A 48054-nucleotide genomic window follows, 5' to 3' on the forward strand; every position below is an offset into this window, starting at 1 on the left:
CCTGCAGCGTAATTCGCAGCGGGTCCGTGCTGTTGGGCGATTTGCGCAGGGTACTGCCATCGGTGATGCCTGCAATGCGGAGAGGGCTGCTGTTGTCCAGCGAGTCCGCTGCGCAGCCTGGTTTGAGCGGTGGCACGGTCGCGGCCTGTTCGTCGGCACGGCTCAGCCACGGCGTTGCCAGGGCAGGCCAGCGGGCGATCTGCAGGGTGCGCTCCGTTTCGTCCGCGCAGCCGGCGCTGAGGCGTTGCCCGGCGTCATTGACCCGCACCTTGAGCAGGCCGCTGGCCCAGATGCCCACGCCGCGCTCGGCGAAGGTGGGCGGTACGGACTGGTCGAGCACCCAGGCACTGCGGCGCTGCCGGCAGAGATCGGCCGCCGTGGCGCTGGCGGCGGTGCCCAGCGGCCAGCAGATGTCCATGGCCTGCACGCTGGCCGGTTGGGTGAAGCGCGGGGTGCTGCCGGGATTGGGCAGCATGGCGTTGACGGCGAACAGCAGGGGCAGGGCGGTGATGCTGCCGTATTGGCCGGGGGAGGGCGTGCCGTCGGGGCGGCCGACCCAGACGCCGACGGTCCAGTTGTCGGTGACGCCGATGGCCCAGGCATCGCGGTAGCCGTAACTGGTGCCGGTCTTCCAGGCCAGGCGGGCACGGGCGGTGGCACTGTTCTGCAGGGGCATGCCGGGCAGCTCGGCCGGGTTGCTGGCGAGCATGTCGCGCACAATCCAGGCCGCGCCCGGCGACAGCAGTCGGCGCTGCCGCAGGGGCTGCTCGGGGGTATAGCGCGGCGCGCCGGCCACGCCGCCGTTGGCCAGGGCGCTGTAGACGCCCACCAGTTCCTCCAGCCTGGCCGCCGTGCCGCCCAGGACCATCGCCAGGTTGGGCTGCGCGCCCGACGGCAGGCGCAACTCCAGGCCGCCGGCTGCCAGTTGCGCGGCAAAGCGTGCGGGACCCAGGCGGTCCAGCACGTCCACTGCCGGCACATTCAGCGAGCGCTGCAGGGCCTCGGTGACGCTGACCGGTCCGGCGAACGCTTCATCGAAGTTGCCGGGGCGGTAGCTGCCGAAGTCCTGCGGGGCGTCCACCAGCAGGCTTTGCGAATGCACCAGCCCGTCGTCCAGCGCCATGCCGTAGAGGAACGGTTTCAAGGTCGAACCCGGCGAGCGCCAGGCCCGTATCATGTCCACATGGCCAAGCCGCCTGGGGTCGGCGAAGGCGGCTGTGCCGACGTAAACCCGTGTTTCCAGGGTGCGGTTGTCCATGACCAGTACCGCTGCGGAAGTGCGTGCCGGCAGGCGCCCCACGTAGTCGCCCACGCGCTGCTCGACTGCCCGTTGCAGCGAGGCGTCGATGGTGCTCTGGATACGTTGCGCCCGAGGTTGCCGCTGGTGCAGGCGTTCGGCCAACAGCGCGGCATTCAGGGGCGAACGCAGGGAGCGGGTAACCACCGGTTCTCGCTTGGCGTCCTGCACCTGGGCGGCGCTCCAGATGCCTTGTGCGGCCATGCGCTCGAGCACCTTGTCGCGGGCCGCGCGGGCCGCCTCGGCGTGACGGTCCGGGCGCAGCAGGCTCGGCGCCTGGGGCAGCACCGCGAGCAACGCCGCCTCGGCATGGGTCAGCTGGCTGGCGGACTTGCCCAGGTAGGCCCAGGACGCCGCCTCCACACCCTCGATCGCACCGCCGAAAGGCGCGTGATTGAGGTACAGGCCCAGGATCTCGTCCTTGCTCAGGTGTGCTTCCAGCTGCAGCGCGCGAAACAGTTGCAGCAGTTTGCCGGCATAGTCATGGCGAATCGGCGAGATCACCCGCGCGGCCTGCATGGTCAGGGTAGAGCCGCCGGAAATGACCCGGCCATGGCGCAACGACAACAGCGCGCCGCGCGCCAGGGCGTAGGGGTTGATGCCGGGGTGCTGGTAGAACCAGCGGTCCTCGTAGCCCAGCAGCGCCTGCAGGTAGAGCGGCGATACCTGCTGCGCGCTGGTTTCGTAACGCCAGACGCCCTGCTCGTCGGCGAAGGCCCGCAACGGCTTGCCGTCACGGGCCAGGACTACGCTGCTACCGCCTTCGCCGGCGGGCAGCGGCAGGGGGAAGAGCCGGTCGAGCAGCAGCGCGCCGAGCAGCGCGACGCCCACCGACAACCCGAGAACGCGCGCGTAACGGCGCGCCCTGGCTGACTTCATGGGCTCCCCACCTTGAGGGTCGTCATCGGCGCGGGGCCGATGCCACGGATGGCGGGGCGGTACATGTCTTCGACCTGCGGCGGGGGGACCGTGTAGGTGCCTGGCGTTACGGCGCGCACCAGGTAGAACAGCTTGGATTCGCGCCAGGCTCGCAGCTTGACGGCGGCGGCATAACGATCGTCGCGGAATTCCTGATGGACGATGTCCGCCTCGCGCTCGTGGCGTTGCATCGGGACGCCATCCACCACGACATTGGCCCAGGCCTGTGCCCCGCTGAGGTTGAGGTTCTCCACCTCCAGGCCGCCCGGCAACAGGTCGGTCACCATGGCGTCCACCACATCCCAGTTCGAATGCACCTTGAGTTGCACGATCAGGCTGTCGCCTTCCTTCAACTCGCTGCCCTGCCATGGCGTGCCGTCGGTGAGGAAGTAACGGCGCTCTATCTTCATGCCGTAGCCGTCGTCCACCGGCGGTTGCTCGCTGATGCCCGCCACATCGAAGCTGGCGAATACCGGCGCGTCCGTCGTGGGTTTCAGCTTCACGCCGCTGGCCAGTTCCGCCTGGCTCACCGGGCGGGTCCAGAAAGCGCTGCCGGCCGGTACCTCCATGCTTTTGCCGCCCACCTCCAGGCTGACGGCCAGCGACGCCGGGTGGTCGTTGAATGTTTGCAGTATGCGAGCGATGGCGACGCGCTCCTGGGTGCTCATGTAGTACCAGCTCCAGCCGTGGTAATAGCTGTCTGCTTGGGCGCCCAGGACGCGGGAGCTGGCCTGCCTGGCCCAATCCACCAGCTTCGCATCGTAGTCGGACCTGTTGACGCCGTAGGCATGGGTCAGCGCCACCATGGCCGCCAGGTCACGAAGTTCCGAGCCATAGTCACCGACGAAGGCCGGTCGGGCGTCACTCCAGGCGAAGCCCTGCGCAATGGCCTCCTGGCCGCGCTCGCTGTCGCCCATCAGTTTCAGGGCAATGCCCAGGTGCACCAGGGGCAATGGGCTCACCAAGTCCCTGCGATGGTTGTCGTACAGCGTGCGCATCGCCCCGAGCGAAGCGCGATTGACGCGCGCCAGCACAAAGGCGGCATAGGCCTGGTAGGCGAAATTCAGATGCGGCCGATAGCCGTATTCGAAGTAGTCGACCTCCCCCGAGATCAGGTTCTCGCTGAGGGTCTCCAGGGCCCGCTGCAGGGCCGCCTCGGGTACTTCGAAACCGGCATCGCGGGCATCGAGCATGAAGTCCACTACATAGGGCGTCATGTACGGGACTGTGTTCGAGTTTCCACCCCAGAAGGTAAAGTGGCCGTTGCTCGCCTGGAACGAGGCGATGCGCGCCAGCGCTCGCATGACGGCATCACGTCGGATTGATTCCGAGTAGCCCTCGATGTTCAGGCTATGGGTGATCTTCCTGTCCATGACCAGCGCCGCGTAGCCACCGCTGGTGGTCTGCTCGATACAGCCATAGGGGTAGTAGCGCAGCCCCTCGAGGGCCTGGCGGTAGGGCAGCGGCGGCAGCGTGCTCAGGGTCAGCTGGCCGTTCAGGGTGCTGGCGACCAGCCCCTGCGCCGATGAGGTATCGAGCACCGCTTCCTGCCCGCCCGACAAGGCCAGGGCTTCGCTCCGGATGGTTTGCGGCCAGGCGCTGCGCACGGCGAATTCGAAATGCCGCTGGACCTTGTAGTCGTTGATCTCGGCCTGGATGTCCAGCTTGGCGACGTCGATGCCCGGCTGGGCCTTCACCAGCAGGCGCAAGGTCGTGCCGGCGCCGTCTTCCAGCGTCACGCTCTGCTCGCCGTCCTGTACCTCGATCAGGCCGCTGCCGCGTACGCTGATCCTGGCGACGCCGCTCTTGCCGGAGAAGTTCTTCACGTCCAGGCTGATCTGCGCCTGGTCGCCGCCGGTCATGACGCGAGGCATGCTCGGCTCCACCAGCAATGGGGCGCGTACCGTGACGTCGGTGCTCGCATTGCCGTAGCTCTGCTCGCCATACGCCAGGGCCGATACCCGCAGGCTGCCGTTGAAGTCCGGCACGTCCAGCTTGACCACTGCCTTGCCCTGCTCGTCGAACTGCACCGGCTCGGCCAGCAGGTCGGCTATCTGCACGCGCGGGTTCAGGCGCGCAGCCCTGGGCAGCGGACGGTTCACCAGGTCACCACCAAAACTCTGGCGCGCGGTATCCCCCTTCATGGCCTCGATCAGGCGGCCATACAGGTCGTAGGCCTCGGTGGCCAGGGCGCGTTTGCTGAACAGCCAGCTCCATGCGTCCGGTTCCGGGTAACGGGTGATGTTCAGTACGCCCTGGTCCACCGCGGTCAGCCGGACGAAGGCTTTCTGCCCGGCCAGGCCCTCGGCCTGCACGGTGACCTCCAGCGGCTCTTGGGGTCTCACCTGGCCGGGCGCGGTCAGCTTCAGGCCGATGCGGCGGTCGTTGCGCTGCAGCGTGACGTGCTCGATACCGATGGCGCGCGCCGGCGTGGTGAGGTCCTTGGCCATGCCGCCACGAAACACCAGCGCAACCACATGCACATCCTGGCGTTCCCAGTCGGCCGTGACCGGTATGTCGAAGGTGGCGCCGGCCTTCGCCTGGATCGTCCTGCTGTAGAGCAGGTGATCGGACTCCACCAGCAGCAGGCCCGGCCCTTCCTGCGGCGGGGTAATCGTGACTTTCAGGGTGTCGCCGGCGCGATAGGAGCTCTTGTCCAGCGCTACCTTGACCTTGTCCGGGAGCGCTTCCTTGCCGGTGTTCGCGTCTTCCCAGCTGTACCCGGCGAAGAACGGGAAGACGCTGGTGAGGTTGGTCTGCGGGTCCGTCACCTCCAGGCGGTAGGAGCCCCAGCCCACCGGGAAATTCACTTTCAGCCCCTGCCCGGCCGGGACATCGACCACGCGCTCCTCGACCAGCTCCAGGTCGACGTCCTGCCGCGCCTTCCAGTCGTCGTCCCGGTCGCGGTACCAGTAGGAATAGCGATCTTCCTGAAGCAGGCGGACTTTCAGCTGACTGCCGGCCACCAGTTCGCCCGCGCTGTTGGCGCGCAGGATTTCGAAGGAAGCCTCCGAGAGCGAGTTCGCGCCCTGCTTGGTGTCGAACAGCGGGCGCACACCGACCAGCTCGTTGGCCGGCCAGTAGGTGCGGTTGAGTGAGCGGGTGACCGCGCGCCCGCCGGTTTCGTAGACGCTGCCGGTCAGTGCCAGGCTGTAGGGCCGGTCCGGCTTCACCTCGTCGGGCAGCGGCACCTGCTGTGCCAGTGTGCCGTCGGCGGCCAGCGTCGTGTCGATGGCGAACTTGTCGCTGCTGGCGACCTTGGCGAAGGGGTTGCCGAAGTAGGTGTCCGGCAGGCTGGGCAGCGGATGCACTTCAGCCTGGGCTGCGAGCCTGGCGGTAAAGCGGTTGCCGTCGGCGGGTGAGCCGTACAGGTAGCTGGATTTCACCTTCAGCTCGAGCGTCTCGCCGGGCTTGAGGAAGGGCTGTTCGTTGACGAGTTCGAGCTTCAGGCGCTCGGGCAGGAACTCTTCCACCTGGAAGTTGAAGACCCCCACGGCCTTGCTGCTGGCCGGGTCCAGCCGCCATTCCAGCTGCCAGCTGCCGGTGGGCGCGTCATTGGCGATGGCCTGGCTCCACTCGAACTGGTTGAGGTCCCTGGCCTCCAGGCGCATGTCTGCCAGCTTGCGTCCGTCGGGCTGGACCAGGCGCGCGAACAGCGGCTGAGCGGGAAGTGCCTTGCCGTCGTAGTCGCGCAGCAGGGCCGAAACGCGCGGCGTCTCTCCGGGGCGGTAGAGGTCGCGGCCGGACCAGGTGAAGATTTCCACGGGCGCCTGGGGACGTCCGCTGACATCGAAGTTGGAGACATCCAGCGCCGGCCGGCTGAAGGGCAGCACCGAGATGTCCTTGCCCTGGCGTGCGATCAGCACATGGTCGTGCTCGACCTTGTGGGTGATCTGCAGGTTGCCGCTCTTGTCGGTCTTGCCGCTGAACAGGGTGGCACCGCGCGCATCGTTCAGGCTCACCTGCACGCCGGCCAGCGGCTTGCCGTTCTGCAGGGATGCCACGTGGAGGAAGGCATTGTCCTGGTAGAGGCGTACGTGCAGGCCCAGGTCGCTGACGTAGAACACACTCGAACCCATGTTGTAGCTGCCCATCTCGGCGTTGCGCAGGACGGCCATGTAAACCCCAGGCTCGGCCAGTTGCGGCACGTTCTGGATGGGGATGTAGGTCAGGTTGCGAACATCGGTCTCGCTCTTGAGCGTGTAGTAGTTGGCGTAGACCGGGGTGCCCAGATCCTCCAGGCCGCCCGCCACGGGGCGCCCTTCACAGGTCCGGTAGCTTCTGCCACCCAAGTCGTAGCGGCTGCGCTGGGAGTTGTTGGGATACAGGCAGAACAGGGTCGACAAGGCGTCTTCGCGAATGCGGTAGTACTCGATGTTGACCCGCTGCACGTTGCTGGAAACCACCGGCAGGCCGCGACTGCCGCGCGCCGGCAGGACGCTGCCGGAGGAGGCGAAGGACAGGCTGGCCGGCTGTTCACCCGCCGCAACATTGCTGACCACTTCCTCCCCCAGTTCGCTGCCGTCGGCAGCCTTCAGGCTCGCGTTGATCGTCACCTGATAGCTGCCCTTGGGCGTGACGTTGGGGTAGAACAGGGTCTTGCCATCGTCACTCAGGACCCAGTAACCGTAGGTGTAGTGTTTCCCGCGCTTGAGGGAGATCAGCTCCTGGAACTTCTGCACCGGCGCCAGGGGGCGGTTGAATTGCAGGACGATGGCCGCATTGCCATTACGCGGCTCGCCGGCTGCCCGCTCCAGGTCGAATTTCGGCGGCGCCGTTGCCTTGTCCGCGTTGCCAGTTTCCTGGGCGGCCCCGGCAGCCGCTGGCGCCACTTCCGTCGCCGCCGCGTACGCTCGTCCCGCCGGTCCTCCGCAGATCCCCAACACACTCACCGCAATCAGCATCACCAGCCCAAAAGCCCGGTCGCGCATGCGACCGTCAGACGACATATTCGCCATGGTTTTAGTCCATTAAATAGGCAGCAGTCTTCGCCCGGCGCGCGGGGCGTCGGGTGAAACGGGAAAGGGAGAATGGGCACAGCTACAGCGGGATGCGGCGATCAGCGTGTACAGCAGGGGGCTGGTCATCCATCCGTGGATCACACACTGCATAAGGGCACTCCATCGAAGACGATCGGAGCATTCCAGCGCCCGTCAATGGGCCAATGCCTGCACATTCTTGCATGACGCCCAACGGCCAGACAGATGGGCGAACAATGAATTTATGTAATCAGCCGCCGGCTTTGGAGAGATTTTGGCAACGGTGTTCGATGCTGTTCATCGGGTGCCAGGGTAATGCCGGCCGGCGGGAGCTTTCTTCGCTCAGCTTCTGCCACCGACTGTGGATTCAACCGCTCGACGCAACAGCCGGGTGATGACGAGAAGGGCGAAGAGCGCCGCGTGCAACCCTGGGTGATAGACTCGCCTCCTTCAGTCTCGCCTTGCCCAGCACAGGAGTTTCCCCATGTTCGGAGTGACCGATTACGGCGCCTTCCTGATTGCCTTCGTGGTGCTTCTGGCTATTCCCGGTCCGGGCAATTTCGCGTTGATCACTGCGACCGGCAAGGGCGGTGTAAAGGCCGGGCTGGCGGCTACCTGCGGGGTGATCCTCGGCGATCAGGTATTGCTGTGGATGGCGGTGGCGGGCGTGGCGACGCTGCTCGCCACCTACCCGGCGGCCTTCCACGCGGTGCAGTGGCTGGGCGCAGGCTACCTGGCCTGGCTGGGGCTGCGCATGCTGGTGAGCAAGCCCGGCGAGGCGCCGCGGCAAAGCCGCATGGACACCGGCCACTACCTGCGCCAGACCATGCTGATCACCTTGCTCAACCCCAAGGCCATCGTGTTCTACATGGCCTTCCTGCCACTGTTCGTCGATCCGGTGAAGCACCAGGGGCTGGTGACCTTCGCCTTCATGGCGGCGACCGTGGCAGTGGTCACCTTCCTCTATGGGCTGGTAGCCGTACTGCTGACCCACAAGCTGGCCGAGCGCATGCGCGCCAACCCGCGCGTTGCCAATCTGCTGGAGCGCCTGGCCGGAGCCTGCCTGCTCGGTTTCGGCATCAAGCTGGCGGCGATGCGCTAGGGCGCTGCGCGGCAATCGCCTGTTCCAGGGGCCGGCTCGAAAGACCGGCCTTTTGTTTTATGCCCCCTGCGTTGTCACGGTGGCGAGCGACCTGCTTTGATACGCTCATCCTCCCTGATTCCAATGGCGGCGAATGGAAACCATGCTCAACGAATCCCCGGAACCCCAATCGGTCGACAGCCCGGTCACCCGCAGTGCGGTCTTCCTTGTCGCTACCCTGACGCCGGGCAAGGACTGGAGCCCGGTGCGCACGCTCTGCGAGGACGTCGCCGCGCTGGTGCGCTCGGTCGGCAAGCGTGTGCCGACGGGCAAGCTGTCCTGCGTGGTGGGCTTTGGTTCGGCAGCATGGGATGTGCTGTTCGGCGCTCCACGCCCGGCGTCCCTGCACACGTTCCGCGAGATCGGCAGCGGCGAGCGGATCGCGGTTTCCACGCCGGGCGACCTGCTGCTGCACATCCGCGCCGAGCAGATGGACCTGTGCTTCGAACTGGCAGCGCAACTCGTGGCGCGCCTGGGCGATGCGGTCGCGGTGGTCGATGAGGTGCAGGGTTTCCGCTACTTCGACATGCGCAGCATCATTGGCTTCGTCGATGGCACCGAGAACCCGGAAGGCCGCGAGGTCCCGCACTTTACCCTGATCGGCGACGAGGATGCGGACTTCGCCGGCGGCAGTTATGTGCTGGTGCAGAAGTACCTGCATGACATGACCGGCTGGAACCAGCTCTCCACCGAAGCCCAGGAGCGCATCATCGGGCGCACCAAGCTGGCCGACATCGAACTGGGCGACGATGTGAAGCCCAGCTGCTCGCACAGTTCGCTGACCACCCTGGAGAAGGACGGCCAGGAAGTGAAGATCCTGCGTGACAACATGCCGTTCGGCCGGCCCGGCGCGGGGGAGTTCGGCACCTACTTCATTGGTTACGCGCGCTCGCCGGCGCCCATGGAGGAAATGCTGGAGAACATGTTCGTCGGCCGCCCGGCCGGCAACTACGACCGCCTGCTGGACTACAGCAAGGCAGTGACCGGCAGCCTGTTCTTCGTGCCCTCGGCCGGGCTGCTCGAGTCGTTGGCCGACAAGCAGCCCTGAGTGCTCAGCCGGCGACTTTCGCCGGGAAGCACTCCACCAGCCAGTCGATGAACACCCTCAGGCGGTGCGTGACGTAGCGATTGTGCGGGTAGACGACGTGGAAGGGGTAGGGCGCGGGGCGCCAGTCCGCGAGGATCTCCACCAGCGTGCCGTCGCGCAGGGCGCCGCCGGCGGCGTAGGAGAAGGTCTGGACAATGCCCATGCCGGCTACGCAGGCGGCCAGGTGCGCGTTGCTTTCGTTGACGCCGATGCGGTGCTCGAGCTTCAGCTCGCTGCGTTCACCGTCGCGCTCGAAGCGGAAGGGCACTGCCCGGCCATTCTGCGGCGACAGGTAGCTGACCAGCCGATGGCCATTGCGCAGCTCCTCCGGGTAGGCGGGGATGCCGTTGTGGCGCAGGTATTCGGGTGAGGCGCAGGTGACCATGGTCGCCTCGCCGATGCCGCGCGCGACCAGTGACGAGGCGTCCAGTGCGCCGCCGCGGATCACGCAATCGACGTTGTCGCCGATCAGGTCCACCGAGCGGTCGGACACGCCCAGGTCGATGCGGATGTCCGGATAGCGCGCGAGAAAGTCCGGCAGCAGGGGCACCAGCACGTCCCGCGCGGTGGAGCCGCCAACGTCGATGCGCAGGTGGCCGCGTGGCTTGCCGCGGGCGATGTTGAAGGTCGAGTCGATATCTTCCAGGTCGCGCAGCACGCGGGTGGCCTTGGCGTAATAGTCCTGGCCTTCCGGCGTCACCGTGACACGCCGCGTGGTGCGCTGCAGCAGGCGCACGCCCAGGTGCGCCTCCAGCTCCTGCACCAGCTTGCTCAGGGTGGCGTTGGGCATGTCCAGCGAGTCGGCGGCGCGGGTGAAGTTGCCGGCTTCCACCACGCGGGCGAAGGCGCGGATGGCCTGGAGCTGATCCATGAGAACTCCTCTGAGCGGATCGTTTGATTATCCATGGCTATGGATAGTCATTCCATTGTATGCGCTTTTTTCCATTAATCGGCTGCCCCTAGAGTAGCGCCATGCCTCACCGCAAGGCCGCGCCAGATGCCGGCCAGCAGGCAGAACCCTCAACCCGGAAAACTCAGGAGCTCATCATGAACAAGTCCCTCACAGGTAAAGTCGCACTGGTCACCGGCGGCAGCACCGGCATCGGCCTCGGCGCCGCACAGGAACTCGCCGCGCAAGGCGCGCGGGTGTTCATCACCGGCCGCCGCCAGGCTGAGCTGGATGCCGCCGTGGAAGCCATCGGCCCGGCCGCCACGGCCATCCGCGCCGACGCCTCGGTGCTCGCCGATCTCGATGCGGTGTATGCGCAGATCGCGAAGACCGCCGGCCGCCTGGACATCCTCTTCGCCAACGCCGGCGGCGGCGACATGCTGCCGTTGGGCGCGATCACCGAAGAACACTTCGACCGTATCTTCGGCACCAACGTGCGTGGCGTGCTGTTCACCGTGCAGAAGGCCCTGCCGCTGCTGACCGATGGCGCGTCGGTGATCCTCACCTCGTCCACCACCTCGATCCAGGGCACGGCCAACTTCAGCGTCTACAGCGCCAGCAAGGCCGCCGTGCGCAACTTCGCCCGCTCCTGGGCGCTGGACCTGAAGGACCGTGGCATCCGCGTCAACGTCGTCAGCCCCGGCCCGGTGCGCACTCCCGGCCTCGGCGACCTGGTGCCCGAGGAAGCCCGCCAGGGCCTGTTCGACGCGCTGGCCAGCCAGGTGCCACTGGGCCGCCTGGGCGAGCCGCGGGAGATTGGCAAGGCGGTGGCCTTCCTGGCCTCGGAGTCGGCCAGCTTCATCAACGGCATCGAACTGTTCGTCGACGGCGGCATGGCGCAGGTCTGACTGCACAAGGGGCCGGGCAGGGCGCAAGCCCTGAGCCGGCCCGAGTGACTCTGGTCGGCGAGCCCGATTGCCCGGTACATTCCTGCCTGCAGCCATCAAGACAGGAGCCGCCAGCCATGAACAGCCCCTCCAGCGATCTGCGCAACTGGTTCGACCAGGGCGGCCAGGCCTATGCGCGCTTCCGCCCGCAGTACCCGGCGGAGCTCTCCGCCTACCTGGCCTCGGTGGCGCCGGACCGGGCGCTCGCGGTCGACGTCGGGTGCGGAAACGGCCAACTGACACGGCAATTGGCCGAGCATTTCAATGAGGTGGTCGGCTTTGATCCCAGTGCGGACCAGATCGCCCACACGGTGCCGCAGGAGAACCTCAGCTACGCCTGCGCCCCGGCTGAAAACCTCCCGCTGCCCAGCCGCAGCGCCAGCCTGATCACCGCCGCACAGGCGGCGCACTGGTTCGACCTGCCGAGGTTCTACGCTGAGGTACGACGGGTCGCCGAGCCCAACGCGATCCTGGCGCTGATCAGCTATGGCGTGCTGCGCCTGGATGGCGCACTGGGCGAGCGCTTCGAACAGTTCTACTGGAAAGAGATCGGCCCTTACTGGCCCGCCGAACGCAAGCTGGTGGACAGCGGCTACGCCACCCTCGATTTCCCTTTCGGCGAATTTCCGGGGGCGGAGATCGCCATTCGCCTGGAGTGGAACCTCGAGGAATTCCTCGGCTACGTCTCCACCTGGTCGGCAGTGCGCAGCGCCCGCGAAGCCGGGCGCGAAGACCTGCTGCATGACTTCGCCTCCGACCTGGCCGGGCGCTGGGGCGACCGCGCGGCGCGGCATCCGGTCAGTTGGCCGATCAACATGAGGATTGGCCGGGTGTGAGTGCTCAGAGGCCGGTCGCTGGGCTGGCGCGCGGCGGAGTCAATCGCTGTGCAAGCGTTGGCGTGCCGTGATCTGCCCGGTGTCCGGTGGATCGAAGCGTTCATCCGTGCTCATCCGGACGTTACGTAGCGCCAGTGTCTCCAGATGCGCTGCGTGGAGTGGTTCGGCTCGGTAGCTGATCAGGATCGTGCGACGGCGCGCGCCGTTGATATTCAAGCTGCCGGCGTGCACGAGATCGACGTCGAACACCAGGATGTCGCCGGCCTGGCCGCTCAACTGCAAGGAACGGGACTCGTCGAGGGGGTCGAAGGGCGGCTCGCCAGGGGCGGGCCGATGACTGCCGGGGGCGACGCGGGTGGCTCCATTTTTCGGCGAGAAGTCATCGAGGAAGGCGAGGGCGCTGACCATGTCGCCCGGACGCTGGGCGGACAGATCACGGTGCAGTTGCTGATGGCCGCCCCCGGGCAGGGGTTCGCGGCCCTCGGCCTGGGCGAGGAAGAAGCGCTCGCCGATCAGCGCTCCAGCTGCCGCCAGCAACGGCGGCAGACGACACACCGCCTGGGTGCAGGGCTCCAGGTCGAGCTGCGCGTGGCGCCAGTCCGTGCCGCGGGGCACGGGCCAGCATTCCGAAGGCAGGACGTTGGCATCGAAAGCCGCGCGCAGCTCCTCCAGCATGGCGAGCGGGATCGCCTGGCGCAGCAGTGCGTAACCATCGGTGTGGAGTCGCTGGTGATCGAACCTGCCTGCGTCCATTTGCCTGTCGTCCCTGAAGTCTGTTCGATGGCCCGGCCTAGAGCGGTTGCTGCCCTGAGCCGGGTTTTCGCCGGCGCTGACCGGCAGCCAAGCCTACGGAGGAATTCTGCTGCGGCCAATATCCGCCGCTTGCGGAGTGCCGTAGACTCCCGCGATCTGCAGGGAGAGCTGACAATGCGTAAAGGGATCTGGCTGGGTTTTGGGGTGTCGCTGTGCGTGGCGGGAGCGGTCTATGCCGCGGACCCTGCTCAGGACGACCCCCTGCTGTCGAGCCCGTCTTCCTCCAATGGTGCGGGCGACGTTCGTGGCATCCTGCGGGCGCGGGACCAGGCGATGCTGTCCAGCGAGCTGTCCGGGCGCATCCTGGAAATGCCCTTCGCGGACGGTCAGTCCTTCCGCAAGGGCGATGTGCTGGTGCGCTTCGACTGCTCGGCCTATCAGGCCCAGCTCAATGCCGCCCAGGCCGGCGCCAAGGCGGCCAGCGAGCAACTGGGGCACAACCGCCAGCTGGCAGCGCTCAACTCGGTGGGGCGCTTCGAGGTCGCACTGGCCGAGGCCAAGCTCTCCGAAGCCCAGGCGCAGGCCCAGGTGTACAAGGTCCAGGTCGGCCGCTGTGCGGTGGTCGCACCCTTCGATGGCCAGGTGGTGCAGCGCAAGGCGCAGCCCTTCGAGAGCGTTTCCGGCGGCGCGCCGCTGCTGGAAATCGTCGACAACCGCAGTCTGGAAATCCGCCTGCTGGTGCCTTCGCGCTGGGTGTCCCGGCTGAAGGTGGGGCAGTCCTTCACCTTTGTTCCCGATGAAACCGGCCAGCCGCTGCAGGTGGAAGTCAAACGCCTGGGCGCGCGGATCGACGAGGGCAGCCAGATGCTGCCGCTGATCGCTTCGCTGCCGGGGGACGCCAAAGGCCTGCTGGCTGGCATGAGTGGCACCGCGCGCTTCGCGGAGACGCCATGAACGCGCCGCAGGTCGGTCTGGCCGAGCGGGTCTTTGCGCAGTTTCTCGCCCTGGAGCGGCAGGCGCGGGCCTGCCCGACGGTGGAGCAACTGGCGTATCACATGGTCAACGACGCCCAGGGGCTGTTCGGTTACCGCCACGCGGCGTTGCTGATCGCGGGCAAGGTGAGGGCACTCACCGGCATCAGCGTGGTGGAGCCCAACGCTCCCTTCGTGGCTTTCGTCGAGCAGGCTTGCGGCCAGTTGCACCAGCGCGATGTGCTGGGCAAGGCGCAGCGCGTGGACTTCCAGCAGTTGGGTGCGCAGCAGCAGGCCGATTGGCAGGAGCTCTCCGCCGGCGAGGTCTTCTGGTTGCCGCTGGCTGATCGGCAGGGCGCAGTCTTCGGTGGCCTCTGGCTGGCCCGCGAACAGTCATGGAGCGAGGCGGAGCAGGCGTTGCTGGTGCAGTTGGGCGATGCCTACGCGCATGCCTGGACGGCCCTGCAGCCGCGCAAGCCCTGGCGGCTGCGCTGGCCGAAGAAGAAGTTGCTGGCGATTGCCGCAGCGCTCTGCCTGTTGCTGCTCGCGCCGGTGCGCCAGTCCGTGCTGGCGCCGGCCGAAGTGGTGCCGCTGGATGGCCAGGTGATCGCCGCGCCGCTGGACGGCGTGATCCAGCAGGTGCTGGTCAAACCCAACCAGGCGGTGAAGTCCGGCGAGCTGCTGGTGCGCTTCGACGCCACCACCTTGCAAGCCCAGGCCGATGTCGCCGAACGCTCCCTGGGTGTCGCCGAAGCCGAGCTGAAGGCCAACTCACAACGCGCCTTCTCCGATGCCGAGTCCGGCGCCAAGGTCGATCTGCTGGCGGCGCGGGTGGAGCAGAAGCGCGCCGAACGTGACTATGCCCGTGACCTGCTGGCCCGCGCCGAAGTGCGGGCGCCGCGCGACGGCATTGCGGTGTTTGCCGATGCTGAGCGCTGGACCGGCAAGCCGGTGCAGACCGGCGAGCGCCTGATGGAACTGGCGGACCCGCACCAGGCGGAGCTGCGCATCGACCTGGCGGTGGGCGACGCCATCGTCCTTGAACCCGGTTCGGAAGTGGTGCTGCTGCTCGACAGCGATCCGTTGCGCCGCCATGACGCGCATCTGCAGCGCGCGGCCTACGAGGCCCAGACCACCGCTGCCGGGCAGCTGGCGTATCGACTGGACGCGGCGTTCGTCGACGCGCCCCCGCGTATCGGCCTGCGCGGCACCGCCAAGCTGTATGGCGATCGCGCCCCGCTGGCTTATTACCTGTTGCGCCGGCCACTGGCGGCTGCGCGCCAGAGCCTGGGGCTGTGATGCTGCCGGCACTGCGACCGGACCTGCAGTTGTCGCCGGCCGCCCCTGCGCTTGATGGTGCGCCGCAATGGACGCTGGCCGACCCGTTGCGCGGACGCTACTTCAAGCTCGGCGCTGCGGCGGTGAGGCTGTTGCGCCACTGGGCGCTGGGCGACCCGCAGCGGGTGCTGGGGGCGGCCAATGCAGAAACCGGCGAGGCCCTGGGGGCGCAGGAGCTGGAAGAGTTCCTGCGCTTCCTGCGCGGGCATGACCTGATCGCCGCCGTGGACGCCGAACAGCGCGCCAGCTATGGGCAGAAGGCGCAGCTGCAAAAGCGCAGCCTCTGGCAGAAGGTGCTGCACCAGTACCTGTTCTTCCGTATCCCGCTGTGGCGCCCGGATGCCTTCCTCAATCGCGCCTGGCCGGTCCTGCAGCGTAACGGCGGGTGGCTACTGCGCTGGGGCCTGCCGCTGGTGTTCGCCCTCGGGCTGTTCCTGGTGGCGCGGGACTGGCAGCGCTTCCTGGCGACCTTCCCGCATTTGTTCAGCCTGGGCGGGGCGCTGGCCTTCGGTGTGTCACTGACCTTCGCCAAGCTCTGCCACGAGTTCGGTCATGCCTTCATGGCCAAGCGGGCCGGTTGCCGGGTGCAGAGCATGGGCCTGGCGTTCATGGTGATGCTGCCGATGTTCTACACCGACGTCAGCGATGCCTGGCGCGTGAGCGACCGACGCTCGCGGCTGCTGATCGGTGCCGGTGGCGTACTGGCCGAACTGGTGCTGGCGGTGCTCGCGCTGCTGGCCTGGTCGCTGCTGCCGGACGGCCCCCTGCGCACCTCGGCCTTCATGCTCGCCAGTGCCACCTGGATCACCACGGTGCTGGTGAACCTCAATCCGTTCATGCGCTTTGACGGTTACTTCCTGCTGACCGACCTGCTCGGCGTGGAGAACCTCCAGGCGCGGGCTTTCGCGCTGTGTCGCTGGCGTCTGCGCGAGGCGCTGTTCGGATACGGCGAACCCATGCCCGAACCCTGGCCTGCGCCGCTGCGCCGGCGCCTGCTGATCTGGGGGTATGGTTCCTGGATCTGGCGCGCAGTGCTGTTCTTCGGTATCGCCCTGGCGGTCTACCACCTGTTCTTCAAGCTGCTGGGCATCTTCCTGATGCTGGTGGAGCTGGTCTGGTTCATCGGACTGCCGATCTGGCGCGAGCTGCACGAATGGTGGCAGCGCCGCGATCAGGCCGCGCCCCACAAGATCGTCTGGCTCGGCCTGGCGCTGCTGGCTCTGTTGGCGCTGCTGGTATTGCCCTGGCGCAGTGCCGTGGAAGTGCCGGCGCAGCTGGAGACGACGCGTGCCGTGGCGCTGCATGCGCCTGTGGCTGCGCAGGTCGGGCGACTGCTGGTGCGCGATGGCCAGACGGTGGAGCAGGGCGCGTTGCTGCTGGAGCTGACCTCGCCGGACCTCGATGCCAGGCAACTCATCGTGCGCCGCGAGATCGACCTGCTGCAGTTGCAGTTGCGCCGTCAGGCGGGCCGCAGCGAGACGGCTGCCGATGTCGGCATTCTCGAACAACGGCTGGCGGAGTCGGTGGCCCAGTACCGGGGCCTGGCCGCCCAGCGCGAGCGCCTGCAATTGCGCGCGCCGCAGGCCGGGGTCATCCGCGACCTGCTGCCGGATCTGAGCCCCGGCCGATGGCTGAAGCCCGCCGATGTGCTGGTGCGCGTGGTGGAGCCAGGCCTGCGCCTGCGCGGCTATCTGGCGGAGGCGGACCTGTGGCGGGTGCAGAGCGGCGCGCAAGGGCGCTTCATCGCCGACGACCCGGCCCGCCCGGCCGTGCCGGTGCAGCTGGATGAGGTGGACGCCAACGGTGCGGTCTTTGTCGAGCTGGAGGCGCTGAGCTCCGACCACCACGGCCCGATTGCCGTGCGCCGCGATGCCCAGCAGCGCGCCGAGCCGGTCCAGGCGCAATACGGTGTGCGCCTGAGCCTGCGCGACGCCCCGTGGTCCCTGGCGCAGCCGCAGCGTGGCATGGTCGTGCTGGAAGGCAGCGGGCAGTCGATCCTGGGGCTTGCCTGGCGGCGACTGGCCGCATTGGGTGTGAGGGAAAGCGGATTCTGAGGCGGCGGCTTTTCTCGGAGCAGGGAGAGTTCCATGAGCGCGACATCGTTACCCCGCTGCGCCCGGCTTGGGCTGGATATCCCGTTGCCGCCGTTGCTCGAGGCATTGGCTGCGGTGGACGAAGCGGCCTGGCAAGGGCATTTCAACAGCGGTTTCTACGAAGGAGACTGGAGCGGCGTTGCGCTGATCACGCCTGACGACGCTCCGATGCCCTTGGCGCCGGGGCTGGGCGCGCCGCTGGCCAGCGAGCTGTTGCGGCGCAGCGCGGCCTGGCAGGCGGCACTGGGCGCCTTCCGCACGACGATCCGTAGCGCGCGCCTGCTGCGGCTGGGCTGCGGCTCGCGGATTCACGAGCACTGCGATCCGGACCTGGGGTTGCCCGACAGTGACCTGCGCCTGCACCTGCCGCTGCTGAGCTCCGACGGTGTCGAGTTCCTGGTGGACGGGCTGCAGGTGCCGATGCGTCCGGGAGAGTGCTGGTTCGTCGATCTCGCCCGCCCGCACCGGGTCGATAATCCGGGGCCCGGGGAGCGCATCCACCTGGTGCTCGACTGCCAGCGCAACGACTGGCTGCTGGCGTTGATCGAACAGGGGCTGGCAGAAACGCCGAGCCTGCGTCCCGGTCGAGCGGTCCTGGCATTCGAGCAGTTCCGCGCGCGGGTAGCGCTGGAGCCCGAGCTTGCGCAGGCGCTGCGCTCGCTGACCGACAGCGCAGATTTCGTTGAACAGGTGGTTGCTCTGGGCCGCGCCCATGACCTGCATTTTTCCGCCGGTGACGTTCGCGCCACGATGCGCCTGGCCCGCAGAGCCTGGAGTGACCAATGGAGAACCTGAGCCCGGCGCTGGACTTCAATGGCTGGCGGCCCATTCGTGCCTGGCGTGACGCGCGGGGCTGGCGCCTGGACTGGTGCTGGTTCGGCGAGCAGCGCCTGACCCGGCCATTCTTCCATGACGACGTCGAGCAGGCCTTGCGCCTGCCCTTCAACCTGGCCTTCCGCCGCGAGACCGGCCTGGCGGAGCTGCTCGATTGGCAGCACGCAAGCCCCGGACTCGCGCCGAGCCTGCTGGTCTTCCACGCCTCGCGCTGCGGCTCGACGCTGATGGCGCAGATGCTCGCCGGGCTCGACAGTCACCTGGTGCTGTCCGAACCTGGTCCGCTGGATAGCCTGTTGCGCAGTCACTACCGCCACGAGTGGGAGGCGGGCCGGCAGGAGCAGGCCGTCATCGCGATGCTGTCGGCGCTGGCCCAGAATGCGGGACCGCCGGCGCAGCACCTGGTGGTGAAACTCGATGCCTGGAACCTTTTTGAGCTGCCGCTGATGCGCCGCTGTTTCCCCGATACGCCGTGGATTTTCCTGTACCGCGACCCGCTGGAGATTGCTGCATCGCACCTGAGGATGCCGGGCATGCAGATGATCCCCGGCCAACTGAGCCCCTCGCCGCTGAACCTGGCCGATGAGCCGGTGGCGCCGCGGGAGCAATACATCGCTCGTCGCCTCGGGCGGTTGCTGGCGCTGGCGGTGGATGCGTGTCGCCAGCATGGCGGCCTGGCAGTGGCTTACGAGGAGTTGCCGCAGGTGTTGGGCGGGCGCCTGCGGGACTGCTTGCGGCTGACGCCTGAGCAGGTCGAGCAGGCCATGGCGGTCAGCCGGCTCAATGCCAAGCGTCCGGGCGAGGCCTTCGTGGCGGATGCCCGGGACAAGCGCGACTCCGCTTCGGCGTTGCTGCGCGACTCCGTGGTTCGCTGGGCCGAGGAGCCTTACCGGGCGCTCGAGGCGCTGCGCAGAGATCAGGCGGGATGAACGGGCTCGCGACGCATCTGCCATTGCGCCTCGTCCGGCGCTCCGGCCAGGCGCTCGAAGCCCAGGCGCAGGTACAGGCGCACCGCGGGGTTGTGGCGCATCACCGCCAGCTCCAGCGGCTTGCTCTGGTGGTCGGCCTGGGCGATGACCTCGAGCAGCAATTGTTCACCCACACCGCGTCCGCGCTGGTGGGCTTCGAGACCGATTTCCACGATGCGCAGGCTGTCCTCGCGCTCCTCCAGGGTCAGCACGCCGATCGGCTCGCCGTCGAGCAGAATCAGTTCGGTACGGGCGCCGGGATAGTCGCTGGCGAAGATGCGCTGCTGCAGTTGCCACTGCTGGTCGAGCAGGGCGGGGCAGGCCTCGATCATTGCCGCGTCCAGGCCGCGCAGTTGCGCGAACAGGCGCTTCAGCCAGGGTTCGTCGGCGCTGCCGGCGGCGCGGCGAAGCAGGGTGGGGCGGGTCTTTATCTCGCTCATGGGCTGTTGTAGTTTTCCTGGCTTGGTCTTTTCAGGTGCAGGTTCAGGTTTCCAGGCTTCGCAGGGCGCAGCCTGCCATTCAACGATCAGGGAGTGACCTCATGCTCATCGACCTCCAGGGCCTGACGGCCCAGGCATTCGGCTCCGAACTCGGCCAGGTGTTCACCGCGCACACCGTTCCCGACCCGGTCCAGCTGACCTTGCACAACGTCATCGAAGGACGCGAGGTCGGCAATGGTTTCCGCACGCCCTTTACGCTGATCTTCACGACGCCAATGAATGTGCTGCTGCTGGAGGCCCAGTATCGCCTGAGCAGCCCGAGCGGGCGCGACTACGAGTTGTACCTGGCTCCGCTGGCGGCGACGGTCGGCGGCCAGCGCCACTACCAGGCCCTGTTCAACTAGGGCCTGGTAGCGGGCTGTCCGGATCAGTTGCGGCTGGGGAATACGCCGAAGGCGCAGATGCACTGGGTCAGCGCCAGATAGGGCTGCATGAGGGGGGTAGGGTAGCTGCTGCCGGCATTGGCCACTGTCACGCCAAGTTGCCCCTGCGCCGGTATCCCCACCGTGCCCGGCGCAGGACCGTAGATCTGCACCGTGACGGTGTCGCGCCCGGTAGCGCCCACCGACTGCGCCAGCGTATCGCTGGTCGTCGCCTGGCTGGCGCTGGCCGCGCTGCCGGACTGCTGCAGCAGCACGGTTGCCTCGGCGGTGGCGCCGTGGGTGTGGTACGGCAGGTTGCTGGTGAGCAGGTTGATCTGCTCCTCCCCGGCTGAAGCGCCCAACGGCAAGTTGGCGCTCTGGCCCACGGCAACGCGCCCACCCAGATTGGGCAGGCAGAAGCTGTTGATACCGTCGCCTCCGTAGAGGGTGCCCAGCAGCGAGTAAAGCGCCTGGTTCTGCGCAATACGTATCTGCTGGCCATTGCAGGTCATCCAGTTTTTCGGCGCGAAACTGCCGGCAAACGGTGCGACGACGCCAATGTAGCTGTCGACATCCATGTGGTGCTCCTTGAGTCGTCAGTTGCGGGAAGGGAAGAGCCCGGCGACGCAGATGATGTAGTTGATTGCCTGGAATGGCTGCACGATGGAGAACGGCTGGGAGCCCCCGGTCGGCTGGACGCTGACCGTCGCTGAACTGGTCAGCGGCAGGTTCACCGAGCCCGGCGCCGGCGCGTAGATCTTCACCTCGACCGTATCGCGGCCGTAGAGGCCATTGGCGGCCGCCAGCACCGAGGTGTCGGTGGGCGTGGCCGAGGTGGCGGCTGCGGTGCTGGTCGGCAGCGAGGCGCTGATGGTGCTGGCGGCGGCGTGGTTGTGTATCGGCATCTGCGCGGTGGTCAGGGTGGTGCTCTCGGAGCCGCCAACCGCGCCAAGCGGGTAGCTGGAGGTCCCCGGCGACTGGCCTGCGCCGATGGGGACGCGGCCCTGCAGGTTGGGCAGGCCGAAGGTGTTCTGGCCGTTGCCGCCGTAGGTGGTGCCCAGCAGCGAGAACAGCGCGCTGTTCTGCTGGATGGAGAGGATCTGCCCGGCGCAGAGCGCCCAGCCGCGCGGCGCAAAGTTCGGGGCCCAGCCGCTGATCGAACCGAGGTAAGACTGTTCACTCATGATCATTTCCCTAATTTGAGTTGTTATCGCGTCATCACGGAAGACTCGGCCCGCCGACCAATCCCCTGGCGCACGGGCCGCCAGGAACCATAGACGAAATCTGGAAAGACACAGGTTGGTGCGCCTGCCTCCCATCCTTTGTCCGAAATACCGGGTTCCTACGACGATCCAGCCATTGACGCGACGTGGCCTTCAGGCATTATGGCGAGATCATTTCAATAACAATTTGCCAGCTTGCAGTCGCTGTACCGGAGCGGTACGGCTGTGCGCGTGTGCTCTCAGGGAGGAGGCCATATGTTCAGGCATTGGTTCGGGTCGTCGGCCGTTCGCAAGCATCAGTCCGGCGCCATGCGCTCCCCACTGGCCTTGAGTCTCGAAGCCAGGATGATGTTCGACGGCGCGGTTGCCGCGACCGTGGCGGATACCGCGGCCAGCCAGGGCGCCGACCATCCCGTCGCCCAGGACAAGACTCCCTCCGACCAGTCTTCCCACGACACTCTCGCCGCCGCGCCCAGCGCCTCCTCCGATCAGCGCCATGAAGTGGTGTTCGTCGACAGCAACGTTGCCAATTACCAGCAACTGGTCGCCAGCCTGAAACCGGGCACCGAAGTGGTGGTGCTCGACGGCAGCAAGGACGGGCTGCAGCAGATCGCCCAGTACCTGAACGGCCGCACCGGCATCGATGCGATCCATATCCTCAGCCACGGCGAAGAGGGTGAAGTGCATCTGGGCAGCACCGTGCTCAGTGCCGACAACCTGGCCAGCAAGGCATCGGAGCTGTCTGCCATCGGTGACAGCCTGGACGCCAACGGCGACATCCTCCTTTATGGCTGCGACGTGGCCAAGGGCTCCGGCGAGGTGCTGTTGCAGCAGCTCTCGGCGCTTACCCGCGCCGACGTGGCGGCATCCACCGACCGAACCGGCGCTGCGGCGCTGGGCGGCAACTGGACGCTGGAGGCGCACACCGGCAGCATCGAGACGAGCCGGCCCTGGGCCTCCGACAGCGGCCCCGACTATGCCGACCTGCTCGCGCTGCCCTCCGCCACGCAGAACCTGAGCGACACGTACTGGACCAACAACACCGGCGGCAACACGGTGGACGGCTTCACCCTCAGCGAGTCCACGGGGGCGACGCGCGCCAGTTCGCCGGACTCGATCTACTACAGCACGGGTGTCGTCCGGGACGGCAGCAACAACTACTACTACCAACTGACCTGGACCGCGGATAACGTCGACCTTGGCAAGTTCGACCTGGACGGCATGGTGATCCAGAGTTTCGGCGGCAACTACCGGCTGGACTTCTCGGCCGTCTCCGGCGGGAACACGGTGACCCAGAGCTTCACCTACAACGGTTCCCAGGGTCCGCTGACCGTCGACATCGACAGTGCGCTGTTCAACGACATCAGTGCTTTCACGGTGCGGGTCACCAACCTGAACGGCTCCACGTCGGTTGCCAACATAGACCTGCAACAGGTCATCCTGACCGACCTCAAGGGGCCCAATGCCGACCCGCTACTGGGCGGGCTCAATGGCAAGACCGCAAGTTACACCGAGGGCAGCAGCGCCACCCTGATCGACGCCACGGGCGTGGCCACGGTGACCGACAGCGACTCGGCGAACTTCGATGGCGGCCAGTTGCGCGTGGCCATCTCCTCGGGCGGGCAATCGCTGGAGGATGTGCTGGGGATCCGCAGTCAGGGCACGGGCGCGGGCGAGATCGGCGTGTCCGGCGCCAACGTCACCTACGGCGGCGTGGTCATCGGCACTTACAGCGGTGGCAGCAACGGCACCAACCTGGTGGTCACCTTCAACGCCGCGGCCACCGCCGCCGCCGCCCAGGCGCTGGTGCGCAACCTGACCTACGTGAACAGCAACGGGTTCGACCCGGGTACGACGACGCGCAACATCAGCGTGACTGTCACCGATGGCGATGGCGGCACCAGCGCGAGCGCCACCGTCGCGCTCAGCGTGGTGGCGGTGAACGACGCCCCCGTGCTGTCACCGGCCAACAACCTGGTGAGCTACACCGAGAACGCCAGCAACTCGATCCTGAGCCCTGGCCTGACGCTGGTGGACGATGGCAGCAGCTTCCAGAAGGCCACGGTCGTCATCACCGATGTGCGCAGCGGCGATATGCTGACCTTTGTCGCCCAGAACGGCTTCTCCGCGACCTACAACGGCTCGACCGGCACCCTGGTCATCACAGGCACCGGCAACGCGGCGGCGCTGCAGGCCGCTCTGCGCTCGGTCGGTTTCGTGTCCAGCTCGGACGACCCGACCTTCGGCGGCACCGACAGCTCCCGGCAGATCAACTTCACTGTCACCGACAGCGCTGGCGCGGACTCCAACACGGCCGTCGTCGACGTGACAATCAACGCAGTCAACGACGCGCCGACCCTGTCCGGAGGTCCCTACACCTGGGCAGGGACCAACGAAGACACCAGTTCCCCGGTAGCCACGGTCGCCAGCCTGGTGGCCGGTATGAGCTACCTGGACAGCGACAGCCCTGCCTTGGGGATCGCGCTGACGGCCAGCACCGGTAACGGTACCTGGCAGTACTCCACGGATGGCACTACCTGGACAGACGTCGGCGCGGTGTCCAATACCAGCGCTCTGCTGCTGTCGGGCAATACCCGGCTTCGCTATATCCCCGATGGTGCCAACGGTGAGACCGCCTCGCTGACTTTCCGCGCCTGGGACCAGAGCGCGGGCAGCGCCTCCGTCGATGGCGTGCGCCACACCGCCGATACCAGCATCAACGGCGGCTCCACGGCTTTCTCGACGGGCACTGCGCAGGCAACGCTCAGCGTCAGCAGCCTCAACGATGCGCCGCTGCTGATTCCGTCCAGCCCGGTGCTCAACGGACTGACCGACAGTGACGTGGACAATGTCGGGCAGGCGGTTTCCAGCCTCATCAGCGGCCAGGTCAGCGATGTGGATACCGGCGCGGGCCAGGGCATTGCCATCACCGGCATGGACTCGGGCGTTGGCGGTACCTGGCAGTACAGCGTGAACAACGGCGCCAGCTGGCAGGACATCGGGACGATTTCCACTGCCTCGGCGCTCTTGCTGCGCAGTAACGATCGGGTGCGCTTTGTGCCCGATGGCGTCAATGGTACCAATGCCTCATTCACCTTCCGTGCCTGGGACCAGAGCGGCGCTACCGCCGGCATGCAAGGCACCAAGGCAAATGCCTCCAGCGCCGGCGGCACCACGGCGTTCTCTACCAACACTGACACCGCGTCCGTCACCGTCACGGCGGTCAACGATGCGCCGAGCATGACCAGCAGTTCCGGCAACGCCTCCTGGGTCGAGGGCAACAACCAGAGCTCGACGCCGGTGGTCATCGACTCCGGGATAACCGTCACGGATGCCGACGGCCCCAATCTGGCACAGGCCACCGTGCGCCTGACCAACTTCTTCATAGACCAGGATTCGCTGGGCTTCACCAGCAACCCCGCCACCATGGGCAACATCATTGCCAGCTTCGATGGCGGAACCGGTGTACTGACCCTGAGCTCGGCGGGCAACCAGGCGACCCTGGCGCAATGGCAAGCGGCGCTGCGCGCGGTCACCTACAGCAACGGATCGGACAGCCCGGTTCTCGCGACCCGCACCGTCGAGTTCCAGGTCACCGACAGCGACGGCCTTAGCTCGTCCTCCGTTACCCGCGGCATCACCATCACCGCGGTGGACGCTTCGCCGGTCATCACGGCGCCGGCGAGCGCCGTGGTGATCGAAGACGTTGCCTCGGTGCTCAACCAGATAAGCTTCAGCGATGTCGATTCCACGAGCGGCACCGTGACCCTGAGCGTCAGTGCCGGCCGCCTGAGCGCGATCAGTGCCGGCGGTGTCACCGTGGGTGGCACTTCCACCGCGCTGACCCTGACCGGCAACCTAAACAACATCAACGCTTTCATCGCCAGCAACGGGCTGACCTACACCACGGCGGCCAACGCCACTTTCAACGTGACGATGACCATCAACGTCGATACCGGCAGCGTCAGCACCAGCACCAGCAGCATGCTCCTGACGGTCACGCCGGTGAACGATGCGCCCGTCGTCACCGTGCCGGGCTCGATCACGGTGACCGAAGACGTGTCGAGCAGCGTGACCGGCATCAGTTTCAGTGACGTCGATGCGGGCAGCGGTCTCGTAAGCGCGACCTTCTCGGTTCCTTCCGGAACGCTCAGTGCCCTGAGCGGCAGCGGCGTCAGCGTACTCAACTCGGGCACCGGTGTGATCGTGCTGACGGGCACGCTGAGCAACCTCAACGTCTTCGTGGCCGCTGGCAATCTGCACTTCCTGACCGCTGCCAACGCTACCGACGGCGTATCCCTGACGGTCACGATCAACGACAACGGCAGTTCCGGTGGCGCTGCGCAGACGGACACCAAGGTCACGACGATCAACGTCACTCCAGTCAATGATGCACCGGTCAACGTCGTGCCAGGCACCCAGACCGTGCAAGGCAACGGATCGCTGGTGTTCAGCATGGGCCAGGGTAACGCCATCTCGATCAGCGACGTGGATGTCGGTGGCGGGGTGATGGAGGTGACCCTCACGGCCTTGAACGGCACGATCTCGCTGGGCGGCAGCAGCGGACTGGCATTCGTGGTGGGCTCCGGCACCGGCGACGCCACCATGACCTTCAGCGGCACCCTGGCCAGCATCAACGCGGCACTCAATGGCCTGACGTTCCAGCCAACCCCCGGCTATCTCGGCAGTGCGTCGCTGCAGATCACCAGCAACGACATGGGGATGACTGGCACCGGAGGAGCCAAGAGCGACACCGACATCATCCAGATTTCGGTAGAGCAGCCCAATCCCCGGGTTCTCGGCGTCGCGAGCCTTACACCCAACGGCAGCTACCGGGTCGGCGATCATATCCAGATCCAGGTTCAGTTCGACCAGAGTGTCTTCGTCGACATCGGTGGTGGCATACCGAGTCTGCTACTGGAGACTGGCATTGTTGATCGCAGCGCCACCTACGTCAGTGGCAGCGGCACCAATACCCTGACGTTCCTCTATGTCGTGCAGGCCGGCGACCTGAGCGCCGACCTCAACTATGCGAGTACCAGTGCGCTTTCACTCAACGGCTCGCAGATCAGCAACGGTGCGAGCGACACCGCGATCCTCACACTGCCCAATCTGTCCGGCAGCGACAGCCTGGCAAGCCATGCCGCCCTGGTTGTCGACGGCGTGGCGCCCACTGTCACCAGCGTCGGCGTGCCGGCCAGTGGCACCTACGTGGCGGGGCAGAACCTCGACTTCACCGTCAACTTCAGCGAGAACGTCACGGTCGACGCCACCGGCGGCATACCGCGCATCGCGGTGACCCTGGACACCGGCGGCACGGTTTTCGCCCAGTACCTGAGCGGCAGTGGCGGCAGCGCCCTGGTGTTCCGCCTGGTGGTGGCCAGCGGTCAGCTGGACGCCAACGGAATCACCCTGGGCTCGTCCATCCAGGCGAATGGCGGCACCCTGCGTGATGCGGTCGGCAACAACATCATTACCGGCCTCAACAGCGTGGCGAGCACCAGTGGCGTACTGGTCGATGCCGTGGTGCCCACGGTCAGCAGCGTCAGTGTGCCGGCCGGCGCTCCCTACAATGCCGGGGATACCCTGACCTTCGTGGTCAACACCAGCGAGGCGGTGTTGGTCAATGGCACCCCGCGCCTGGCGCTGGACATCGGCGGCAACACCGTCTTCGCCAATCTGGTTTCGGGTTCCGGTACCTCGACCCTGGTCTTCCAGTACACCGTCCAGGCTGGCGACAACGACGCCGACGGCATCAGCGTGGGCAGTCTGTCCGCCAACGGCGCCACCCTGCGCGATGTTGCCGGCAACGACATGAACCTGACGCTCAACAACGTGGGCGCCACCAGCGGCGTCATCGTCGACACGGTCGCGCCGACGGCCAGCGCCATCGTCACCCTCGACCCCTCGCCGACCAATGCTGGCAGCGTGCGTTACACCGTGACCTTCAGCGAAGGCGTCAGCGGCGTGGACCTGAGCGACTTTACCCTGGTTGGCACCGGCACCGCCGCGGGCAGCCTGAGCGTCCTGCAGCAGATTGACGCGCGCACCTACCAGATCACCGTCAGCGGCGTATCCGGGACCGGAACCCTGGGCCTGAACCTCAACGGCAGCGGTACCGGCATCCTCGACGTGGCGGGCAACCCCATCAGCGGCGGGCTGAGCGGCGCGGTGTACAGCGTTGACCGGGATGCGCCGATCGTTACCGCGGTCAACGTGCCGCCAGGTGCGCTCTACAGCGTGGGCGATAGCCTCGACTTCGTGGTGCAGACCAGCGAGGCCGTGGTGGTCGACGGTTCGCCGCAACTGGCCATCGACGTGGGCGGGCGCACCGTCTATGCCGACTATGTCAGCGGCTCCGGCAGCAACAGCCTGGTGTTCCGCTACATCGTCCAGGCCGGCGACAACGACGCAGACGGCATCCAGCTTGGCGGACTTTCCGCGGGGGGCGGCTCCCTGCGCGACACCGCGGGCAACAATGTCGACCTTGCGCTGCATGGCGTGGGCTCCACCAGCGGCATCCTGGTCGACACCCTGGCGCCGACGCCCAGCGCCATCGTCACACTCGACCCGTCGCCGACCAACGCCGGTAGCGTGCGCTACACCGTGACCTTCAGCGAAGGCGTCAGCGGCGTCGACCTGAGCGACTTCGCCCTGGTCGGCACCGGCACTGCTGCCGGCAGCCTGAGCGGTCTGCAGCAGATCGATGGGCGCACCTACCAGATCACCGTCAGCGGTGTGTCCGGAACCGGCACCCTGGGGCTGAACCTCAACGGCAGCGGGACCGGCATCCTCGACGCGGCCGGCAACGCCCTCAGTGGCGGCCTGACCGGCGCGGTATACAGCGTCGACCGGGATGCGCCGACGCCCAGCGCCATCGTCACTGTCGACCCGTCGCCGACCAACGCCGGCAGCGTGCGCTACACCGTGACCTTCAGCGAAGACGTCAGCGGTGTGGACCTGGGCGATTTCACGCTGGTTGGCACCGGCACCGCCGCGGGCACCCTGAGCGGTCTGCAGCAGATCGACGCGCACACCTACCAGATCACTGTCAGCGGCGTGTCCGGCACCGGTACCCTGGGGCTGAATCTCAACGGCAGCGCCACCGGCATCGTCGACGCAACGGGCAACGTCCTCAGCGGCGGGCTGACCGGTGCGGTGTACAGCATCGACCGCGATGCGCCGACCGTTACCGCCGTCAGCGTGCCTGCGGGGAGCCTCAACAACGCGGGCGATATCCTCGACTTCGTGGTGCACACCAGCGAAGCCGTGGTGGTCGACGGCTCGCCGAAGCTGGCCATCGACATGGGCGGGCGCACCGTCTACGCCGACTACGTCAGCGGTTCGGGCAGCAACAGCCTGGTGTTCCGCTACACCGTCCAGGCCGGCGACAACGACGCCGACGGCATCCAGGTCAGCGGGCTTTCCGCCAATGGCGGCACCCTGCGCGACGCTACCGGCAACGCGCTGAATCCGTCGCTGAACGGCATCGGTGACAGCCACGGCGTGCTGGTGGATACCCGCGCGCCTACCGCGACCGGTGTCGTGCGGCTGGACCCGTCGCCCACCGGCGCAAGCACGGTGAACTTCCTGGTGACCTTCGACGAAGACGTCAACGGCGTCGATGCCGGCGACTTCTCGCTGCTGACCAGCAATTCCGCCAAGGGCAGCATCCTCTCCGTCGTGCAACTGGATGCGCGTATCTACCGCGTGACCGTCGGCAGCGTGAGCGGGCAGGGCAGCCTGGGCCTGGCGGTCAACGCCGGCGGCATCAGTGACGCGGCGGGCAACGCGCTGGCCAACTCACTGCGTGGCGACAGCTATGTGATCGGCTCGCTGTCCGATGGCGACCCGGAGTTCCGCATCACCACGCCGGAAGTGCCGCCCTTGCCGTCGCCAACGCCGCTGCAGCCCAATGTGCCGGTGGTTGTCACGCCGCCGGGCACCTCGCCGGTGCTGCCGTCGTCGCTGTTCCCGACTGAAGGAGCGGGCGGCCTGCCGCCGCTGGGCAATATCTTCGTGCACAACGGCGCGCCGTCGCAGAGCTTCATCGCCCAGGCCTTCGGCAGCTCGTCGTTCGGCGACGGCAGCGGCAAGGGCTTCCTCGGCTTCGGCGGTGGCGACGCCGGGGTATTCGGCAGCAGCACGCTGGCCGGCATCTTCGACAGCAACGGGTTCGACGACGGCTCGCCGCTCAAGGCTTTCGACCGCCGCAGCGGTGATATCGACCAGGGCATCCGCGGCATTTTCGGTGCGCCGAACCTGGCGCAGCAACTGCAGCAGATCCACGAATCCGAACAACAACCATTGCGTGAGCTGGCCTGGGCGCTGGGGCAAGTAGCCCAGGACCGCGACGCATCCTGATCACCATATCGCCAAGTAGAAGAAGCACAAGAACGAAGCCGTAACGAGGGGGACGGCCAGGGATGAAAAAACACACGACCTTGCTAGGGATCAGCTTGTTGGCGCTTGCCGTGTCCGGCTGCGCCGTTACCACGCAACCCATCGACCGCAGCGTCAGCGAGCAACGTGCCCGCGACGACCTGCAGGCGATGTTCAAGGATCAGGAGCCGCTCAGCGGCCCGCTGACCCTGCACGAGGCCATGGCCCGCGCCGTGAAGTACAACCTCGAGTCGCGCCTGAAGGTGATGGAGGAGGCGCTGTCGCGCCGCCAGCTTGATCTCGCCACCTTCGACATGCTGCCGCGCATGGCGCTCGAGGCAGGTTACGCCGGGCGCAACAACCAGAGCGCTTCGAGCAGCCAGAGCGTGCTGACCAACACCCAGTCGCTGGAACCTTCCACCTCGCAGGACCGCGACCGCGACGTCGCCGACCTGACCATGGTGTGGAACGTGCTGGACTTCGGCGTCAGCTATGTCAGCGCCAAGCAGCAGGCCGACCAGCGCCTGATCGTCCAGGAGCGTCGGCGCAAGGTGGTGCAGACCATCATCCAGGACGTGCGCTCGGCCTACTGGCGCGCCGTCGCTGCGCAACGCCTGCTGGATCGCATCGATGCGCTGATGGCGCGGGTCGACGGCGCGCGCAAGGACAGCCAGCAGATGAGCCAGCAGCGCATCGGCGATCCGGTCCAGGCCCTGGGCTACCAGCGCGCGCTGATCGAGGCCAGCCGCCAGCTGGAAGAACAGCGCCGCGCGCTGTCGCTGGCGAAGACCGAACTCGCCACCCTGATCAACCTGCCGCTGGGCACCGACCTGACCCTCGCCGCGCCGGAAGGCTACGACGTGCCGGAGCTGAAGGTGGGCCTCGAGCAACTGGAGCAGCAGGCCCTGGCCAGCCGCCCGGAACTGCGCGAGCAGGACTACCAGGCGCGCATCAGCGCCGCGGAAACCCGCAAGGCCATGCTGCGCCTGCTGCCGGGCCTGGAGTTCTCCGCCGGCGGGCACTACGACTCCAACAGCTTCCTGGTCAACAACCGCTGGGCCGACTACGGCGTGAAGGTCACCTGGAACCTGTTCAACGTCCTGTCCGCCCCGGCAGCCATCGACGTTGCGAAGGCGGGCGAGGACGTCAACGTGGCGCGCCGGCAGGCCATGTCGATGGCCGTGCTGGCGCAGCTCTACGTGGCCAACGCCAACTACAACGAGGCACGCCGCCAATTCGTCACCACCCAGGAACTGGCCAGCCTGGACAACCAGATCGTCGGCCAGCTGCGCAACCGTCACCAGGCGCAAGGCATCGGTGAGCTGGACCTGATCCAGGGCGAGCTCAATGCCCTGCAGGCGGACCTGCGCCGCGACTTGGCCTACGCCGAACTGCGTAACAGCTATGGCCAGGTGTTCGCCTCGGCCGGTGTCGATCCGCTGCCCAGCAACGCACCTGACACCAAGCTGACCACGCTGGCCAACGGCCTGGCCGAGAAAGAGCGCCAGCTCGACAGCGGCAACGTGCAGTAATCGCCCCAGGCGTGCCAGTGCCGGAGCGTTGCTGGCACGCCAAGGGCTTTACGCCCGCTGCGAGCTTGAGCGGGCGTGCTCACCCCGTCGCCTTGCAATCCTCGGTCGGCTGCTTCGGCGCAGGCTGAGGAGCAGCCCTGGCACCGGACAACCGCGATACCCCGAACAGCACCAGCGCCAGTCCGGCAATCTGGTAGAGCGTGATCGCCTCGCCCAGCAGCGCCCAGGACGCGAACACGGTCAATACCGGGCCCAGATTACCGAACGCGGCCGCATGGGTGGCGCCCATGCGCTGGATCGCCAGCGCCATCCAGTAGATCGGCAGCACGGTGGAGATCAGCGCCATCAGCGAACCGTGGACCCACACCGCACCGGGCAGTGCCGCCAGTTGCTGCACGTCGCCGCTCAGCGCGTAGTGGATCAGCACCATCACCGAGGAGGCGCCGCCGGCCAACCCGGCCAGTCGCATCGAGCCCACGCGCCGCACCACGGCGGCCGTGCCCATGTAGTAGAGGGCATAGGTCACGGCGCTGGCGAAGACCCAGAGGGCGCCCAGCAGGATCTGTCCGTTGCCGCCTTCCACACGGATGTCATGCACCAGCGCGATGCCCAGGCCCAGGTAGCACAAGCCCATGGCAGCCAGGGTGCGGGAGTCGGGGCGCTCGCGGTTCAGGGCCATCTGCAGGAGCAGCACCAGGGTCGGGTAGGTGAACAGGATCAGCCGTTCCAGCCCGGCGCTGATGTACTGCAGGCCGTAGAAGTCGAACAGGCTGGACAGGTAATAGCCGAACAGGCCGAGCAGCAGGATGCGCAAGCCATCGGCCAGCGTCAGGCGGGCCTGCTCCGGGCTCCGGCTCAGCCAGATCAGCCAGAGGAACAGCGGCAGCGCGAGGCCCATGCGGATGGCCAGCACCGTCACCGCATCCACCGGCGCGGCAGCGTAGGAGAGCTTCACGAAGACCGCCTTGAGGCTGAAGCCGGTGGCGGACAGCACGGCGAAGAACACGCCGTTGCGCAGGCTGCGCTGGTAGAGAGAGGTCAGGCTATTCATGGCGGCACGGGTGCAAGGCAGAAGAAAGGCTTTATTCTAGAGAGAAGGCTGCCCCACTAGAATCGCAACTTGGCGAACATGGCTTTCGTATTTGGAGAACGCTTCATGCATTTCGATCTCGCCGATCTGCGCCTGATCGCCGCCATCGCCATCGCCAGCACCGGCAGCCTGAGCAAGGCGGCGGCGTCGGTACCGGTGGCGGTCTCGGCGGCGAGCAACCGCCTGCGCCTGTTCGAGGAGCGCTGCGGGCTCTCCCTGTTCGCCCGGCACAGCGATGGCATGACCCTCACGCCAACCGGCCGCCTGGTGCTCGAATCCGCCCAGCGCGTGCTGAAGGAGGCCCGGCAGCTCAGGGATACCCTGCAGGAGCTGGGCGGGGAACGGCGCATCACCCTGCGCCTGGCGGCTTCCACGGTGGCCAACAGCACTTTCCTGCCCACGGCGCTGGGGCCGTTCCTGGCGGACTACCCGGAGGTGGACCTGCAACTGACCGAGCAGAACAGCAAGGATGTGCTGCGCGCCGTGCAGGAAGGGCAGATCGACATTGGCGTCTACGACGGCAACCTGCCCACCGCCGGCCTGCTGTCGCTGCCGTTCCGCAACGACAAGCTGGTGCTGCTGGTGCCGCAGGATCATCCGCTGGCCAGCCAGCAGCTGCCGAGCCTGCGCGATGCGCTGAGTTTCCCCTTCGTCTGCCTGCCGGCCGAGCGCGCCATGCAGCGCTTCGTCGAGGCAATGGCGGTACGCAATGCCATGCCGCTCAAGGTGCGGGTGCGCGCGCCGAGCTTCGATGCCATTGCCCAGCTGGTCGCCCAGCGGGTGGGCGTGGCCATGCTGCCGGAGGCAGCCGCCACCCGTATGGCGCAGGAGTTGCCGGCGGTGGTGGTGGCTCTTGCCGATGCCTGGGCCACCCGTGAACTGCGCATCTGCGTCGCTGACTGGGATGCGCTGTCGTCCCACGCGCGGCAGTTGGTGAGCTACCTGATGAATGAAGGAGCCACCGCTCGCTGAAGCGTGCCGGGTGAGGAGCGGCCAGCGGTGGTGGCGCCGTAAGCTGGCCGCGCGGCTTCACGCGGTGGTGTTCACCGAGGTGCCGCTGGTGCTGCTGCCCGACTCGGTCAGGGCTTCGGAATAGGCGGCGGTGGCCGCCGCTACCGCCGCCGAGGCGGATGAAACGCGGGCCTGCGCGGCTTGCGCGGCGATCTGCTGGGCCTGCTTCTCTTCCTCGGTCTGGCCGCCGCCCTGGCTGGCCTTGGCCAGTTCCTGCTCGGCTTCTTCCAGCTCCTTCTGCGCCTGTTCCATGGCCTGCTTGAGCTTGTCCAGCGTGGTATCCGAGCTGCTGTCGGAGCTGCCGCTCGCGCCAGCACCGCCGCCGCCTGCCGCTCCACCCGCCGGCTGCGCCGATGAGCTGGCCGTGGCCTGGGAGGCGCCGGTGGCGTCGCTGGTGGTGCTGTCTTCGCTGCTCGTGGCAGAGGTCGAGGCGGCCGAAGTCGAGGCGGTGGAATAGCGAACGTTGGTGGCGCTGACAACGCTGATGGTGGTCATGGACGGGCTTCCGCTGAGGATGGTTATCCGCAATGGCGGCCGCCGGAGCGCGAAATTTAGAGCGGTTTGTTATCGACTTGGTATCGGGCCTGGTACTTCGAATCCGCCGCCTCAGTTCTGCTCCACCAGCCGGGGCGTCTGCGAACCTTCCAGGGCCAGGTGGATCACGCCGGCGCGGCTGGGGAAGTTCGGCGAATCGTCATCGGTGTTCTCCATCACCGGGATGTCGATCAGGGTGCGCTTGCCTGCCGGGTCGACGACCAGCCGGGCGTCCAGTTTCTCGACCGAGCGCCAGCCACCGCCGCCGATCTGCATCGCATCGAGCAGGCTGTAATGCTCCTGGCCTTCTTCGTTCGGCGTGGAGGAAAACACGGCGAGGTACTGGCTGTAGTTGTTGCCCATGTCGAAGCCTTCGATGGTGAACACCGCCAGGGTCAGTTCGCCGACCGGGCCGCTCTTCAGGGTCTGCACGCGGGTGGCTTCGGGGTAGCCGGTGGCGAAGCTGTCCTTGTACAGCTCCACCAGGCGGCCGACCTGTTCCTCCAGAGGCTTGGGAACGGGCGGCTGGTCGGCGGCGTGGGCGAGGGTGCAGGCAAGCAGCAGGCTGGCAGCCAGCAGGGGCAGTTTCATGGAGGGTCGTCCTTGACGGTAGTGAGCGAGCGGCCTGGTCAGCATCCTGGATGCTGACCGTCGCGGGGTTGATTGCCCGTGGGCGGGAATCGCTCAGTTCTTTGGCACCCAGTCCCCGACCTGCGAGCAGGAGTAGGTATTGGAGTAGTCGTAGTAGCGCTGCAGGGGCGCGCCGCTCTCGTAGGTGCTGCACTGGTAGACCGACGTGCCTTTCTGCAGGATCAGGAAGTGGATCTGGGTGATTCGCCCTGGCGCCACGTAGGCGGCCTTCACTTCATGGCCGCTGCGCAGCAGGTCCGTCACCTTGACCTCTTCGGCAGAAGCCTGCGAGCCGAGGGCCGTGAGACCGAGCAACGGGAGTACGGCTTTCGCCAGGTAGCCCATGTCAGCCATGGTTTCGTCTCCTCCTTGATGAGCGAGCCTGGGCTCAGGCTTCCGGTTTCAGCGCAATGCCGCCGCAATTGCCGCGGGTCAGCAGGTAGTCCACCTGCCGGGCGCGGTTGATGGCAACGCGGATTTCGCAACTGGCCGAGTGCACCACATCGCCCCAGTACTCGGTATGCACCAGCTGGCCGTTCTGCGGGCCGGTGTAGGTGCCGAGCGCTTCACGCGACACATAGGAGGTGTCGCGGCGGTAGATCAGCACGACCCAGTCGTTCTCCGGCGCCAGACCGATATCGCTGGGCGCGCCGAAGTGGTCGATGGCGTCGCCGGCCGGACGGCCCTTCCAGTAGCTGCGTGCCTGCGCCTCGGGCAGGGTGGGAATGGCGGAGCAGCCACCGAGCAGGATGGCAATCATCCCGAGTGCGAGTAACCCTTTCATTGCACGCCCTCCTTGGCGGGTACGTTCTTGGCGGGCATCTGCTCGAAGCCCTTGTCGACCATCTGCAGGATCAGGTTCTTGGCGTGCTCACGGTTCTGCAGTTGGAACAGGCCAGGGGCGGCCGAGACCAGCTGCGTCATGGGCATCTTGCCCAGCGGGTACATCTTCTGTTCGACGTGCGCGTCCGGCTTGCAGAGGAAGTCGCGGCTCTGGGCGATCCACGCCTCGGGCTTCTTCTGCCACTCCTTGGAAACCTTCTTCGGACGGATGTCGTTGTAGAACTTGTCGTAGTTCTGCGCGCCGTTGAGGCGCACGCGGTTCTTCGCGCAGTCGACCTCGACGTCATAGGCGGTGAAGGTCGGCTTGGCGCCTTCCTCGTAGAACTGGTAGACGCCCAGCGAGCGCACGCCGTTCTTGCGGTCGTAGATGTTGGCGGGGTCGCCATCGACGACGAAGAGTTCGTTCTTGTAGAGGCTGCCCTGCTGGTGAATCAGCCAGAAATCGCCAGAGGGGCCTTCCGCTTGCGCGGCGAGCGGGCTGCAAAGCAGCAGGGCAGGCAGCCAGGGCCTGAGGGGCTTGAGCATGACGGACAGTCCTTTGCCGTTGTGATCGCCGGAGCACAGCGCACCCCGGCGAAAGAAGGGTAGGAATCTAGTGGCGCAGGTTTGGACGGTCAACCGAAGTGTAGGAATTCTGTGACAGACGGCAGTGAAGTTTTCGTGTTGAAAAGACCCTGAAGTGACGGCTCCCGCTTGAGGGGGCGGCCTTTGCGCCGCTGCGCAGGCCGCGGCGAAAGCCGCACTTCAAGGCGGCCAACGCCGCCTGCTTCAGGGGGCGGGCGTCAAGGCGAGATGAATTTTCGAATCGCCTGGATCGTCGGCGCCGGCGCTTCTTCCATCAGCCAGTGACCCGCGCCGGGCACCACCACTTCGGTGACATTATCGGCGGCATTGCGCATGACGATGGCTTCGTTGGCGCCGAAGGACTTTTCCCCGCCGACGGCGAGCACCGGCATCGTCAGCCGCGTCTTGTTCGACGCCTCGTTGTCCACGGCATCCTGGCGAATGCTGCGGAACTGGGAGAACGCCGCATGCATCGCTCCGGGGCGGGCGTAGAGCTTGGCGTAATGCTGCCGGGTGGCTTCGTCGACCTTGTGCGGGTCGCCGGCGAACTCGTTCCAGAAACGGTCCAGGTAGATGCGTTCGCGCCCGGCCACCAGCCGCTCCATGTCGGCGCCGCCGAAGTCGAAGTGCCAGAGCATCGGCGAGCGGACGATGTCATTCCACGGCGGGATGCCGGGCACCGGGGCGTCCATCACCACCAGGCGCTCGGTCTGCTGCGGGTAACGCGCTGCATAGGCGTAGGCGACCATGGTGCCGATGTCATGGCCGACGACGACGGAATGCTCGATGCCCAGCGAAGCCAGCACCGCGCGGACGTCGCCGGCCTGGGTCTTCTTGTCGTAGCCGCTGGCGGGGATCGACGACAGGCCCATGCCGCGCAGGTCCGGCACCACCACGGTGTGGTCCTTGGCCAGGTCCGTGGCCAGCGGTGCCCACATGTCGCCGGTATCGCCGAAACCATGCAGGAGGACCACCGCCGGCCCGCTGCCGCCGACGCGCACGTGGATGGTCGCGCCGTCTACGGCAACGTCCTGGGTCCGGAAGGAGGAGGGGAAAGCTACGATCCCGGCCTGGGCCGGCACACTCAGGATCACCAGCAGGGATGCGGTCAGCAGGGAGCGGATCATCGTGAACTCTCCAGAGGTCGACTGGAGGAGCGTAGTTCGGTTTGCGATTCGCACACGGGCCTGCGTTATCGAGGTTCGGCGCTACTCGATCCGCCCGAGAGAAGCCAGTCCGCCGCGACACCGATCTGACCTTGGGAGGCTTCAGCCAGCGGGTGAAGATGAAGCGCGCCGTTCATGCCCTCGGCCCCCTCGGCGGAGGGCACGGCATCGAGTAACCGGTTTGCAGTCCCTGATGCTGTTCGGACAGGGCCTGCGGGGTTATCAGCAATGGCGCTGCTCACCCTGCTGCGAGCCCGATGCAGTCACCGGTAATGCGCGTGAAGAATGGGCGGAACAGGCGCCAGAGATCGACCCACCCGGTATGAGTCGCCGGGGTGCCTTTTGTGGCGGTAGCGGGCAGCAGCACCTTCAACTCGCCAGCAATGACGGCCGGTTCAGGTCATCGGGCAGTGCAAACGTGGTTTCCACATAACGCCGCGCATGGATGGCCTGCGCCGGGACCACGGGAGGGTCCAGCGCCTCTCCCGAGAAACAGCGCAGGTGATTGGTCACCATGTCGTATCCGGAAAGATGGCTGAACGCGACCCCGCCGGAAAAACGCGGGTTGATGTCCATCACCAGTGGCCAGTCCCCGCCGACCAGGAATTCGATATTGATGCAGCCGTCGAGCCCCAGCGTCAATGCTATCTGGGAGGCGGCATCGAGCAGTGCCGGTTCGTCGAGCATCCTGACGGTGACACCGGCTCCGTTGGAGGTTCGTACCAGCTCCTTGCGCGCCATGCCGGCCCATTGTCCCGTCGCTCGTCGGCGGACGATGTCCACCACGTAGACATCGCCATCCAGCAGCGGCTGCACGACGTAGGGGCGGCTCCGCAGCTTCTTTCGCAGGTAGCCCAGGTCATCCGGATCGAGGATGCGCGCCAGTCCTTCGCTGCTTCTGCCGTCGCGTGGTTTGGCGTGCAGCGGGAATGGCAGGTCGTCCACCTCGGGGTCTTCCATCTTCCAGGTCGGGATCGGGTGGACGACCGGATGATCCCGGAAGGTGTCATGGACCAGCCATTTGTCCCGGCTGATGCGGACGGTTTCGGCGGGCACCATGCACAGGGTGACGCCTTGAGCGGAGAACTCCTGCCGATGAAGCGTGAAAGCGTCGACCTCCAGGTCAATCAGCGGCAGGACGTGGGTTACCTGCTCCAACCGGCAGATGTCGAGCACGCGGGCGATATAGGCGGGGACGTCCCTGGCGGGAGGAACGCGGTGGAACGTATCCAGCATGGCCGAAGTGGCGCTCCACTCCCGCGGCAGTGTGCTGATACCCACCACGCGGGCCCTGGGGACCCGGCGCAGCGATTGGATGACCGCCTCGGCGCAGAACGATCCGATGGCGGTGACCAGGTAGATCGGCGAGCGATCCGGAACCGATTGAATGTCCAATTGAATACTCTGCCAGCAGTACGCCAATGAACAGGGCAGAACAATCACATCCTTCTTTTCAAGCCCTCACGTGGCTCCGTGCTTGTCCGTCAAGCTGATGGGAAAGCGTCGAGCCCGAGTAGTCCAGCCTGGCACTCCTGCCATCCTTCACCGCGCTGTAGATCGAGGCTGCGCGCGGACTGCTTAAGAATTCGTGAAGATCAGGTTGGGATTGTGCAGTGATGCGCCGTGCACTGGACGGCGCCGCTCAGGCGGTGGAGGTGTTGGGCGTGAGGCTGGAGGGCGTGCTTGCCAGTGCCCTTCGCGGACCGCTCGCACGGCGGTATCCGGAGGCGGAAGCCTTTGTATAATCGCCTTCCACAAGAGGCAGGACAGGCTCTGTGCCGGGCCATGGCCCGAGAGACCCCGTCCGCCGACAAGAATTGGCAAAGGTACGCAGCAGTGGAAAGAAGACAATTCAGTGAGTCCATGCAGGGGCAGAACCTGCGCTTCGTCGGCGAGCGGAAAGCTGACTCGCAGGGACCACGCAAGGTCGGTTTCGTACTGCTGGAGAACTTCTCGCTGCCGGCCTTCACCCAGGCGCTGGACACCCTGGTCACCGCCAATCTGATTCGCGAAGGCGCTTTCTCCACGCGTACCTACAGCCTCGATGGCGAATCGGTAACCAGCGACCTCGGGCTGGTCATCTGCCCGGCGTCCGCACTGGAAAGCAAATACCTGGACATGGACCTGCTGGTGGTCTGCGGCGGCCTGCGCACGCCGCTCAAGGACATGCCCAACCTGAGTCGCCTGCTGCACCTCGCCGCCGAGCGCGGCATCGCCCTGGCCGGCCTGTGGAACGGCGCCTGGTTCCTCGGCAAGGCCGGTTTGCTGGATGGGCACAAATGCGCGGTGCACCCGGAAAACCGTGCCTCGCTGGCGGAGGTCGCGCGCAACAGTGTGGTGACCGCCGAGAGCTACATCCTCGACCGCAACCGCCTCACCGCCGGCAGCCCGACCGGTGCCTTCAACCTGGTGCTGGAGTGGATCCACAACCTGCACGGGCGCGAGCTGGTGGAGGGCATCGTCGATATCCTCGCCTTCGAGGAATCCCGTTACCGCCGCACCCGTCCGGCGCTGCACGAGAAGATGACCCAGCCGTTGCGCGACGTGCTCAACCTCATGAGTGCGAACATCGAGGAGCCGCTGAGCACGGATCAGCTTTCCGAGTGCGTGGGCCGCTCCAAACGCCAGCTGGAGCGGCTGTTCCAGGAGCAGCTGGGCACCTCGCCGGTGCGCTACTACCTGGAGCTGCGCATCACCGAGAGCCGGCGCCTGCTGCAGCATTCGGACCTGTCGCTGGTGGAGGTGGCGCTGGCCTGCGGTTTCGTTTCGCCCAGTCATTTCAGCAAGTGCTACACCTCGTTCTTCGGCCATTCGCCATCGAAGGAAGTGCGCTTCGGCTGTGTGCGCTCGGCCAAGTGAGCGGCCCGGTCTGCGGGCCCGCAGTGCTTATCCAGTGGTGTTCCTCGCGCGGGTCGGCTGGTTAACTGCCAGGACGTGCGAACAACAAGAGCGAGGAACAGGACGTGATCTTTCTTTACAACGCCGAACCCGAACACGCGGACAAATGGAGGGCCCTGCTGGCCGCCCAGGTGCCGGGCCTTGAATTCGTCGAGGGCTTCGAGGCGGTCGATCCGGCGCGTGTTACCTACCTGCTGACCTGGAAGGCGGTCGCCGATATCGAGCGTTACACCAGCCTGCGCGTGCTGTTCGCGGCGGGCGCCGGGGTGGATCAGTTCGACCTGTCGAAGATCCCCGAATCGGTGGCGCTGGTGCGCATGGTCGATGATTCCCTGGCTGACATCATGGCGGAATTCGTGGTGATGTCCGCGCTGGCACTGCACCGGGAGATGCCGGCTTACCGTGCGGCCCAGGCCGGGCAGGTCTGGGAGTCGCTGAGCATCCTGCCGGCTTCCTCCAGCCGCGTCGGTGTGATGGGGCTGGGCCAACTGGGCCAGGCGTGCCTCGCGCAGTTGCGCCACCTGAAATTCCAGCTGCTGGGCTGGAACCGCTCCGAGCGGCAGATCGACGGGGTAAAGACCTACACCGGCCCCGAGCAACTGGCGAGCTTCCTGGCCCAGTGTGACATCCTGGTTAACCTGCTGCCGCTGACCGACAGCACCCGCGCCATCCTCAACCGCGAGACGCTGGCGCAACTGCCCAGGGGCGCGGGGCTGATCAATGTCGGCCGGGGTGAGCACGTGGTGGAGGCCGACCTGCTTGCGGCGCTGGATGCGGGGCAGGTCGGCGCGGCGATCCTCGATGTGTTCCACGAGGAGCCGCTGCCCGCGGGCCATCCGCTGTGGTCGCACCCGCAGGTCTGGGTCACTCCGCACATCGCCAGCACCATGCAGGTGGAAGGCGGCGCGGCGGTGGTGGCGAAGAACATCCTGCGCGATCGGGATGGCGCCGAGCTGCTGCACACGGTGAATCGCCAGAGCGGCTACTGACGCGTTTCGCTTATCACTGAAATAGCCGGCGCAAGCTGTTTGTCCGGAACGGCACTTTCGATACTGGCGGCTCCCGACTGCCGCTCAGGAAGTACCGTTCATGGACCACGAACCGATCGATGCCCGCGATTTCGCCTTCATCCACTTCGCTGCCGTCGTTCTCTGCGGCTCGCTGATCGTCGCCCTGGCGTTGTTCCTGGCGCGGCTGGGCGTGCTGCTGCACTGAGCATCAGGTGGTGATGGCCTGGCTCAGCGTGCTGATCAGCGCGCGGGTCTGGGCGTCGCGATGGGCGCTGTAGAGCACCACGTCGCGGGGCGGCAGCTCCGGCAAAGCGAAGCGTTCGCGCACGTCCGTGCAACCGGCCGGCGCCATGCGTTCGACCATGGCGCCGATGCCGATACCGGCCGACACCGCCGCACCGATCGCGAGAATCCCCGAGCCGACGAAGGCTTCGCTCCAGCTGCGGTTCTGCGCCTGCAGGGCGCTGGTGACCATACTGCGCATACCGCAGGGCGCCGGCTGGATCGCCAGTGGCAGCGGCGCGTCGTGTTCCAGTTCGAAGGACCCGGCGGCCATCCAGCCGAAGCGTTCGCTGCCGATCACCTCGCCGTCCTGGCGGCGGTTGTCGTGGCGCAGGATCAGCGCGATATCCAGCGCGCCTTCCTCGTAGCTCTCCAGCATCTGCCGCGAAGTGCCCAGGCTGAAGGCCACGATTACCTCCGGATCGGCCTGGGCCAGGCGCCGCAGCCAATGGCTCAGGTCCGCGCCGAGGATGTGGTGGCTGACGCCGATACGCAGGGTGCGCCGCGGCGTTTCAAAGCAGCGCAGCGTTTCGTCGTAGCTCGCCAGCAGGCGGCGGGCGCTGGCAAGGAACACCGAGCCGTGGGCGGACAGGGTGACGCGGCGCGGCGTGCGCTCCAGCAGCGGGCGGCCGAGGGATTCCTCCAGGCGCTTGATCTTCAGGCTGATGGCTGCCTGGGTGGCGCCGGTAACCTCGGCGGCGCGGGTGAAGCTCTTCAGGTCGGCGACCAGCAGGAAGGCGCGGATGGCTTCTATGTCGGGGGTTTTCATGGCGGCGAATCGTCCTTGGGGCTGGCGCCAGTCTGGCAGTTGCACCGGCGCAACCCAAGCCCCGGATGCGCTACAGTGCCGCCTTCGCTACTGAGGAGGAATCGCGATGCTGACCCAGGCCTTCGCCTACAAGTGCTGGTCGGACCGTCGGGCACTGGACGCCATCGCCCAGATCGACGCCGGGCGCTTCCCCGAGCAGCATGCCTTCGCGCTCCAGCAGCTCAACCACATGGCCATCGTCGAGGACCTGTTCCGCGCACGGCTGAGCGGCGAGGCGGACCCGCACCCGGCCACCAATACCCAGGCGGTGCCCGGTTACGACGAACTGCGCGAGCGCCTGCTGACCTCCGGCCAGTGGTACGTCGAGCAGCTCGCTGCCCTGACCCCGGAGCAGGGGCGTGAAGTCATCCGCTTTCGCTTCACCGACGGCCGCAGCGGCAGCCTGACCCGCGAGGAGATGTTCTTCCACATCCTCAACCACGCCACCTACCACCGCGGCTCCATCGCCCGCGCGCTGGACCAGGCTGGCGTGGCGCACCCGGCGGACACCTACACGGTGTTCGTCCACGCCACCCAGCCGGAACGCCGCGAAGGCTGAGGGCTCAGCAGGCCACTTCGTCGATGATGATCTGCAGCGTCTGGCGTGAGCAGCGCTCGACTCGCGCCTGCACGCCGTAGACGTCCCCGAACAGCTGCGGAGTGAGGATGCTTTCGGCGCCGCCGGCGGCGACCAGCCGGCCCTGGTGCAGCACCGCCAGTTGATCGGCGTAGCGCGCGGCGAGGCCGATGTCGTGCAGCACGGCGATGGCGATCAGGCCGTGGCGGCGCACTTCTTCCTGCACGCATTGCATGACCCGCAGCTGGTAGTTCAAATCCAGCGCGCTGGTGGGTTCGTCCAGCAGCAATACCTGGGGGCGCTGCGCCAGCAACTGGGCCAGGCTGACCATCTGCCGCTGGCCGCCGGAGAGGCGGTCCAGGCGCTGGTCGCGCAGGTGCAGGATGCCGACCCGGCGCAGCGCTTCGATGGCGGCGGCCAGCGGGTCGGCGCGGCGCAGCGCGTCGTCGAACGGGTTGACCCGCAGGCTGGCCAGCAGCGCATCGAGTACGCTCAGGGCGATGCCGCCGGGCAGGTGCTGCGGCATGTAGGCGATGCGCCGGCTGCGTTCGCCGACCGACAGCGACGCCAGGGACTGGCCGTCGAGGCTGATGGTGCCGCGTACCCGCTCAAGCCCCGCGAGACCGCGCAGCAGGGTGGACTTGCCCGCGCCGTTGGGGCCGATCAGCGCGGTGAGGGTGCCGCGTTTCAGTTCCGGCAAGGTCACGTCGTGGACCACCGCATGGCGGCGGTAGGCGACCGTCAGGTTCCGGGCGAGCAGGCTCATGCGTGGCGTCCTCCCCGGCAGACCAGCACGACGAATACCGGCACGCCGACCAGTGCAGTGACGATACCCACCGGGACGATCAGCCCCGGCATCAGCAACTTGCTCGCCACTGACGACAGCGACAGCAGCAGCGCGCCGACCAAAGCGCTGGCCGGCAGGTAGAAGCGCTGGTCTTCGCCGATCAGCAGCCGCGCGATGTGCGGGCCGACCAGGCCGATGAAGCCGATGGTGCCGACGAAAGCCACCGCGCACGCCGACAGCAGGCAGATGCGCAGCAGGGCGAAGCGGCGCAGGCGGCGCACGTCCACGCCCAGGCTGCGGGCGCGGTCCTCGCCCATGCGCAGCACGGTGAGCTTCGAGGCGGCGGACTGGGAGAAGGGCAGGCACAGGGCGAGCACCAGGGCCAGCGCGCCGGCCTTGTGCCAGTCGGCACGGGCGAGGCTGCCGAGGGTCCAGAACACCAGCTGTTGCAGTACGTCTTCGCTGGCCATCATCTGCAGCAGGGCGACCGCCGCATTGCAGCTGAATACCAGGGCGATGCCGAACAGCACCAGGCTTTCCACGCCGCCGCCGCGCAGGCGCGAGAGCCCTTGCAGCAAGACCAGCGACAGGCAGGCGAAAACGAAGGCGGCCACTGAAACGGCAGTGTTGGCCGACAGCCAGGCGTTGCCCAGGTGGAAGAAAATCGCCAGCGAAGCACCCAGCGCGGCGGAGGACGACACGCCGAGGGTGAAGGGGCTGGCCAGCGGGTTGTCGAGGATGGTCTGCATCTCCGCGCCGGCCAGTGCCAGCGCGCCGCCCACCAGCAATGCCATCACCGCGTAGGGCAGGCGCACGTTCCAGATGATCACCCGCTGGCTCGGCTCCAGATCAGCCGGGTGAAGCAGGCCGTGGAGCAGGGCGGAAGGCGTCAAGCCGGACGGCCCGCTGAGCAGGTCCCAGGCCAGGGAGCCGAGCAGCAGGGCGAGCAGGACGACCAGCACTGCCCCGCGGCGGCGTAGTTGCAGCCGGCGCTCACGGCGTGCCAGCTGCAGGTCGATGTTGTCTACGGCGACGTTCATTCCGGCTTGCCGGCATCGATCCAGTAGGTGCCGTCCAGGCCGATGCGCAGGAATTCCTGGTTGATCTGCGCCTGGGTCTGCGCCGGGTCGAGGCCTTCGAAGCGTTCCGGGTGAACCCAGCGCGCCATGGCCTCGATGGCGAGGATGTTGAACGGCGAGTTGTAGAAGTCGTGCCAGAGGCCGTGGGCCTTGCCGTTGCGGATGGCGTCCAGGCTGGCGAATTCGGGGCGTTGCAGGACCTTGCCCAGGCTCTCGCGGGCCTGTTGCTGGCTGACGCCGGCGCCGAGGATCAGTCCCGGCTGGCGGTTGCCGGTGGCGATGTACAGATCCGGCTGCGCCGTCAGCGCGTACTCCACGCTGATGTCGCCCAGCGCGCCGGGCACCACGCCGGCGGCGATGTTGCGGCCACCGACCGCGTCGATCACGCTGCCCAGGCCGCTCTTGCCGGTGGTGTGCCCCGGCGCCTGCCAGACGCCGGCCAGCAGTTCGAGGAACACGCTCGGTTTTTGCGCGTCATCCAGCCCGGCCACGCCATCGCGGATGCGCTTGAGGTGGGCGTCGTAGAACTTCAGGTACTGGTCCGCCTCGGCCTGGCGCCCGAGCGCCGCACCCAGCGCGGTGAGGCTGGTGCGCACACCCTCGATGGGGTGCACGCGGAAGTCGACGAATACCACCGGCACGCCGGCGGCGGCGAGGATGTCGGCGATCGGGCTGTGCTGGGTCGGGCCTTCGCCGGCGATGCTGAACACGGCGAGGTCCGGCTTCAGGGCAAGGATCTGCTCGGCGCTGACGCTCTGCTCCGAGGCCTGGCCGATCAGCGGGATCTGCTTCACCTGGGGGAAGCGCTGGGCGTAGACGTCGAAGGTGTGCGGGTCGAGCAGGCGCACGTCGTTCTGCCAGCCGACCACGCGCTGGAACGGGTTGTCGCGGTCGAGCAGGGCGAGGGCGAAGAACAGGCGGCCTTCACCGAGCACGACGCGCTGGGCATTGCCGCTGACCTCGACCTTGCGCCCGAGCACGTCGGTGACGGTCAGCGCTTCGGCGGGCAGGGCGAGGCCGAGCCAGCCCAGGCAGAGCAGGGCGAGGGTGGCGAGGGAACGGAGCAGACGGGAGCGGGACGACAGGAAGGGCATGCGGAACGACCTGGGCATGAAGTAGAATTAATCGCATTTGCAATCCACTCTACCGCTGCCGCCGCGGGCGAGCCGGGCGGCTATGTATCGGATCGGCGTGAAATCCCGCGCCACAACAATCCATTACATTTGCGCCGTGCAACCCGTGTCGCCAGCCCGTATCGATAGCGCCCCGCCGCGAGTTTTCCGATGTCCAGGCCAGACCACATCCTCGTCGTCGACGACGACCCCGAGATCCGCCAGCTGCTGGCCGACTACCTCAAGGGCATGGGCTACCAGGTGTCCGCCGCCGCCGATGGCCGCGAGATGCAGCGCCAGCTGCAGGTGCAGCCGGTGGACCTGGTGGTGCTCGACCTGATGCTGCCCGGCGAGGACGGCCTGACCCTGTGCCGCGACCTGCGCGCGCGCAGCGACGTGCCGGTGATCATGCTCACCGCGCGGGGCACGCTGATCGACCGCATCATCGGCCTGGAAATGGGTGCCGACGACTACCTGCCCAAGCCCTTCGACCCGCGAGAATTGCTGGCGCGGATCAAGGTGGTGCTGCGCCGGGTACAGAGCTTCCCGCAGCGCGCCCAGGTGGACGAAGCGGCAACGCTGCGCTTCGCCGGCTGGGAGCTGGACACCCGCGCCCGCCATCTGCGCTCGCCCGCCGGGCTGAGTATCGCCCTGGCCGGCTCCGATTTCCGCCTGTTGCGCCTGCTGCTGCAGCATCCCAACCGGCCGCTGAGTCGGGACTTCCTGCTGCGCCAGGTGTTCGACAAGGAGCGCCTGCCGTTCGACCGCGCCATCGACGTCTGCGTGAGCCGCCTGCGCCAGCACCTGGAAGACGATCCGAAGTCGCCGAGGCTGATCCGCACGGTACGCAACCAGGGCTACATGCTCACCGCCGAAGACGTGGTCAGCGCCTGATGCGCCTGTGGCCGCGCACGCTGTTCGGGCGGCTGGTGGTGATCCTGGTGGGCGGGATGATCGCCGCCCAGGTGCTCACCGGCAGCATCTGGTACGACGTGCGCCACACCCAGGCGCTGGAGATTCCGCTGCGCCTGGCGGCGGCGCGGCTGACCGACCTGCAGCACCTGCACCAGCGCCAGCCGGCGGATTTTCCGCAGGCGCTGAGTGCACTCGACAGGCCAGGATTCGAGGCGCGCCTGGTGGATTCGGCCGATCAGCCGGATGGCTCCTTCGACCCGGCGGCCGAACGCCTGCTGCGCCGTGCCGTGCACGACCAGGGCGGCGATGCCCAGGGCTTGCGCTTGTTGAGCGTGGAGTTGCGTGATGGTGCCGGCGAGCGCAGCGGGCTGAGCGGATTGTTCACGGGCAATGCCGCGAAGGCGCACCTGTTGCTGGCCGCGCCACTGGGCGAAGGCCGCTGGCTGCGCATCTCGATGGTCGAAGGGCAGGGCTGGAGCAGCCAGTCGACCCTCGACGTGGCGCTGGACTACCTGCTGCGCCTGTACCTGTTGCGCATCATCGTCGTCGTGCTCCTGGCGTTGCTGGCGGTGCGCCTGGCCATCGGCCCGCTGGACAAGCTGGCCCGCGCCGCCGAAGCCCTGGGCCAGGACATCCAGCGCCCGCCGCTGGCCGAAGAAGGCCCGCTGGAAGTGCGTCGCGCGGCCCGCGCCTTCAATGCCATGCAGCAGCGGCTGATCCATAACCTCGGCGAGCGCATGCGCTTCCTCGCCGCCGTGTCCCATGACCTGCGTTCGCCCATCACCCGCCTGCGCCTGCGCACCGAGATGCTCGACGACGAGGCTGCGCGGCAGAAGCTGCGCAAGGACCTCGACGACATGGAAGGCATGGTCACCGCGACCCTGGACTTCATCAGTGGCAGCGACCTCGACGAGGCGCGGCAGAACCTCGACGTGAATGCGCTGCTGCAGAGCCTGCAGGCGGATTTCGAGGAGCAGGGCGAGCAGGTTTCACTGTCCGGGCGCGCGCTGCAACCGCTGGCCGGATACCCGCTGAGCCTGCAGCGGGCGCTGCTCAATCTGCTGGAGAATGCCATCCGTTATGCCGGTGGCGCCGAAGTCGAGGTTGAGGACAGCACGCAGGCTCTGTGCATCCGTGTGCTGGATCGCGGGCCGGGGATTGCGCCGGAGCAACTGGAACGGGTGACCGAGCCTTTCTATCGCCTGGAACAATCGCGCAACCGCTCCACCGGTGGCTACGGCTTGGGGCTGAGCATCGCCCAGACCATTGCCGCGGCTCACCATGGGCGGCTGGAGCTGCGTAATCGCGAGGGCGGTGGGCTGGAAGCGACGCTGGTGTTCGATCGGGGCGCCTGAGCGATAGGGCCACTTTGTAGGAGCGAGCTTGCTCGCGAACGGCTTGGCACCGTGCCGTGCCGGTTCGCGAGCAAGCTCGCTCCTACAAGGGAAACATCGCAAAGGGAAATATTGCAGCGGGGATGGGGTCGCGAACCTGCCCACCGGGTTTCCGGGGAGGGAGTCCTGTTGGCGGACAGGTTCGCGGTTGAACAACGCAGGGGAAGGCTCTTGTAGGAGCGGGCCACGCCCGCGATCCGGCCGCCAGGCCGGTGCTGTTGAATGGCACCGCTATCGCGGTGATCGCGGGCATGGCCCGCTCCTACATTGATGTTCTGCGTGGGGTCGCGAACCTGCCCGCCGG

38 protein-coding genes (1 of these 38 cut by a window edge) are annotated in these 48054 nt (G+C 67.0%); 19 read left to right on the top strand and 19 right to left on the bottom strand.

What is annotated here, in order from left to right:
- Together pbpC and UB43_RS19940 are read right to left on the bottom strand one after the other, a co-directional pair.
- A protein-coding gene (gene pbpC / locus UB43_RS19935; protein WP_045214430.1) for a penicillin-binding protein 1C crosses the window boundary here: on the bottom strand, positions 1 to 2176 show its 5' portion. 173 nt of this gene lie to the left of the window's left edge; only the first 2176 of its 2349 coding nucleotides appear in the window; the start codon lies at positions 2174 to 2176; the stop codon falls past the left edge of the window.
- Positions 2173 to 7047, bottom strand: coding sequence for an alpha-2-macroglobulin (locus UB43_RS19940; RefSeq protein ID WP_218187703.1), 4875 nt, complete (start codon positions 7045 to 7047; stop codon positions 2173 to 2175). The genes pbpC and UB43_RS19940 overlap by 4 nt, the downstream gene beginning before the upstream one ends.
- Before the next feature lie 631 nt (positions 7048 to 7678).
- On the opposite strand from UB43_RS19940, the gene UB43_RS19945 reads away from it, so the two are divergent.
- Both UB43_RS19945 and UB43_RS19950 read left to right on the top strand, forming a co-directional pair.
- Positions 7679 to 8296: a LysE family transporter gene (locus tag UB43_RS19945; RefSeq protein ID WP_045214431.1), complete on the top strand. Its 618-nt coding sequence runs from the start codon at positions 7679 to 7681 to the stop codon at positions 8294 to 8296.
- A 142-nt stretch (positions 8297 to 8438) separates the two neighbouring features.
- A complete protein-coding gene (locus tag UB43_RS19950) occupies positions 8439 to 9383 on the top strand; it encodes a Dyp-type peroxidase (RefSeq protein ID WP_045214432.1) in 945 nt (314 codons plus the stop codon).
- Positions 9384 to 9387: 4 nt separating this feature from the next.
- Here the strand turns inward: UB43_RS19950 and UB43_RS19955 are convergent, their stop codons facing one another.
- Positions 9388 to 10293 (bottom strand): LysR family transcriptional regulator, encoded by a 906-nt coding sequence (locus UB43_RS19955; protein WP_045214434.1) that lies wholly within the window; start codon positions 10291 to 10293, stop codon positions 9388 to 9390.
- 176 nt (positions 10294 to 10469) lie between these two features.
- Here UB43_RS19955 and UB43_RS19960 point away from each other — a divergent pair, with 176 nt between their 5' ends.
- Positions 10470 to 11219, top strand: coding sequence for an SDR family NAD(P)-dependent oxidoreductase (locus UB43_RS19960; protein ID WP_045214437.1), 750 nt, complete (start codon positions 10470 to 10472; stop codon positions 11217 to 11219).
- 116 nt (positions 11220 to 11335) lie between these two features.
- Complete coding sequence (locus tag UB43_RS19965) at positions 11336 to 12094, top strand: class I SAM-dependent methyltransferase (RefSeq protein WP_045214438.1); 759 nt, start codon at positions 11336 to 11338, stop codon at positions 12092 to 12094.
- A gap of 39 nt (positions 12095 to 12133) precedes the next feature.
- Here the strand turns inward: UB43_RS19965 and UB43_RS19970 are convergent, their stop codons facing one another.
- The gene (locus tag UB43_RS19970) at positions 12134 to 12847 is read right to left on the bottom strand and encodes a phytanoyl-CoA dioxygenase family protein (protein ID WP_045214440.1); all 714 of its coding nucleotides are present in this window, start codon (positions 12845 to 12847) and stop codon (positions 12134 to 12136) included.
- A gap of 174 nt (positions 12848 to 13021) precedes the next feature.
- On the opposite strand from UB43_RS19970, the gene UB43_RS19975 reads away from it, so the two are divergent.
- The 5 genes from UB43_RS19975 to UB43_RS19995 are packed head-to-tail and all read left to right on the top strand — an operon-like array spanning position 13022 to position 19012.
- Positions 13022 to 13801, top strand: coding sequence for an efflux RND transporter periplasmic adaptor subunit (locus tag UB43_RS19975; RefSeq protein WP_045214443.1), 780 nt, complete (start codon positions 13022 to 13024; stop codon positions 13799 to 13801).
- On the top strand, positions 13798 to 15117 hold the full coding sequence (locus UB43_RS19980) for an efflux RND transporter periplasmic adaptor subunit (protein WP_045214444.1): 1320 nt from the start codon (positions 13798 to 13800) through the stop codon (positions 15115 to 15117). Before UB43_RS19975 ends, UB43_RS19980 begins: the two co-directional genes overlap by 4 nt.
- The gene (locus tag UB43_RS19985) at positions 15114 to 17210 is read left to right on the top strand and encodes an HlyD family efflux transporter periplasmic adaptor subunit (protein WP_177329810.1); all 2097 of its coding nucleotides are present in this window, start codon (positions 15114 to 15116) and stop codon (positions 17208 to 17210) included. The genes UB43_RS19980 and UB43_RS19985 overlap by 4 nt, the downstream gene beginning before the upstream one ends.
- A 33-nt stretch (positions 17211 to 17243) precedes the next feature.
- Positions 17244 to 18044, top strand: a complete 801-nt coding sequence (locus UB43_RS19990) for an aspartyl/asparaginyl beta-hydroxylase domain-containing protein (RefSeq protein WP_045214447.1) — start codon at positions 17244 to 17246, stop codon at positions 18042 to 18044.
- Positions 18032 to 19012, top strand: a complete 981-nt coding sequence (locus UB43_RS19995) for an aspartyl beta-hydroxylase (protein WP_045214449.1) — start codon at positions 18032 to 18034, stop codon at positions 19010 to 19012. Before UB43_RS19990 ends, UB43_RS19995 begins: the two co-directional genes overlap by 13 nt.
- On the opposite strand, the gene UB43_RS28865 is transcribed toward UB43_RS19995, so the two are convergent.
- Positions 19000 to 19491 (bottom strand): GNAT family N-acetyltransferase, encoded by a 492-nt coding sequence (locus UB43_RS28865; RefSeq protein ID WP_052969578.1) that lies wholly within the window; start codon positions 19489 to 19491, stop codon positions 19000 to 19002. The genes UB43_RS19995 and UB43_RS28865 overlap by 13 nt on opposite strands.
- A 101-nt stretch (positions 19492 to 19592) precedes the next feature.
- Between UB43_RS28865 and UB43_RS20005 the strand changes: the two genes are divergently transcribed.
- Positions 19593 to 19895: a hypothetical protein gene (locus UB43_RS20005; protein ID WP_052969579.1), complete on the top strand. Its 303-nt coding sequence runs from the start codon at positions 19593 to 19595 to the stop codon at positions 19893 to 19895.
- 23 nt (positions 19896 to 19918) lie between these two features.
- Here the strand turns inward: UB43_RS20005 and UB43_RS20010 are convergent, their stop codons facing one another.
- The gene (locus tag UB43_RS20010) at positions 19919 to 20491 is read right to left on the bottom strand and encodes a phage tail protein (RefSeq protein WP_045214451.1); all 573 of its coding nucleotides are present in this window, start codon (positions 20489 to 20491) and stop codon (positions 19919 to 19921) included.
- Positions 20492 to 20509: 18 nt separating this feature from the next.
- The gene (locus UB43_RS20015) at positions 20510 to 21097 is read right to left on the bottom strand and encodes a phage tail protein (protein WP_045214452.1); all 588 of its coding nucleotides are present in this window, start codon (positions 21095 to 21097) and stop codon (positions 20510 to 20512) included.
- 348 nt (positions 21098 to 21445) lie between these two features.
- On the opposite strand from UB43_RS20015, the gene UB43_RS20020 reads away from it, so the two are divergent.
- A complete protein-coding gene (locus UB43_RS20020) occupies positions 21446 to 29500 on the top strand; it encodes a DUF4347 domain-containing protein (RefSeq protein WP_256205189.1) in 8055 nt (2684 codons plus the stop codon).
- Positions 29501 to 29562: 62 nt separating this feature from the next.
- Positions 29563 to 31050 carry a TolC family protein gene (locus UB43_RS20025; RefSeq protein WP_045214455.1) on the top strand — a complete coding sequence of 496 codons (1488 nt, stop codon included), beginning with the start codon at positions 29563 to 29565 and terminating at the stop codon, positions 31048 to 31050.
- Positions 31051 to 31129: 79 nt separating this feature from the next.
- Here the strand turns inward: UB43_RS20025 and UB43_RS20030 are convergent, their stop codons facing one another.
- The gene (locus tag UB43_RS20030) at positions 31130 to 32101 is read right to left on the bottom strand and encodes a DMT family transporter (protein ID WP_045214456.1); all 972 of its coding nucleotides are present in this window, start codon (positions 32099 to 32101) and stop codon (positions 31130 to 31132) included.
- Between the two features lie 105 nt (positions 32102 to 32206).
- On the opposite strand from UB43_RS20030, the gene UB43_RS20035 reads away from it, so the two are divergent.
- Positions 32207 to 33112 carry a LysR family transcriptional regulator gene (locus UB43_RS20035; RefSeq protein WP_045214458.1) on the top strand — a complete coding sequence of 302 codons (906 nt, stop codon included), beginning with the start codon at positions 32207 to 32209 and terminating at the stop codon, positions 33110 to 33112.
- A 57-nt stretch (positions 33113 to 33169) separates the two neighbouring features.
- Here UB43_RS20035 and UB43_RS20040 read toward each other — a convergent pair whose 3' ends face one another.
- The 7 genes from UB43_RS20040 to UB43_RS20070 all read right to left on the bottom strand — a co-directional run bounded on the left by UB43_RS20040 (position 33170) and on the right by UB43_RS20070 (position 38283).
- Complete coding sequence (locus UB43_RS20040; protein ID WP_045214459.1) at positions 33170 to 33646, bottom strand: hypothetical protein; 477 nt, start codon at positions 33644 to 33646, stop codon at positions 33170 to 33172.
- A 111-nt stretch (positions 33647 to 33757) separates the two neighbouring features.
- Positions 33758 to 34276, bottom strand: a complete 519-nt coding sequence (locus UB43_RS20045; RefSeq protein ID WP_045214460.1) for a hypothetical protein — start codon at positions 34274 to 34276, stop codon at positions 33758 to 33760.
- A 93-nt stretch (positions 34277 to 34369) separates the two neighbouring features.
- Entirely contained in the window at positions 34370 to 34669 is a 300-nt protein-coding gene (locus tag UB43_RS20050) for a hypothetical protein (protein ID WP_045214465.1), read from the bottom strand.
- 34 nt (positions 34670 to 34703) lie between these two features.
- Complete coding sequence (locus tag UB43_RS20055; RefSeq protein ID WP_045214467.1) at positions 34704 to 35099, bottom strand: hypothetical protein; 396 nt, start codon at positions 35097 to 35099, stop codon at positions 34704 to 34706.
- Positions 35096 to 35683 carry a hypothetical protein gene (locus UB43_RS20060; protein WP_045214469.1) on the bottom strand — a complete coding sequence of 196 codons (588 nt, stop codon included), beginning with the start codon at positions 35681 to 35683 and terminating at the stop codon, positions 35096 to 35098. Before UB43_RS20060 ends, UB43_RS20055 begins: the two co-directional genes overlap by 4 nt.
- 257 nt (positions 35684 to 35940) lie before the next feature.
- On the bottom strand, positions 35941 to 36849 hold the full coding sequence (locus UB43_RS20065) for an alpha/beta fold hydrolase (RefSeq protein WP_045214471.1): 909 nt from the start codon (positions 36847 to 36849) through the stop codon (positions 35941 to 35943).
- A 408-nt stretch (positions 36850 to 37257) separates the two neighbouring features.
- Entirely contained in the window at positions 37258 to 38283 is a 1026-nt protein-coding gene (locus UB43_RS20070; protein WP_256205190.1) for an ATP-grasp domain-containing protein, read from the bottom strand.
- A 441-nt stretch (positions 38284 to 38724) separates the two neighbouring features.
- Here UB43_RS20070 and UB43_RS20075 point away from each other — a divergent pair, with 441 nt between their 5' ends.
- From UB43_RS20075 to UB43_RS30105, 3 genes are all read left to right on the top strand, one after another.
- Positions 38725 to 39747 carry a GlxA family transcriptional regulator gene (locus tag UB43_RS20075; protein WP_256205191.1) on the top strand — a complete coding sequence of 341 codons (1023 nt, stop codon included), beginning with the start codon at positions 38725 to 38727 and terminating at the stop codon, positions 39745 to 39747.
- 104 nt (positions 39748 to 39851) lie between these two features.
- A complete protein-coding gene (locus tag UB43_RS20080) occupies positions 39852 to 40775 on the top strand; it encodes a glyoxylate/hydroxypyruvate reductase A (RefSeq protein WP_045214473.1) in 924 nt (307 codons plus the stop codon).
- 100 nt (positions 40776 to 40875) lie between these two features.
- The gene (locus UB43_RS30105) at positions 40876 to 41001 is read left to right on the top strand and encodes a hypothetical protein (protein WP_256205192.1); all 126 of its coding nucleotides are present in this window, start codon (positions 40876 to 40878) and stop codon (positions 40999 to 41001) included.
- Between the two features lie 3 nt (positions 41002 to 41004).
- Here the strand turns inward: UB43_RS30105 and UB43_RS20085 are convergent, their stop codons facing one another.
- Positions 41005 to 41847 carry a LysR family transcriptional regulator gene (locus UB43_RS20085; protein ID WP_045214475.1) on the bottom strand — a complete coding sequence of 281 codons (843 nt, stop codon included), beginning with the start codon at positions 41845 to 41847 and terminating at the stop codon, positions 41005 to 41007.
- Positions 41848 to 41953: 106 nt separating this feature from the next.
- On the opposite strand from UB43_RS20085, the gene UB43_RS20090 reads away from it, so the two are divergent.
- Complete coding sequence (locus UB43_RS20090; RefSeq protein WP_045214476.1) at positions 41954 to 42445, top strand: DinB family protein; 492 nt, start codon at positions 41954 to 41956, stop codon at positions 42443 to 42445.
- 4 nt (positions 42446 to 42449) lie between these two features.
- Here the strand turns inward: UB43_RS20090 and UB43_RS20095 are convergent, their stop codons facing one another.
- From UB43_RS20095 to UB43_RS20105, 3 genes are read right to left on the bottom strand one after another with little or no spacing between them, the layout of a single operon-like run.
- Entirely contained in the window at positions 42450 to 43229 is a 780-nt protein-coding gene (locus UB43_RS20095) for an ABC transporter ATP-binding protein (protein WP_045214477.1), read from the bottom strand.
- Complete coding sequence (locus UB43_RS20100; protein ID WP_045214478.1) at positions 43226 to 44290, bottom strand: iron ABC transporter permease; 1065 nt, start codon at positions 44288 to 44290, stop codon at positions 43226 to 43228. The genes UB43_RS20095 and UB43_RS20100 overlap by 4 nt, the downstream gene beginning before the upstream one ends.
- On the bottom strand, positions 44287 to 45423 hold the full coding sequence (locus UB43_RS20105; protein WP_045214480.1) for an ABC transporter substrate-binding protein: 1137 nt from the start codon (positions 45421 to 45423) through the stop codon (positions 44287 to 44289). Before UB43_RS20105 ends, UB43_RS20100 begins: the two co-directional genes overlap by 4 nt.
- Positions 45424 to 45612: 189 nt before the next feature.
- Here UB43_RS20105 and UB43_RS20110 point away from each other — a divergent pair, with 189 nt between their 5' ends.
- Entirely contained in the window at positions 45613 to 46335 is a 723-nt protein-coding gene (locus tag UB43_RS20110) for a response regulator (protein ID WP_045214481.1), read from the top strand.
- Positions 46335 to 47711, top strand: a complete 1377-nt coding sequence (locus UB43_RS20115; RefSeq protein ID WP_045214483.1) for an ATP-binding protein — start codon at positions 46335 to 46337, stop codon at positions 47709 to 47711. Before UB43_RS20110 ends, UB43_RS20115 begins: the two co-directional genes overlap by 1 nt.
- Positions 47712 to 48054: the final 343 nt, after the last annotated feature.

The sequence above is a fragment of the Pseudomonas sp. 21 genome (assembly GCF_000955805.1).
GTDB lineage: Bacteria > Pseudomonadota > Gammaproteobacteria > Pseudomonadales > Pseudomonadaceae > Pseudomonas.

What these genes read in the sequence shown, in the direction of transcription:
- UB43_RS19975 (WP_045214443.1), top strand. Translation starts at nt 13,022, where the DNA reads ATGCGTAAAGGGATCTGGCTGGGTTTTGGGGTGTCGCTGTGCGTGGCG.
- UB43_RS20010 (WP_045214451.1), bottom strand. Translation starts at nt 20,491, where the DNA reads ATGGATGTCGACAGCTACATTGGCGTCGTCGCACCGTTTGCCGGCAGT.
- UB43_RS20055 (WP_045214467.1), bottom strand. Translation starts at nt 35,099, where the DNA reads ATGAAAGGGTTACTCGCACTCGGGATGATTGCCATCCTGCTCGGTGGC.
- UB43_RS20060 (WP_045214469.1), bottom strand. Translation starts at nt 35,683, where the DNA reads ATGCTCAAGCCCCTCAGGCCCTGGCTGCCTGCCCTGCTGCTTTGCAGC.
- UB43_RS19970 (WP_045214440.1), bottom strand. Translation starts at nt 12,847, where the DNA reads ATGGACGCAGGCAGGTTCGATCACCAGCGACTCCACACCGATGGTTAC.
- UB43_RS20040 (WP_045214459.1), bottom strand. Translation starts at nt 33,646, where the DNA reads ATGACCACCATCAGCGTTGTCAGCGCCACCAACGTTCGCTATTCCACC.
- UB43_RS20045 (WP_045214460.1), bottom strand. Translation starts at nt 34,276, where the DNA reads ATGAAACTGCCCCTGCTGGCTGCCAGCCTGCTGCTTGCCTGCACCCTC.
- UB43_RS19980 (WP_045214444.1), top strand. Translation starts at nt 13,798, where the DNA reads ATGAACGCGCCGCAGGTCGGTCTGGCCGAGCGGGTCTTTGCGCAGTTT.
- UB43_RS20110 (WP_045214481.1), top strand. Translation starts at nt 45,613, where the DNA reads ATGTCCAGGCCAGACCACATCCTCGTCGTCGACGACGACCCCGAGATC.
- UB43_RS19960 (WP_045214437.1), top strand. Translation starts at nt 10,470, where the DNA reads ATGAACAAGTCCCTCACAGGTAAAGTCGCACTGGTCACCGGCGGCAGC.
- UB43_RS19950 (WP_045214432.1), top strand. Translation starts at nt 8,439, where the DNA reads ATGCTCAACGAATCCCCGGAACCCCAATCGGTCGACAGCCCGGTCACC.
- UB43_RS20030 (WP_045214456.1), bottom strand. Translation starts at nt 32,101, where the DNA reads ATGAATAGCCTGACCTCTCTCTACCAGCGCAGCCTGCGCAACGGCGTG.
- UB43_RS19955 (WP_045214434.1), bottom strand. Translation starts at nt 10,293, where the DNA reads ATGGATCAGCTCCAGGCCATCCGCGCCTTCGCCCGCGTGGTGGAAGCC.
- UB43_RS20015 (WP_045214452.1), bottom strand. Translation starts at nt 21,097, where the DNA reads ATGAGTGAACAGTCTTACCTCGGTTCGATCAGCGGCTGGGCCCCGAAC.
- UB43_RS20100 (WP_045214478.1), bottom strand. Translation starts at nt 44,290, where the DNA reads ATGAACGTCGCCGTAGACAACATCGACCTGCAGCTGGCACGCCGTGAG.
- UB43_RS19945 (WP_045214431.1), top strand. Translation starts at nt 7,679, where the DNA reads ATGTTCGGAGTGACCGATTACGGCGCCTTCCTGATTGCCTTCGTGGTG.
- UB43_RS19990 (WP_045214447.1), top strand. Translation starts at nt 17,244, where the DNA reads ATGAGCGCGACATCGTTACCCCGCTGCGCCCGGCTTGGGCTGGATATC.
- UB43_RS20050 (WP_045214465.1), bottom strand. Translation starts at nt 34,669, where the DNA reads ATGGCTGACATGGGCTACCTGGCGAAAGCCGTACTCCCGTTGCTCGGT.
- UB43_RS19965 (WP_045214438.1), top strand. Translation starts at nt 11,336, where the DNA reads ATGAACAGCCCCTCCAGCGATCTGCGCAACTGGTTCGACCAGGGCGGC.
- UB43_RS30105 (WP_256205192.1), top strand. Translation starts at nt 40,876, where the DNA reads ATGGACCACGAACCGATCGATGCCCGCGATTTCGCCTTCATCCACTTC.
- UB43_RS20065 (WP_045214471.1), bottom strand. Translation starts at nt 36,849, where the DNA reads ATGATCCGCTCCCTGCTGACCGCATCCCTGCTGGTGATCCTGAGTGTG.
- UB43_RS20020 (WP_256205189.1), top strand. Translation starts at nt 21,446, where the DNA reads ATGCGCTCCCCACTGGCCTTGAGTCTCGAAGCCAGGATGATGTTCGAC.
- UB43_RS20035 (WP_045214458.1), top strand. Translation starts at nt 32,207, where the DNA reads ATGCATTTCGATCTCGCCGATCTGCGCCTGATCGCCGCCATCGCCATC.
- UB43_RS20105 (WP_045214480.1), bottom strand. Translation starts at nt 45,423, where the DNA reads ATGCCCTTCCTGTCGTCCCGCTCCCGTCTGCTCCGTTCCCTCGCCACC.
- UB43_RS20090 (WP_045214476.1), top strand. Translation starts at nt 41,954, where the DNA reads ATGCTGACCCAGGCCTTCGCCTACAAGTGCTGGTCGGACCGTCGGGCA.
- UB43_RS19995 (WP_045214449.1), top strand. Translation starts at nt 18,032, where the DNA reads ATGGAGAACCTGAGCCCGGCGCTGGACTTCAATGGCTGGCGGCCCATT.
- UB43_RS20005 (WP_052969579.1), top strand. Translation starts at nt 19,593, where the DNA reads ATGCTCATCGACCTCCAGGGCCTGACGGCCCAGGCATTCGGCTCCGAA.
- UB43_RS20085 (WP_045214475.1), bottom strand. Translation starts at nt 41,847, where the DNA reads ATGAAAACCCCCGACATAGAAGCCATCCGCGCCTTCCTGCTGGTCGCC.
- UB43_RS20025 (WP_045214455.1), top strand. Translation starts at nt 29,563, where the DNA reads ATGAAAAAACACACGACCTTGCTAGGGATCAGCTTGTTGGCGCTTGCC.
- UB43_RS28865 (WP_052969578.1), bottom strand. Translation starts at nt 19,491, where the DNA reads ATGAGCGAGATAAAGACCCGCCCCACCCTGCTTCGCCGCGCCGCCGGC.
- UB43_RS20115 (WP_045214483.1), top strand. Translation starts at nt 46,335, where the DNA reads ATGCGCCTGTGGCCGCGCACGCTGTTCGGGCGGCTGGTGGTGATCCTG.
- UB43_RS20095 (WP_045214477.1), bottom strand. Translation starts at nt 43,229, where the DNA reads ATGAGCCTGCTCGCCCGGAACCTGACGGTCGCCTACCGCCGCCATGCG.